Annotated in this window: 69 protein-coding genes (1 of these 69 only partly in view); 60 read left to right on the top strand and 9 right to left on the bottom strand. The window is 58.8% G+C overall.

The features are described 5' to 3' along the window. The 5 genes in view from G463_RS23160 to G463_RS0108705 are tightly spaced (at most 22 nt apart) and all read left to right on the top strand, a layout consistent with a single transcriptional unit that may run on beyond the window. On the top strand, positions 1–336 hold the final stretch of the coding sequence (locus tag G463_RS23160; protein ID WP_026974865.1) for a hypothetical protein. Its footprint begins 657 nt before the window's first position; the window shows 336 of its 993 coding nt (coding positions 658–993); its start codon lies beyond the left edge, outside the window; the stop codon is at positions 334–336. Further along, positions 296–955: an ABC transporter ATP-binding protein gene (locus G463_RS19535; protein WP_169725452.1), complete on the top strand. Its 660-nt coding sequence runs from the start codon at positions 296–298 to the stop codon at positions 953–955. Before G463_RS23160 ends, G463_RS19535 begins: the two co-directional genes overlap by 41 nt. Further along, positions 952–1,629, top strand: coding sequence for a heme exporter protein CcmB (locus G463_RS0108715; RefSeq protein ID WP_026974864.1), 678 nt, complete (start codon positions 952–954; stop codon positions 1,627–1,629). The genes G463_RS19535 and G463_RS0108715 overlap by 4 nt, the downstream gene beginning before the upstream one ends. 2 nt (positions 1,630–1,631) lie before the next feature. Continuing rightward, positions 1,632–2,366: a cytochrome c biogenesis protein gene (locus tag G463_RS19530; RefSeq protein WP_051322108.1), complete on the top strand. Its 735-nt coding sequence runs from the start codon at positions 1,632–1,634 to the stop codon at positions 2,364–2,366. 22 nt (positions 2,367–2,388) lie between these two features. Then, positions 2,389–2,574: a hypothetical protein gene (locus G463_RS0108705; protein ID WP_026974863.1), complete on the top strand. Its 186-nt coding sequence runs from the start codon at positions 2,389–2,391 to the stop codon at positions 2,572–2,574. On the opposite strand, the gene G463_RS0108700 is transcribed toward G463_RS0108705, so the two are convergent. Further along, entirely contained in the window at positions 2,555–3,040 is a 486-nt protein-coding gene (locus G463_RS0108700) for a permease (RefSeq protein WP_026974862.1), read from the bottom strand. The two genes, G463_RS0108705 and G463_RS0108700, sit on opposite strands and share 20 nt — an antisense overlap. 27 nt (positions 3,041–3,067) lie before the next feature. Next, complete coding sequence (locus G463_RS0108695; protein WP_026974861.1) at positions 3,068–4,402, bottom strand: glycosyl hydrolase family 18 protein; 1,335 nt, start codon at positions 4,400–4,402, stop codon at positions 3,068–3,070. Positions 4,403–4,554: 152 nt separating this feature from the next. Here G463_RS0108695 and corA point away from each other — a divergent pair, with 152 nt between their 5' ends. Genes corA through moaC form a run of 3 tightly spaced genes read left to right on the top strand, consistent with a single transcriptional unit; the run spans position 4,555 to position 7,040 of the window. Then, positions 4,555–5,490 (top strand): magnesium/cobalt transporter CorA, encoded by a 936-nt coding sequence (corA, locus tag G463_RS0108690; RefSeq protein WP_026974860.1) that lies wholly within the window; start codon positions 4,555–4,557, stop codon positions 5,488–5,490. 1 nt (position 5,491) lies between these two features. Beyond that, positions 5,492–6,484, top strand: coding sequence for an MBL fold metallo-hydrolase (locus G463_RS0108685; RefSeq protein WP_026974859.1), 993 nt, complete (start codon positions 5,492–5,494; stop codon positions 6,482–6,484). 46 nt (positions 6,485–6,530) lie between these two features. Continuing rightward, a complete protein-coding gene (moaC, locus tag G463_RS0108680; RefSeq protein WP_035486397.1) occupies positions 6,531–7,040 on the top strand; it encodes a cyclic pyranopterin monophosphate synthase MoaC in 510 nt (169 codons plus the stop codon). A gap of 23 nt (positions 7,041–7,063) precedes the next feature. Here moaC and G463_RS19525 read toward each other — a convergent pair whose 3' ends face one another. After that, positions 7,064–7,336 (bottom strand): DUF2627 family protein, encoded by a 273-nt coding sequence (locus G463_RS19525; protein WP_035486390.1) that lies wholly within the window; start codon positions 7,334–7,336, stop codon positions 7,064–7,066. A gap of 154 nt (positions 7,337–7,490) precedes the next feature. On the opposite strand from G463_RS19525, the gene G463_RS0108670 reads away from it, so the two are divergent. The 21 genes from G463_RS0108670 (at position 7,491) to G463_RS0108565 (ending at position 30,083) form a co-directional block, all read left to right on the top strand. Continuing rightward, positions 7,491–9,548, top strand: a complete 2,058-nt coding sequence (locus tag G463_RS0108670) for a sigma-54 interaction domain-containing protein (protein ID WP_026974857.1) — start codon at positions 7,491–7,493, stop codon at positions 9,546–9,548. A 239-nt stretch (positions 9,549–9,787) separates the two neighbouring features. Continuing rightward, the gene (locus tag G463_RS0108660) at positions 9,788–10,879 is read left to right on the top strand and encodes a Leu/Phe/Val dehydrogenase (protein WP_026974856.1); all 1,092 of its coding nucleotides are present in this window, start codon (positions 9,788–9,790) and stop codon (positions 10,877–10,879) included. Positions 10,880–10,909: 30 nt separating this feature from the next. Beyond that, entirely contained in the window at positions 10,910–12,331 is a 1,422-nt protein-coding gene (gene lpdA, locus G463_RS0108655) for a dihydrolipoyl dehydrogenase (RefSeq protein ID WP_026974855.1), read from the top strand. A 90-nt stretch (positions 12,332–12,421) separates the two neighbouring features. After that, the gene (locus G463_RS0108650) at positions 12,422–13,381 is read left to right on the top strand and encodes a thiamine pyrophosphate-dependent dehydrogenase E1 component subunit alpha (RefSeq protein WP_051322114.1); all 960 of its coding nucleotides are present in this window, start codon (positions 12,422–12,424) and stop codon (positions 13,379–13,381) included. Next, positions 13,371–14,354 (top strand): alpha-ketoacid dehydrogenase subunit beta, encoded by a 984-nt coding sequence (locus G463_RS0108645; protein ID WP_026974853.1) that lies wholly within the window; start codon positions 13,371–13,373, stop codon positions 14,352–14,354. The genes G463_RS0108650 and G463_RS0108645 overlap by 11 nt, the downstream gene beginning before the upstream one ends. Before the next feature lie 34 nt (positions 14,355–14,388). After that, complete coding sequence (locus G463_RS0108640) at positions 14,389–15,687, top strand: dihydrolipoamide acetyltransferase family protein (protein ID WP_026974852.1); 1,299 nt, start codon at positions 14,389–14,391, stop codon at positions 15,685–15,687. Positions 15,688–15,834: 147 nt separating this feature from the next. Continuing rightward, entirely contained in the window at positions 15,835–16,854 is a 1,020-nt protein-coding gene (gene lipA / locus G463_RS19520; protein ID WP_084171418.1) for a lipoyl synthase, read from the top strand. A 5-nt stretch (positions 16,855–16,859) separates the two neighbouring features. After that, positions 16,860–17,546 (top strand): lipoyl(octanoyl) transferase LipB, encoded by a 687-nt coding sequence (lipB, locus tag G463_RS0108630; protein ID WP_026974851.1) that lies wholly within the window; start codon positions 16,860–16,862, stop codon positions 17,544–17,546. Positions 17,547–17,630: 84 nt separating this feature from the next. Further along, positions 17,631–19,289 (top strand): acyl-CoA mutase large subunit family protein, encoded by a 1,659-nt coding sequence (locus tag G463_RS0108625; RefSeq protein ID WP_026974850.1) that lies wholly within the window; start codon positions 17,631–17,633, stop codon positions 19,287–19,289. 23 nt (positions 19,290–19,312) lie between these two features. Beyond that, on the top strand, positions 19,313–20,158 hold the full coding sequence (mce, locus tag G463_RS0108620) for a methylmalonyl-CoA epimerase (RefSeq protein WP_026974849.1): 846 nt from the start codon (positions 19,313–19,315) through the stop codon (positions 20,156–20,158). Beyond that, complete coding sequence (locus tag G463_RS0108615; protein ID WP_026974848.1) at positions 20,158–21,699, top strand: acyl-CoA carboxylase subunit beta; 1,542 nt, start codon at positions 20,158–20,160, stop codon at positions 21,697–21,699. Before mce ends, G463_RS0108615 begins: the two co-directional genes overlap by 1 nt. A gap of 68 nt (positions 21,700–21,767) precedes the next feature. Next, entirely contained in the window at positions 21,768–22,907 is a 1,140-nt protein-coding gene (locus G463_RS0108610) for a M20/M25/M40 family metallo-hydrolase (RefSeq protein WP_035486387.1), read from the top strand. A 120-nt stretch (positions 22,908–23,027) separates the two neighbouring features. After that, positions 23,028–23,576, top strand: a complete 549-nt coding sequence (locus tag G463_RS0108605) for an NUDIX domain-containing protein (protein ID WP_245575757.1) — start codon at positions 23,028–23,030, stop codon at positions 23,574–23,576. Continuing rightward, positions 23,549–24,742 carry an endonuclease Q family protein gene (locus tag G463_RS0108600; RefSeq protein ID WP_245575755.1) on the top strand — a complete coding sequence of 398 codons (1,194 nt, stop codon included), beginning with the start codon at positions 23,549–23,551 and terminating at the stop codon, positions 24,740–24,742. Before G463_RS0108605 ends, G463_RS0108600 begins: the two co-directional genes overlap by 28 nt. Positions 24,743–24,845: 103 nt before the next feature. Further along, entirely contained in the window at positions 24,846–25,505 is a 660-nt protein-coding gene (gene spoIIM / locus G463_RS0108595; RefSeq protein ID WP_026974844.1) for a stage II sporulation protein M, read from the top strand. Positions 25,506–25,519: 14 nt separating this feature from the next. Continuing rightward, positions 25,520–25,843, top strand: coding sequence for an RNHCP domain-containing protein (locus G463_RS0108590; RefSeq protein ID WP_026974843.1), 324 nt, complete (start codon positions 25,520–25,522; stop codon positions 25,841–25,843). 13 nt (positions 25,844–25,856) lie between these two features. After that, positions 25,857–26,090 (top strand): hypothetical protein, encoded by a 234-nt coding sequence (locus G463_RS0108585; protein ID WP_026974842.1) that lies wholly within the window; start codon positions 25,857–25,859, stop codon positions 26,088–26,090. A gap of 134 nt (positions 26,091–26,224) precedes the next feature. After that, positions 26,225–27,112, top strand: a complete 888-nt coding sequence (gene xerD / locus G463_RS0108580) for a site-specific tyrosine recombinase XerD (protein ID WP_026974841.1) — start codon at positions 26,225–26,227, stop codon at positions 27,110–27,112. A gap of 134 nt (positions 27,113–27,246) precedes the next feature. Beyond that, the gene (locus tag G463_RS0108575) at positions 27,247–28,431 is read left to right on the top strand and encodes a phosphopentomutase (protein WP_035486427.1); all 1,185 of its coding nucleotides are present in this window, start codon (positions 27,247–27,249) and stop codon (positions 28,429–28,431) included. A gap of 73 nt (positions 28,432–28,504) precedes the next feature. After that, the gene (locus tag G463_RS0108570) at positions 28,505–28,699 is read left to right on the top strand and encodes a DUF1540 domain-containing protein (protein WP_026974839.1); all 195 of its coding nucleotides are present in this window, start codon (positions 28,505–28,507) and stop codon (positions 28,697–28,699) included. A 127-nt stretch (positions 28,700–28,826) separates the two neighbouring features. Beyond that, entirely contained in the window at positions 28,827–30,083 is a 1,257-nt protein-coding gene (locus G463_RS0108565; RefSeq protein WP_026974838.1) for a D-alanyl-D-alanine carboxypeptidase family protein, read from the top strand. Between the two features lie 75 nt (positions 30,084–30,158). Here G463_RS0108565 and G463_RS0108560 read toward each other — a convergent pair whose 3' ends face one another. After that, positions 30,159–31,451 (bottom strand): helix-turn-helix domain-containing protein, encoded by a 1,293-nt coding sequence (locus tag G463_RS0108560; RefSeq protein ID WP_026974837.1) that lies wholly within the window; start codon positions 31,449–31,451, stop codon positions 30,159–30,161. A 174-nt stretch (positions 31,452–31,625) separates the two neighbouring features. Here G463_RS0108560 and spoIIAA point away from each other — a divergent pair, with 174 nt between their 5' ends. From spoIIAA to G463_RS0108455, 20 genes are all read left to right on the top strand, one after another. Continuing rightward, positions 31,626–31,964 (top strand): anti-sigma F factor antagonist, encoded by a 339-nt coding sequence (gene spoIIAA, locus G463_RS0108555; RefSeq protein ID WP_026974836.1) that lies wholly within the window; start codon positions 31,626–31,628, stop codon positions 31,962–31,964. Positions 31,965–31,968: 4 nt separating this feature from the next. Then, positions 31,969–32,433, top strand: coding sequence for an anti-sigma F factor (gene spoIIAB / locus G463_RS0108550; protein ID WP_035486380.1), 465 nt, complete (start codon positions 31,969–31,971; stop codon positions 32,431–32,433). Positions 32,434–32,448: 15 nt separating this feature from the next. Beyond that, the gene (gene sigF, locus G463_RS0108545; RefSeq protein ID WP_051322107.1) at positions 32,449–33,204 is read left to right on the top strand and encodes an RNA polymerase sporulation sigma factor SigF; all 756 of its coding nucleotides are present in this window, start codon (positions 32,449–32,451) and stop codon (positions 33,202–33,204) included. Between the two features lie 149 nt (positions 33,205–33,353). Further along, positions 33,354–33,818 (top strand): stage V sporulation protein AC, encoded by a 465-nt coding sequence (gene spoVAC / locus G463_RS0108540; protein ID WP_026974833.1) that lies wholly within the window; start codon positions 33,354–33,356, stop codon positions 33,816–33,818. A gap of 14 nt (positions 33,819–33,832) precedes the next feature. Next, entirely contained in the window at positions 33,833–34,843 is a 1,011-nt protein-coding gene (spoVAD, locus tag G463_RS0108535) for a stage V sporulation protein AD (protein WP_026974832.1), read from the top strand. A 3-nt stretch (positions 34,844–34,846) separates the two neighbouring features. Continuing rightward, positions 34,847–35,212, top strand: a complete 366-nt coding sequence (gene spoVAE, locus G463_RS0108530) for a stage V sporulation protein AE (protein ID WP_026974831.1) — start codon at positions 34,847–34,849, stop codon at positions 35,210–35,212. Positions 35,213–35,231: 19 nt separating this feature from the next. Then, positions 35,232–35,825, top strand: coding sequence for a stage V sporulation protein AE (locus G463_RS19515; protein WP_051322106.1), 594 nt, complete (start codon positions 35,232–35,234; stop codon positions 35,823–35,825). 246 nt (positions 35,826–36,071) lie between these two features. Then, complete coding sequence (locus G463_RS19510) at positions 36,072–36,857, top strand: spermidine synthase (protein WP_156900144.1); 786 nt, start codon at positions 36,072–36,074, stop codon at positions 36,855–36,857. Between the two features lie 74 nt (positions 36,858–36,931). Further along, on the top strand, positions 36,932–37,549 hold the full coding sequence (locus tag G463_RS0108510) for a site-2 protease family protein (protein ID WP_026974830.1): 618 nt from the start codon (positions 36,932–36,934) through the stop codon (positions 37,547–37,549). Between the two features lie 3 nt (positions 37,550–37,552). Continuing rightward, entirely contained in the window at positions 37,553–38,293 is a 741-nt protein-coding gene (locus G463_RS0108505) for a segregation and condensation protein A (protein ID WP_026974829.1), read from the top strand. A gap of 8 nt (positions 38,294–38,301) precedes the next feature. After that, a complete protein-coding gene (gene scpB / locus G463_RS0108500; RefSeq protein ID WP_245575753.1) occupies positions 38,302–38,859 on the top strand; it encodes an SMC-Scp complex subunit ScpB in 558 nt (185 codons plus the stop codon). Positions 38,860–38,926: 67 nt separating this feature from the next. Continuing rightward, entirely contained in the window at positions 38,927–39,655 is a 729-nt protein-coding gene (locus G463_RS22260) for a DUF2953 domain-containing protein (RefSeq protein WP_169725451.1), read from the top strand. Continuing rightward, a complete protein-coding gene (ytfJ, locus tag G463_RS0108490) occupies positions 39,564–39,980 on the top strand; it encodes a GerW family sporulation protein (RefSeq protein ID WP_026974826.1) in 417 nt (138 codons plus the stop codon). The genes G463_RS22260 and ytfJ overlap by 92 nt, the downstream gene beginning before the upstream one ends. 102 nt (positions 39,981–40,082) lie before the next feature. Then, complete coding sequence (locus tag G463_RS0108485) at positions 40,083–40,673, top strand: nucleoside recognition domain-containing protein (protein ID WP_026974825.1); 591 nt, start codon at positions 40,083–40,085, stop codon at positions 40,671–40,673. Further along, complete coding sequence (locus G463_RS0108480; protein ID WP_026974824.1) at positions 40,673–41,221, top strand: spore maturation protein; 549 nt, start codon at positions 40,673–40,675, stop codon at positions 41,219–41,221. Before G463_RS0108485 ends, G463_RS0108480 begins: the two co-directional genes overlap by 1 nt. An 85-nt stretch (positions 41,222–41,306) precedes the next feature. Further along, complete coding sequence (locus G463_RS19500) at positions 41,307–42,131, top strand: pseudouridine synthase (RefSeq protein ID WP_084171412.1); 825 nt, start codon at positions 41,307–41,309, stop codon at positions 42,129–42,131. 45 nt (positions 42,132–42,176) lie between these two features. After that, positions 42,177–42,914, top strand: a complete 738-nt coding sequence (locus G463_RS0108470) for a response regulator transcription factor (protein ID WP_051322104.1) — start codon at positions 42,177–42,179, stop codon at positions 42,912–42,914. Further along, entirely contained in the window at positions 42,911–44,677 is a 1,767-nt protein-coding gene (locus tag G463_RS0108465) for a sensor histidine kinase (protein ID WP_035486374.1), read from the top strand. Before G463_RS0108470 ends, G463_RS0108465 begins: the two co-directional genes overlap by 4 nt. Before the next feature lie 13 nt (positions 44,678–44,690). Continuing rightward, entirely contained in the window at positions 44,691–44,855 is a 165-nt protein-coding gene (locus G463_RS23155; protein ID WP_169725450.1) for a hypothetical protein, read from the top strand. Positions 44,856–44,915: 60 nt separating this feature from the next. Continuing rightward, a complete protein-coding gene (locus G463_RS0108455) occupies positions 44,916–45,365 on the top strand; it encodes a hypothetical protein (protein ID WP_026974821.1) in 450 nt (149 codons plus the stop codon). Positions 45,366–45,375: 10 nt separating this feature from the next. Here G463_RS0108455 and G463_RS0108450 read toward each other — a convergent pair whose 3' ends face one another. Further along, positions 45,376–45,795 carry a helix-turn-helix domain-containing protein gene (locus tag G463_RS0108450; RefSeq protein ID WP_026974820.1) on the bottom strand — a complete coding sequence of 140 codons (420 nt, stop codon included), beginning with the start codon at positions 45,793–45,795 and terminating at the stop codon, positions 45,376–45,378. A gap of 116 nt (positions 45,796–45,911) precedes the next feature. On the opposite strand from G463_RS0108450, the gene G463_RS19495 reads away from it, so the two are divergent. Next, on the top strand, positions 45,912–46,607 hold the full coding sequence (locus G463_RS19495; protein ID WP_169725449.1) for an SIR2 family NAD-dependent protein deacylase: 696 nt from the start codon (positions 45,912–45,914) through the stop codon (positions 46,605–46,607). 59 nt (positions 46,608–46,666) lie between these two features. Here the strand turns inward: G463_RS19495 and G463_RS23150 are convergent, their stop codons facing one another. After that, complete coding sequence (locus G463_RS23150; protein ID WP_169725448.1) at positions 46,667–46,831, bottom strand: hypothetical protein; 165 nt, start codon at positions 46,829–46,831, stop codon at positions 46,667–46,669. Between the two features lie 390 nt (positions 46,832–47,221). Here G463_RS23150 and G463_RS0108435 point away from each other — a divergent pair, with 390 nt between their 5' ends. Further along, positions 47,222–47,587, top strand: coding sequence for a hypothetical protein (locus G463_RS0108435; RefSeq protein WP_026974819.1), 366 nt, complete (start codon positions 47,222–47,224; stop codon positions 47,585–47,587). A gap of 1 nt (position 47,588) precedes the next feature. On the opposite strand, the gene G463_RS19490 is transcribed toward G463_RS0108435, so the two are convergent. Continuing rightward, positions 47,589–48,254: a PrsW family intramembrane metalloprotease gene (locus tag G463_RS19490; RefSeq protein ID WP_051322103.1), complete on the bottom strand. Its 666-nt coding sequence runs from the start codon at positions 48,252–48,254 to the stop codon at positions 47,589–47,591. Positions 48,255–48,359: 105 nt separating this feature from the next. Here G463_RS19490 and G463_RS0108425 point away from each other — a divergent pair, with 105 nt between their 5' ends. From G463_RS0108425 to G463_RS0108400, 6 genes are all read left to right on the top strand, one after another. Continuing rightward, positions 48,360–49,166: a DUF2797 domain-containing protein gene (locus G463_RS0108425; RefSeq protein WP_425387064.1), complete on the top strand. Its 807-nt coding sequence runs from the start codon at positions 48,360–48,362 to the stop codon at positions 49,164–49,166. 71 nt (positions 49,167–49,237) lie between these two features. Further along, positions 49,238–49,417, top strand: a complete 180-nt coding sequence (locus G463_RS0108420) for a hypothetical protein (protein WP_026974817.1) — start codon at positions 49,238–49,240, stop codon at positions 49,415–49,417. Between the two features lie 262 nt (positions 49,418–49,679). After that, positions 49,680–50,027: a DUF1450 domain-containing protein gene (locus G463_RS19485; protein ID WP_051322102.1), complete on the top strand. Its 348-nt coding sequence runs from the start codon at positions 49,680–49,682 to the stop codon at positions 50,025–50,027. A 135-nt stretch (positions 50,028–50,162) separates the two neighbouring features. Continuing rightward, on the top strand, positions 50,163–50,876 hold the full coding sequence (locus tag G463_RS0108410; protein ID WP_051322101.1) for a S1C family serine protease: 714 nt from the start codon (positions 50,163–50,165) through the stop codon (positions 50,874–50,876). Positions 50,877–50,945: 69 nt separating this feature from the next. Beyond that, a complete protein-coding gene (locus G463_RS21700; RefSeq protein ID WP_051322100.1) occupies positions 50,946–51,773 on the top strand; it encodes a C40 family peptidase in 828 nt (275 codons plus the stop codon). A 71-nt stretch (positions 51,774–51,844) separates the two neighbouring features. Beyond that, positions 51,845–52,165, top strand: a complete 321-nt coding sequence (locus G463_RS0108400; RefSeq protein WP_026974815.1) for a rhodanese-like domain-containing protein — start codon at positions 51,845–51,847, stop codon at positions 52,163–52,165. On the opposite strand, the gene G463_RS0108395 is transcribed toward G463_RS0108400, so the two are convergent. After that, positions 52,162–52,503, bottom strand: a complete 342-nt coding sequence (locus G463_RS0108395; protein WP_026974814.1) for a hypothetical protein — start codon at positions 52,501–52,503, stop codon at positions 52,162–52,164. The genes G463_RS0108400 and G463_RS0108395 overlap by 4 nt on opposite strands. 151 nt (positions 52,504–52,654) lie before the next feature. Here G463_RS0108395 and G463_RS0108390 point away from each other — a divergent pair, with 151 nt between their 5' ends. Together G463_RS0108390 and G463_RS0108385 are read left to right on the top strand one after the other, a co-directional pair. Then, complete coding sequence (locus G463_RS0108390; protein ID WP_026974813.1) at positions 52,655–53,398, top strand: class I SAM-dependent methyltransferase; 744 nt, start codon at positions 52,655–52,657, stop codon at positions 53,396–53,398. 51 nt (positions 53,399–53,449) lie between these two features. Then, positions 53,450–53,719 (top strand): hypothetical protein, encoded by a 270-nt coding sequence (locus G463_RS0108385; RefSeq protein ID WP_026974812.1) that lies wholly within the window; start codon positions 53,450–53,452, stop codon positions 53,717–53,719. Between the two features lie 104 nt (positions 53,720–53,823). On the opposite strand, the gene G463_RS0108380 is transcribed toward G463_RS0108385, so the two are convergent. Further along, a complete protein-coding gene (locus G463_RS0108380; RefSeq protein WP_026974811.1) occupies positions 53,824–54,513 on the bottom strand; it encodes a metallophosphoesterase in 690 nt (229 codons plus the stop codon). On the opposite strand from G463_RS0108380, the gene G463_RS0108375 reads away from it, so the two are divergent. Further along, a complete protein-coding gene (locus G463_RS0108375; RefSeq protein WP_084171408.1) occupies positions 54,405–55,973 on the top strand; it encodes a UvrD-helicase domain-containing protein in 1,569 nt (522 codons plus the stop codon). The genes G463_RS0108380 and G463_RS0108375 overlap by 109 nt on opposite strands. The last annotated feature ends 91 nt before the right edge of the window (positions 55,974–56,064 follow it).

Below are 56,064 nucleotides of genomic sequence, written 5' to 3'. Positions count from 1 at the left end.
GGAAAACCGCTGACGGAGCGGCAGAATCTTCTGCAGGCGACGGGAAATTTGCTGTGGGCAGCCTTGATCTTGGGGTTCGTGGTGGCTGGCGTTCGCTGGTTTCCCGGAAGTCGGCGGAGGTCGTCTGCGGAGGTGGCGCTGGTGCGCGCGTTGGAACGATTGGAGTACCAACGCCGGGATGGACATGTGACCGGGCATGTGTACAGCCAACGAAAAGCGGAGATTTTGGCGAAACTCGAGCGGGTTCAGCAGCTTAGGGATGACAAACGGCGCCGCTGGCGCGGGGGTGGGGCAATTGTCAGCAACACGGAGCGACAACCTCCTTTCTCTTCATAACGTCGATAAGGAATACCATTTCAGGCCGGTGCTGCACCGAATCAGCGTAGGGGTCGAACGCGGCAGGGCGTATTGGTTGCAGGCGCCGAACGGGAGCGGCAAGACGACCTTGCTCAAGGTGATGGCGGGACTGGTCAAGCCCACCCGCGGCGGCGTTCACTGGTGTGGACGACCCATCACGCGTCGCGACCGGGCGCACTTTGGGGTCGTTCTACAGGCGCCCTGGGTATACGGTGATCTCACCGGGATGGAGAACCTGATGCTGTACGCCGGTCTTCACGGGATGTCGCTGTCCAAACGACGAGAGACGGCCCGTGAGTGGCTGCGGAAGGTGGAGTTGCTCCATGTTGCGGATCGAAGGGTCCGCGAATATTCGAAAGGGATGATGCAACGGTTGTCCTTGGCGCGGGCGATGCTGCACCAGCCGCAGATCCTCTTGCTGGATGAACCGTTCGAAGGGTTGGACACCGGTGGCATTCAATTGATGGCCCAGTTGCTGGACGGCGCTCGGGCAACCGGGACAAGCCTGGTGATGACCGGACACGGCGCGACACAAACAGCCTTCGTCGATGTGCGCTGGACGCTTCGGAATGGACAACTATTGGAGTTGGTGGCGTGATTGGGAGTGGATGGCGCGTCTTTGGATTGCTCTTGATAAATGACATTCGGTTGGAGTGTCGCCGGCCACACTTGCTCGCAACCGGACTCTTGTTTGGCGCGCTCATGATGTTTATCACCGCCATCGCTGTGGACGGTGCCGGAGATCTGTCCGATTCGATGACGGCAGGGCTGCTTTGGCTCAACATTTTTTTCACCACGGCGATTGGTTTTCTCCGTCAGGACCGGAGAGACGAGGAGTACGGGGCGGCGACGGGTATCCGCTTCATCCCACAGGATCTGTCCGTCATCTACTACGCGCGCTGGTGCAGTACGCTCATTTTTATTCTGTGCGCCGTCACGGTGCTGACGGGGATGTTTTTCCTCCTGTTCAATCGTGCAGGTCCGGTTCGTCCGCTGTGGTTTGCGGCAAGCCTTGGCTTGGGAACGTTGGGGCTGTCTGGAATGGGGACGTTTGTTTCCTTGTTGACCGCTGGCAGTACACTCCGCGACGTCCTGTTGCCGATGTTGCTGTTTCCTGTGTCCCTGCCGCTGTTTTTGGGGGTGGATAGGCTGACCGCCAGCGCACTCAGCGGTGCCCCCGTGCCCTGGTCGTGGGCGGGGGTCCTCATTGGATACCTGCTGATGGTCAGCGTACTGCCCTGGCTGTTGTACGAGACGTTGATGGAGGTCTGATCATGAACTGGGTGAGCAAAGGCTGCGTGTGCCTCGTCGGGTTGCTTGGCCTCATCGATCTGTACTTGGCTCTCATCTGGTCGCCGCCAGAGGCGCAAATGGGAGATCTGGTCCGCATCATGTACTTTCACGTTGCCAGCGCCTGGATCGCGTTGATCTCCTTCTGTGTAGCGTTCGGCGCGGCCGTTGGGTATCTGCTGACCCGCAGGCAGCGCTGCGACATGGTGCTCGTGGCCGCCATTGAAATTGGACTGGTGTATACCGCGCTCACGCTCGTCACCGGAGCCCTGTGGGCCAAACCGGTGTGGAATGCCTGGTGGACGTGGGACCCAAGGTTGACCACGACACTGATTCTCTGGTTTCTGTTCATCGGCTGCGTGCTGTTGCGCGCCAGCATGGAGGACGGACGACGCCGGGCGGTGGTTACGGCTGTGTACACGGTGGTGGCGTTCCTCGACGTGCCGCTGATTCATCTGTCGGTTCGACTGTGGCGGTCGATTCACCCGGATCTGGTGAATGACACCGGTTTTCATATGCCGGGAAGCATGGCGTTCACATTGATGTTTGGCTTCGTTGTCTTTTTTCTGGTCTATGTCCTGCTGCTGTATCTGCGAGTTCGGTTGGAGTGGACCCGAAGAACGCTGGCGCGCATGCGGGGCCAGGCCGGTGTACGCGAGACGCTTGTCGGGGAGGCATACCGGACAGCACCCAGCACGCCGATGGACGGGAGACGTTGAGGTGAATGAGGGGGGGAGAGTCATGTCGCATCAACTTGGATATTTGTGGGCCGTCACACTGCTGGTCTGGGGAGGAACCTGCCTGTACGTGATGTCGCTGTGGCGTCGACAGCGGCAGGTGGAAAGGGCGCTTCGGGAATGGCAACTGGAACAGGCATCCGTGCAGAAGTGCGACGAGAGCGCGTCGTTCACAGCAGCAGACGATTGATCACCACGCCGCCGAGAATGGCCACGCCGACCGACACCACCGCTCGCACCACTGTGAACTCCGCACCGTAGAATGGCAACTCGGCCGGAAGCCGGGGCAATGACACCAACTGCCAGGTGGTGACAAAGGAGAACACCGCACCGGGGCTGGACTCCGCCGCCAGCAGCCCCGCGGCCAAAGGATACAGGGCCCAGCGCGACCCGGTGCCGAACATGCCGAGCAGCGCCCCCACCAAGACGCCGGCGAGTCCGGCGTCCTCTCCGAGCCACTGCGCAATCCATTCGGCAGAGAACGTTTGCGAGAGAATGCCCGCGGCGAAGGTGGAGACCACCAACCACGGCAAAGCTTGGACAAAGAGCTCCGCCGTCGTAGCGAGTCCTGCACCGGCCAGTTGAGGCCTGTGGAAGAATGCCGCGACGTACGCCGACAAGGTCACCAAGGCAAAACCGACCAACAACCTGTCCACAGCAGTCTCCTCCCTACAACCTCCACTTTACGAAACACTTTGACGCAACGCTTGGAGCATGGAATTCCACGTTTCCGTGCTCGAGAGGCTGAGCGACCAAATGGCAACGCCGGGCAGCCCAAGCTCATTGACGAGCTGCAATTTGCGCTGCATGGTCTTGTCGGTCTCGTACCACACCTCCATATAACCGTCCGGCTTCGCGTATTTGGCATAGGCTACCCCAAGGGTGTCGTTCCACTGGCTCTCAGCGTGGTGCTGCGCCAAAATATCACGGATGTTGGGTGCCGCGACAGCTTCGCTGGTCACGCTCCCGTCACGGTGCACGTACCAGAACCGCGTGTAGAAGGGAAGTCCGAGAATCAATTTGTCCGCAGGGACGCCGGTGGACAACAGATCATTCACAGAGGATTCGACCCAGGGGACATCGGCAACGGGTCCTGGCTCCGAGTCGCCGCCCCAGTGTTCGTCATACGCCATCAGCACCACGTAATCGCAGGATTCGGCGAGGCCGGCGTGGAAAAACGCGGCGTCGTCCTTGAGAAAAACGATATCCGGCGTAATGTCCGCTGACAGGGTGATGTGGGCGGTATGGAGCCCGGAAGCCAGGGACTGGATGAATTGGGTAAAGGCAGTCCTGTCCTCCGCATGAACGTTCTCGAAATCGATGTTCACGCCATCCAATTTCCCCGCGACGGCTGCGTGGACGATATTCTGAACCAATCGCTGACGGTTCGCTGGCTGCGACAGCACGCTGTGCGTCAGCGACGCGTTGAACTGGTTGTCGCACATCGCCCATACTTGGACGTGGTGCTGGTGGGCGTAGCGGACGACATCCGATTCAACGTGGTCGTCAATTTGACCGTTTGCGTTTTGCACGCTCATCCATTTTGGGCTGATCACGCTGATGCCTGGATTTTCTTGAATCAGGTGGATGGTTCGGCTGGCGGTGTCGTACGGAGCCCAACCGATGGCGAGCTTGTTGCTCGATTGTTCCCAGGTGGAGAGCGAATTGAACAGGCTGGCCTGGCTGCCTGATGACTGCGCATCTGCACGGTCGTCCAGCACCGGTAACTGCGTGGAGAGCATGCTCGCAGGGTTCGCCAGCGGAAGTTTGAACACCGACGAGATGGTGCGAAGCAGAGAGTGGTCTTCCGGCTCTGCGGCAGACTGATAGTCGGGCGTTCCCACCAGCTCACTGACTTCCACGGCAGCCAGATTGGAGGCCTCCAATTGCGCGGCGGATTGCCAAGACCCGCCGCCGTACAGCAGCAGCAGACTGCCAACGCACCCCGCTGCAAGGACCAGTGCGCAGAAGATGGCCACGAACCAACGAACGACAACGGAAGAGGTGCGCAGGTACATGGTGCGACTCCTTTCTCAGCGTCATCTATGGCGCTTGTTCCGTAGGACTGCCCTACCACCTACCCATAACCTATGAACCGGCCTTGTAGAATAGAAGAATTGGCGGAATCGTTTTTCTTCGGTATGATGAAAGCGGAAGTGAGGCGAACGCAGTGCTCCTGTGGGCGAATGGTCAAGTCACTGAGGTAGAACCGAGAAAACCGGATGTCGAACAGGTGGGTTGGCTGCATCTGTGCAAACCGACCGACGCAGATCTCCACCATCTTCTGCTGGATATGTTCCACTGCCATCCATTGGCGTTGGAGGATATTGTCCATCAGGGACAACGGGCGAAGTTGGACGTGTATCATTCACAGCCCGACGCTCACGCGTTCATCACATTTCATTCCGTCGACAAACGCTTGAACACGGTGGAGTTTTCCATCGTCATGGGACCGAATTACGTGATCACAGTGACGTATCAGCCCTTGTCCTGGTTGGAGGACCTGCACAGGCAGGCCATCCGGATGCCGGACATGATGGCGCACGCGGGGGTGTTGGTGCACCGCATCCTCGATGTCTGTGTGGATGGGTATTTTTCCGTATTGGATGCATTGGAGAGTCGCTTGGATAACTTGGAACAACAGGTGTTTCGGAACACGACAACCGATTTGGCGCCAGTCATCTTCCGCGAGAAACGACGCCTGCACCGCGTGCGGCGCGTGGCCATGGACGGTCGAAACGTGCTGGGTCAACTGGCCCACGACGCCTTCCCGTACACGAATGACACACAGCGCGTATACTACCTGGACGTCTATGATCACATTTCAAGAATCGTCGACGGATTCGACGGGGTGCGCGACGCGTTGAGCGGTCTCTTGGATCTGCAGACGGCACAGCGCGGCAACCGCATGAACGAAGTGATGAAAACGTTGACCATCTTCAGCAGCATCTTTTTGCCGCTGTCGTTCATCGTCGGTTTGTACGGCACCAATTTTCATGACATTCCGGAGCTTTCGTGGAAGTACGGCTACCTGTATCTGTGGTGCCTCCTCATCGCAGTGGCCATCGGATTGGGTGTATACTTCAAGAAACGAGGATGGTGGTAGTATGTTGACGGCCGTGCAGCCGGATGTGTTTCGCCTGGAACTGCAAACGCCGCTCCCCGTGGGTTCCGTCAACGCGTTCGTCGTGAAGTCCGCTGACGCCGTGGTATTGGTGGACTGCGGGCTCAACCATCAACCCACCCGCGACGCGCTCGTAGCTGGACTGGCACAGCTCGGTGTGCGACCGGAAGATGTGACCGCGGTGGTTCTCACGCACGGACACGTGGATCATGTGGGGGCGGCCAGTTTGTTTCAGGAGAAGGATGTGCCCATCTACGCGCTTCCTGGCGTGCAGACATGGCTGCAGCCGGGTGGACCCTGGGAACAGTATCGGCTCGAGTTTTTCGATGCGCTGTACCGGACCATGGGCCTTCCCGACGCCATTCGCGAGCGCGCCAAGCAGGAGTTTTTTTTACTTCAAAAATGGAACGACCGGTCGGTAGTGAACGTCGAATTGCACCCGGGAGAGACCCTGCCCTGGTTCCCAGACTACGAGGTACTGCATGTTCCCGGCCACGCCCAGGCTGCGCTGGCGTTGTGGAATCGGGTGACCGGTGAGTTGCTCGTCGGGGATCAGCTGTTGCCGCATGTGTCCTCCAATGCGTTTGTGGAGCCGAAATTGAACGCGAGTTCGGGACGAACTGCGGATCGAACGCGCAGCCTGCTGGATTACCGGGAGAACCTGCGAGAGCTCGCAAACATGTCGCTGACCACGGTCTATCCGGGCCATGGCGCACCGTTTCAGGGAGCGAGCGAGCTCATAGGGCAGCGATTGCGCGAGCAGGAGGAGCGCCGAGCCTCTTTTTTTGAATTGGTCCGATTGCGTCCGGGCGCCACGGCATTCGAGCTTGCGACCACGTACTTCCCGAGGCACCTTCACCAGGTGTCGCTGATCCTGTCCGAGTCCCTCGGGTATTTGGATTGGCTGGAAGCGGATGGCGATGTGCGGACCCAAGTGGACGAGACGGGTGTGGTACACTGGTATTCGGCGCACTGAATTCAGAGTCCGGCAACGCCGGCGCAGGGAGAGGAGATTCGCGGAGATGACGAGTGACAACGTGAACCGATTCACGCATTTCGATCCGGACGGCAGGCCGCACATGGTGGACGTTTCCGATAAACCGTTCAGCGCACGAACCGCAGTGGCCGAGGTCCTGGTTCGCATGCATCGGGAGACGCGCCGGGCGGTCGAAGCGCGCGCCGTCGCCAAGGGAGATGTGCTCGGCGTGGCGGAACTGGCAGGCATCATGGCGGCGAAGCGAACGGCTGAATTGATTCCGCTGTGCCACCCCATCCCGTTGTCCAAAGTGTCTTTGGAATCGGAATGGCTGGACATTGAAGATCCGGACGGCGCGTGCCTGCGCATATGTGCCACGGTGAAGACCACGCACCAAACCGGTGTGGAAATGGAAGCGTTGACCGCAGTCAGCGTGGCCGCCCTGACCGTGTACGACATGTGCAAGGCGTTCGACAAGGCCATGGCGATTCAATCGACCCGCCTGCTTCACAAATCCGGCGGCCGCAGCGGTACGTACGATGCCTCGGCAACGTGACCGAAGCGCGGACGCGGCGCCGACTACTCGGCGGACGGCGGGCTGGCAGCGACGGTGGTCTGCCGCTTTGGGCGGCGCTTTTTCAATTTGCCGCGTTTCTTGTCTCGGTGGTAAATGAAACCCCCGAGAAATGCGGTGGCGGAGCCTCCCAACAGCAGCCCCGCCACTGCCCACAGCGCATCCCCCGCGTCTCCCTGCGCCAGCCACCACAGGATGTGCACGCGAAATAGATTGAACCCTTCCCCGGCCAGTAAGAACACACTCATCAAAATTCCCCAGGCCAACAGGCGACGCACCGGCGGGCACCTCCCGAACGAAATTGGCGAACCGCTTCACGACCGAAAATCCGCACAATCCTCTGACATTTATGATAACACATCCTCGCGTCGCGCAGGTGTGGGCCATCGCCCGCTGATGATACAATATGCAGGGAGAGGAGGGGAAATGGTGTTGCATGTCGTCATCGTGGGCGCGGGGCAGGGCGGCACGCGCGTATTGCAGGCGCTGCACGGACATCCCAAGTTGAACGTTCGATGCGTCGTGGACGTGCGGCCGAACGCGCCGGGGATGGTGTTGGCGCGCCGCTTCGGCGTGGCGGTGGAAACGGATTTTCGCCGCGCTGTTCCGACGTATCGCGGCATCTCCATCGATGTGATTCTGGAGGCCACCGGAGACGAAGCCGTGTATCACGAACTCCGGCGGCTGGCAGGCGGCATCCCGGTGATTGCGGGAAATGACCTGAAGTTTTTCATGGTGCTGGTGGAGGACAAGGAGATGCTCATTCAGCAGCTGCGCGATAGACAGCAGAACCTGCAATGGGTGCTCGACGCCACCTTGGACGCCATGGTCGGGATGGACAGCGACGGCCGGGTGACTCTGTACAACCGCGCGGCCGAGCGGATTTTCGGCGTCACGGTGGAGGACGCGTACGGGCGGCCGGTACAGGACATTGTGCCGTACCCTGAATTGTTGTCCATCTTTCAGAACGACACCGTGGAGCGGGGCAGACGCGTCAAAACTGGAGAGACGGAATGGCTGGTCAGCCGTGTCCGCGTGTACGGTGAACATCAACAGGTGGTGGGTGCGATTGCGACGCTTCGCGATGTGACAGAACTGCAGCGGCTCGCGGTGGAGGTGACCAACCTCCGCGAAATCCAGACCATGTTGGAGGCCGTCATCCAATCGACGCAGGACGCCATTTCCGTTGTGGACGAACACGGCCGGGGCATGCTCATCAATCCGGCATACACCCGGTTGACCGGCCTCACACCGGAACAGGTGCTCAACCAGCCGGCGGATGTGGACATTGCCGAAGGGGAGAGCATGCACCTTCAGGTATTGCGCACGGGAAAACCAGTGAAAGGCGTGCCGATGAAAGTGGGTCCCCACCGGCGGGAGGTCATTGTGAATGTGGCCCCCATCATCGTGGACGGATCGCTCCGGGGCAGCGTGGGCGTCATTCACGACGTGTCAGAGATCAAGCGGCTGACGGAGGAATTGGACAAGGCGAACCACTTGATCCGCACGCTGCAGGCCAAATACACGTTCGCCGACATCGCCGGAACGAGCTCTGCGTTGAAGCTTGCGGTGGAACAGGCGCGCACCGCTGCCAAAACGCCCGCCACCGTGCTCCTGCGCGGTGAATCCGGAACCGGCAAGGAATTGTTTGCACACGCCATCCACAACGAGAGCAATCGCCGTTATCGCCCGTTCGTGCGGGTCAATTGCGCGGCGCTCAGCGACACTTTGCTTGAGAGCGAACTGTTCGGGTACGAGGAAGGAGCTTTCACTGGCGCAAAACGCGGCGGAAAGCGCGGGCTGTTTGAGGAAGCGTCGGGCGGCACGCTGTTTCTGGATGAGATTGGCGAACTGAGCACAGCCACTCAGGCAAAGCTGCTTCGGGCACTGCAGGAGCGGGAAATCGTTCGAGTGGGTGGAACCGTTCCGATTCCGGTGGATGTACGCGTGATTGCTGCGACGCATGTGCATCTCGAGCAGGCCGTGGCGGCGGGGAGATTTCGGGAGGATCTGTACTATCGAATCAATGTGGTGCCCATAGTGATCCCACCGCTTCGGTATCGGCTGGAAGATCTGGAATCGTTGGCGCTTCGCATCATCGCTCGGCAGAACCAGGCGTTCGGTCGCAACGTGCAGCACATCTCCGCAGCGGCGATTGAGGTGTTGAAAGAGTACCACTGGCCCGGAAACGTTCGGGAGCTCGAAAACATCATTGGGCAAGCGATGATTCGCATGGGCTATCACGAAACGCGTTTGGAGGCGCATCATTTGCCGCTCTTGCCGATTGGCGGCGGGAGCGCAGAATCGGCTGTGACGCCAGCGGTCGCGTCCATACAGGGGACGCTCGACCAGATGCTCGCCCGCTGGGAGCGCGAGTTGATTGAACGCGTCATCGACGAAGTCGGTGGGAACAAGGCTGCCGCGGCTCGGCGGCTGGGCATCTCCATTCGGACACTGTATTACAAATTGCAGCGGAACAAGGATGGATGAACAAGCGATGAAAACGCTTGCCTGAAAAAAGTTGCACAATGTGCAAGATATTGCGCACGTCGTGTGCTGGATTTTGCAGTTATGCGCCGACGGGGAGAGCGACAGCTGTGCGCAGGTGCGGCCGCCATGTTGGCACGGCGCTTGCATGATTCCGTCAATCGGCAGCCTCGCAGCCAGTTTGGAATTGAACATCTTTCTGTTATTCTAAGGTGTGAACGAACCGGGAGGAAGGGTTTTCCATGCAACTGTTCAGTTATCTTGAAAAGTATGACTACGAGCAAGTGGTATTTTGTCACGACGAGGCCTCTGGTTTGAAGGCCATCATTGCAATTCACGACACAACGCTGGGGCCGGCGCTGGGCGGATGTCGCATGTGGACCTATCAAAGCGAGGACGAGGCCATCCTCGACGCGCTGCGTTTGGCCCGTGGCATGACGTATAAAGCTGCCGCCGCCGGACTGAACCTGGGCGGAGGGAAGACCGTGGTGATTGGCAATCCGCGCACCGACAAGTCGGAAGCGATGTTCCGGGCGCTCGGCCGCTACATTCAGAGTCTCAACGGCCGGTACATCACCGCGGAAGATGTGGGTACCAACGTCCAGGATATGGATATGATTCATATGGAGACCGATTATGTCACCGGCGTGTCGCAGGCGTACGGATCGAGCGGAAATCCAAGCCCGATGACCGCATACGGCGTGTTTCGCGGCATTCAGGCGACGGCCAACGTTGCCTTGGGCTCCCCGGATTTGGCGGGCCGTACGGTCGCGGTGCAGGGGCTCGGCAGCGTGGGCTATTCGCTGGCGGAGCAGCTGCGGGCCGCTGGGGCCAATCTCATTGTGACCGACATCAATGAGGATCAGTTGCGGCGGGCTGCGTCTGAGCTGGGCGCGCGGGTCGTGGCGCCCGCTGAGATTTTCGACGTGGAATGCGATATTTTTGCGCCGTGTGCGCTCGGCGCGGTCATCAACGACGATACGGTGGAACGTCTGCGCTGCAAAGCGGTGGCAGGATCTGCTAACAACCAACTGGCCGAGGAACGCCATGGCGACAGACTGCATGAGCGCGGGATTCTCTACGCGCCGGATTACGTCATCAACGCCGGTGGCCTCATCAACGTGGCGGATGAGTTGGAGGGGTACAACGCGGACCGCGCGCGCAAGAAGGTCGAGGGAATTTACGATATCATGCTGGAAATCTACAACATTGCCGAGCGGGAAGGGATTCCGACCTACCGGGCAGCGGACCACATGGCGGAGGCGCGCATTGAGCAGATGCGTCGCGTGCGCGGCACGTTCGTGCGCAACGAGAAGTCCGCGCTGCATCGCTGAGACGAGTGGTTGAAGGAGGCAGGTTTTTTCATGGCGGAAGCGAATTATGACGTGGTGATAATCGGCGGCGGTACAGGCGGTTACGTCGCGGCCATCCGGGCGGCGCAGCTGGGCCTGAAAACGGCCGTCGTCGAGCGAGACCAGTTGGGGGGGACGTGTTTACATCGCGGCTGTATTCCGAGCAAGGCGCTCCTGCGCTCCGCCGAAGTCTTCGCAGCGGTGAAGGATGCCGACCGGTATGGTGTGGAGACTTCGCAGCCGACGTTCAACTTGGCGAAGGCGATGGAGCGCAAGGCGCGGGTGGTGGAGCAACTGCACCGCGGCGTCCAGTACCTGATGAAGAAGAACGACATCACGGTGGTTCGTGGAATTGGCCGGGTGATGGGACCGTCCATTTTCTCGCCGCAGGCCGGTGCGGTGTCGGTGGAACTGGAGAACGGAGATACGCAGATTCTGACGCCGCGGTTCACGTTGATTGCGACCGGATCGCAGCCTCGCGCGTTGCCGGGGCTTCCGTTTGACGGCAGGCACGTGCTGTCGAGCGATGATGCGTTGCAGCTGCAGGAACTCCCCGCATCGATGGTGATTGTCGGCGCGGGGGCCATCGGTGTGGAATGGGCGTCCATGTTGTCCGATTTTGGGGTTCAGGTGACGTTGGTGGAGGCATTGCCGCGGATTTTACCCCTGGAAGATGCCGATGTGTCCACGGAAGTTGAGCGCCTGCTGCAGAAGCGCGGCGTTCGCGTGTTGACGGAGACGCGTGTGCTGGCCGAAACGCTGGAGAAGGCGGGCGGTATTCAGGTTGATGTGGATGCGCCGTCAGGTCCGGAACGGCTGGCTGCGGATTGCATGCTCGTGGCGGTTGGACGCGCGCCGATGGTGGAGAACATTGGACTGGAGGCCACCGAAATTCGCGTCGAGCGCGGCGCGATTGTCGTGGACGAACATTACCGGACAGCCGAACCAAACATTTTTGCCATTGGCGACGTGATTGGCGGTCTTCAGTTGGCTCATGTCGCTGCGCACGAAGGGATTCACGCCGTGGAAGTGATGGCTGGCAGGACGCCGCGCCCGTTGGATTACAGCATGGTTGCGAAGTGTACCTACAGCCGTCCGGAAGTGGCCAGCGTGGGCCTGACGGAAGCCGAAGCGCGGGAGCGCGGTTTTACCGTGAAAACGGGCACTTTCTCGTTCCGGGCCATCGGCAAGGCGCTGGTCTATGGCGATGCGGACGGATGGGTGAAGATTGTGGCCGACGGGGACACCGACGACGTGCTCGGCGTGCATATGGTCGGGCCGCATGTCACCGACTTGATCTCGGAAGCTGCGCTGGCGCGCGTGTTGAACGCGACGCCATGGGAAATGGCGCACACCATTCACCCGCATCCGACCCTGTCCGAGGTGCTCGGAGAAGCGGCGTTGAGCGTGGATGGATTGGCGATTCACTCATAAGCGCACGGGGATGTTCAAGGGGGGCGAGAGCCTGTGACGGAAGTCGTACGCCATCGGGCGTTGGGATTAACAGACGAGCAGGTACTGGAAATGTACCGCTATATGGTGTTGGCGCGAACGGTGGATGAGCGCATGTGGCTGTTGAACCGGGCGGGAAAAATTCCGTTTGTGATTTCCTGTCAGGGTCAGGAAGGTGCTCAGGCCGGCGCAGGGTTTGCGCTGGATCCGAGCAAGGACTACATCGCGCCGTATTATCGCGACCTGTGCCTGGTCCTGATTTACGGACACACCGCGAAGACGGAGCTCTTGGCCGCCTTCGGCAAGCCGGAAGATCCGAACAGTGGGGGACGGCAGATGCCCGGACACTTTGGTGACCGGGCGCGGCGGATCATCACCGGATCGAGTCCGGTGGGGACGCAGATTCCGCATGCCGTGGGCGCCGCGCTCGCGGCGAAGATGCGCGGAGACGATTTTGTCGCGTACGTTTCCTTCGGAGAAGGAACGAGCAACCAGGGGGATTTCCATGAAGCGGCCAATTTTGCCGGGATTCACAAGCTGCCGGTGATATTCTTCTGCGAAAACAACAAGTACGCCATCTCTGTTCCGGAGAGCAAGCAGCTGGCCTGCAAGAATGTGGCGGATCGGGCGGCGGGTTACGGGTTTGAGGGCGTCGTGGTGGACGGCATGGATGCTCTCGAGGTGTACCGCGTCATGAAGGCCGCGGTAGAAAAGGCGCGCAATGGCGGCGGCCCGACGTTGGTGGAAGCGAAGACGTACCGGCTCGTTCCGCACTCCAGCGACGATGACGACCGCTCCTACCGGTCGCGGGAAGAAGTGGAAGAGGCCAGAAAGGGAGATCCCATCGTGCGGTTGCGGAATTATTTGCTGGAAGTCGGCGTACTCACGGAGGAGCAGGACGCGGCCCTGCGTCAGGCCGCTTTGGATGAAGTGAACGAAGCGACGGCGTACGCGGAACAGGCGCCGCACGCGGATCCGTCGACGTTGACGAAGTTCGTCTACGCGGAGGAGGCGCTGAGCGATGGCCGTTAAGCAATATATTGATGCAATTCGCGAAGCACTGCAGCAGGAGATGGCCCGCGACGAGCGCGTGTTCGTGCTCGGCGAGGACGTGGGCGTACGCGGCGGCGTTTTCCGCGTGACCGACGGCCTGCAGGCGCAATTTGGAGAATACCGCGTTCTCGACTTTCCGCTGACGGAATCCGCGATTGTGGGCGTCGCCATTGGCGCTGCGGCAGCGGGCATGATTCCGGTGGCGGAGATTCAATTCGCGGACTTCATTCTCCCGGCGGTCAACCAGATCATTTCCGAGGCTGCGAAAATCCGCTATCGATCGAACAATGACTGGAATTGTCCCATCGTCATTCGCGCGCCCTTTGGGGGCGGCGTCCACGGGGCGCTGTATCATTCGCAGAGTATGGAGGCGCTGTTCACGCATGTGCCTGGATTGAAAGTGGTGGTGCCCTCGACACCCGAGGACGCCAAAGGGCTGCTGCTGTCGGCCATTCGAGATCCGGACCCGGTGTTGTTCTTCGAGCACAAGAAGCTTTACCGCTCCATCAAGGGAGAGGTGCCAGACTCGCCCTACACCACGCCGCTTGGGAAGGCGGCGGTGCGCCGAGAAGGCGACGATGTGACCGTCATCACGTACGGGCTCGGCGTCCATCTCGCGTTGGAAGCGGCGGAGCGGCTCGAATCGGAGGGAATCACCGCGCATGTTTTGGACCTGCGCACGCTGCGGCCGCTGGACGAGGAGGCCATTCTGGCAGCGGCGCGGCGGACGGGCAAGGTGCTGATTGTCCACGAGGACAACAAAGTCTGCGGCATCGGCGCCGAGGTGTCCGCGCTGATTGGCGAGTACGCCCTGTTTGACCTGGATGCCCCGATTCGCCGACTGGCGGGGCCCGAGGTGCCGGCGATGCCATTCAGTCCGACATTGGAGAAGGCATACATGTTGAACACGGACAAGGTTGCAAGTGAGATGCGGTCGTTGGCCCGATTCTGATGGTCGCGAGCACCGCATGGAAGGAGTATGGTCCATGGCAGATGTGAAAATGCCGCAATTGGGAGAGAGCGTCACCGAAGGCACCCTCGGGAAGTGGTTGAAAGCGCCCGGAGACAAAGTGGAGAAGTACGAACCGCTGGTGGAAGTGATCACGGACAAGGTGACGGCGGAAGTTCCCTCGGACTTCGCTGGCACGCTGGCCGAGATTGTGGTGCCTGAAGGCGAGACGGTCACGGTGGGAACGGTCATCTGTCGGATTGCCGAGGAAGGTGACGCGACTTCCGGCGCATCGTCGGAAGGGCCTGCCGCGGACGCACAGGTTGTCCAGGCTGTTTCACCTATCTCCACGGAGAAGAAACATGCGACGGAACGCGGTGCCGTCCGTCGATACTCGCCTGCGGTATTGCGCCTCGCGGAAGAGCACCAGATTGATTTGTCGCGACTGGAGGGCACGGGGGAAGGCGGTCGCATCACGCGCAAGGACGTCCTCGCGTACGTGCAGCGGCGTTCGGCCGCAACTGCCTCTGTCAGCACGGAGGGTGAGAATCGGACGCAGGGGACGGTCTCGCGTCCCACAGAGCGCGCGGATTTCGCGCCGATGCCACCGACGTCGCCCCTCGCGCCAAGCGGGGACGAGGATGTCCAACGCATCGAACCCTCCCCGATTCGCCGGACGATTGCACGACGGATGGTGGAGAGCAAGCGCAACGCGCCGCATGCCTGGACGATGGTGGAAGCCGATGTGACGCGCCTGGTGGCGCTGCGCACCGCGGTCAAGGCCGACTTCAAACGGCGGGAAGGCATCGACTTGACCTACCTCCCGTTCTTCATCAAAGCGGTCGTGGAAGGGTTGAAACAGTACCCGATGCTGAACGCCGCTTGGATCGACGACAAGATCGTGATGCATCAGCGAATCAACATCTCCATCGCCGTGGCGACGGACGACGCGCTCGCGGTGCCGGTGATTCACAACGCGGACCGGTTGAGCATCGCGGGGCTGGCGCACGCCGTCAACGAATTGGCGGCGAAAGCCCGATCCGGACGGTTGTCGATGCAGGATGTCCAGGGCGGGACGTTCACGGTGAACAATACGGGGGCGTTCGGATCTATCTTGTCCCAGCCCATCATCAATGCACCACAAGCGGCCATATTGTCCGTGGAGTCCATTGTGAAGCGGCCAGTGGTGGTGGACGACGCGATTGCGATTCGCAGCATGGTGAACCTGTGTCTGTCGTTGGATCACAGGTTGCTGGACGGTTGGATTGCGGGCCAATTCCTCAAAGCGGTTCGCGAGCGCCTGCAGTCGTTCGGTCCGGATACGGTTCTGTACTGACGGCGGAGGCGAAATATACTGCGGCCCGCGGCTGGCCGGCGAGGGTACGGGATGGTGTGTGGGGCACCATCCTTTGACATGTTCCCAAGATGAATTACACTGGGATTGGGGCGTTTGTCGGCCCGCCAACGGAAGGATGTGTGATGAATGGAAGCCAAGCATCTGGAGAAACAGCGGCTGAAAGAACAACGCATGAAGGAACAGATTGCATCGCGGCCGGACTGGTTGAAAATTCAAGTCAGCACCGGACCCAATTACCGCGATTTAAAGGGCATCATGCGCGGCAAGTCGCTGCACACGGTGTGCGAGGAAGCGCGCTGCCCGAATATCTTTGAGTGTTGGGAACACCGCACGGCCACGTTCATGATTCTCGGAGACATCTGCACCCGAGCCTGCCGGTTCTGCGCAGTGCACAGCGGCAAGCCGACCGAATTGGATTGGGCGGAGCCGAAGCGGGTGGCCGACGCGGTGGTGGACATGGGTTTGCAGCACGTGGTGGTGACCAGCGTGGCGCGCGACGATTTGGAAGACGGCGGTGCATCGATTTTCGCCGCTACCATTCGCGCCATTCGCGAACGGGTGCCCGGCTGCGGCGTGGAAGTCCTGATTCCGGACTTCATGGGCAATTGGGACGCCTTGAAGACGGTGTTGGATGCCTCCCCGGATATCTTGAACCACAATGTGGAAACGGTTCGCCGCCTGTCCGACAAGGTCCGTTCCAAGGCGAAGTATGATCGGACCCTGGAACTGCTCCGGCGCTCCAAGGAAATGCGGCCCGACATTCGAACCAAGTCCAGTATCATGGTCGGTCTCGGCGAAACGATGGAAGAGATTTATGAGACGATGGACGATCTGCGCGCCGTCGATGTGGACATCCTGACCATCGGCCAGTACCTGCAACCGACGAAGAAGCACTTGTTGGTGGAGAAGTTCTACACGCCAACCGAGTTTCTCCGGCTGCGCGGCGAAGGGTTGAAGCGAGGCTTCGCCCACGTCGAATCCGGGCCGCTGGTGCGCAGCTCGTACCACGCTCATGAACAAGTGCTGCGGGCGAATGGCCTGCCGCTGCAGTCGCTGAGTGCCGAGGAACGGGAACAGCACCTGAAGCGGCAAGCGGCGGAATCCATGACGGCGGCAGCCGGCACGGACGGAGGTTATGGCGATTGAGTACGGTGAATGCCACGTGGGTTCAACTAGGGCGGATGAAGTACGATCAGGCGTTGAACATTCAGGAAGCGCAGCGAGACCGGCTGCTCCAGGGGGAAACCGATGAGCAGGTGGTGTTCTCGGTGGAACATCCACCGACCATCACCATTGGTCGCAGCGGCACGCGACAACATATCGTCGCACCGCGTGCCTACCTGGAGTCCATCGGGATGGAAGTGTACGACGTGGACCGGGGCGGAGACGTAACGTATCACGGCCCGGGGCAATTGGTGCTGTATCCGGTTTTCCACCTCGCGCCGTGGCAAAACGACGTGGGCGGCTTCGTCTGGAAGCTCGAAGAGACAGTGATTCGCGCACTCGCCGAAGTGGGCATCTCCGCGCAACGTGTCGAAGGCCTGCCCGGGGTTTGGGTGGGAGACAGTAAAATTTGTGCGATTGGCATGCGCATGCGGCGTCGGGAGTCAGGAGAGTTGGTGACATCGCACGGCATCGCCCTGAATGTCAACACGGATCTGAGTCATTTTCAAACCATCATTCCGTGCGGCATCTCCGACAAGGGTGTGACGTCGATTGAACAGCAGCTGGGCACCCAAGCATCCGTGGTAGAATGGGAGCAACGGTTGCGCACCGCGTTTGCCGAGGTCTTTGACATTTCATTCAACGTGTCATCCTTGGATTCAACGCGTGCGTGAAGCGGGGGGCTGTGTGCCCGGGGACGGCCTCGGGCGCACGTTCTTCCCCTGGGGACTACGAGAGCTGGGAAGGTGATGCAGGCCATGTCCATCGCGGAAGACTATGAAAAATGGCGAGAGAAAACCGAAAAGTCGCTGAACAAACGCCCGGAACGAAAAGCCCAGTTTGTGAACAGTTCGGATATTCCCATCGAGCGATTGTACCTGCCATCGCACGAGATGGATTCGGAGGCGGCGTACAAAGAAAAATTGGGTTTCCCGGGGGAATATCCGTTCACGCGCGGCATCCAACCGACCATGTATCGCGGGCGGTTTTGGACCATGCGCCAGTACGCCGGTTTCGGATCTGCGGAGGAGACGAATCGGCGTTTTCGATACCTGTTGGAACAGGGCCAAACCGGACTCAGCACGGCGTTTGACTTGCCGACGCAGATTGGCTACGACGCAGACCACCCATTTTCGCGAGGTGAAGTCGGAAAAGTGGGGGTATCCATCTCTTCGCTGGCGGATATGGAGACGCTGCTGGCCGGGATTCCGCTGGACAAGGTCAGCACATCGATGACCATCAATGCTCCGGCTTCCGTGCTGCTCGCCATGTATTTGGTGGTGGCTGAGAAGCAGGGCGTGTCCTGGGACAAGGTGTCCGGAACCATTCAGAATGACATTCTCAAAGAATACGTTGCGCGTGGGACCTACATTTTCCCGCCGAAGCCGTCGATGCGCCTGATCACGGATATCTTTGAATTTTGTTCGAAGGAAGTTCCGCACTGGAACACCATTTCCATCAGTGGATACCACATCCGGGAAGCTGGATCGTCTGCGGTGCAGGAAATCGCGTTCACGCTGGCCAACGCCATCGCGTACGTGGAAGCGGCACTGGAGAAAGGGCTGGATATCGACGATTTTGCTCCCCGCCTGTCCTTCTTCTTCAATGCGCACAATGATTTTTTTGAAGAAATCGCCAAATTTCGGGCGGCTCGACGCATGTGGGCCAAGATTATGCGTGAACGGTTCAACGCCAAGTCCCCACGGTCCATGCAGCTTCGCTTCCACACGCAAACGGCCGGCAGTACGTTGACTGCGCAGCAACCGGACAATAATGTGGTGCGCGTCACCATTCAGGCCATGGCGGCGGTGTTGGGCGGGACCCAGAGTTTGCATACGAACGCGCGCGACGAAGCGTTGGCCCTGCCGACAGAGGACTCCGCCCGCGTGGCGCTGCGGACACAGCAAATTATCGCGTACGAAAGCGGTATCACAAACACCGTGGACCCGTTGGCCGGCAGCTATTACGTGGAGGCGCTGACCGACGCGCTGGAGGAACGGGCTTGGAACTATATTCGCTACATCGATGACCTCGGCGGCGCGGTTGCGGCCATTGAACAGGGGTATATGCAAAAGGAAATTCACAAGTCTGCGTACGACACGCAGCGTGCCGTGGAACGTGGAGATCAGGTCGTGGTGGGTGTCAATCGCTTTACCATTGAGAATGAAACGCAGCCGGAACTGTTGCGGGTCGATCCCGAACTCGGGCGCAAGCAGTCGGAAGCGCTCGCGAAGCTTCGCAGCGAACGGGCGGAGGAACCGTGGCGGCGGGCGTTGGATGAATTGCGAGCCGGGGCGGAGCGCGACGAGAACCTGATGCCTCTGATTGTCAACGCCGTACGGGCGTACGCGACGGTGGGAGAGATTTGCGACGTGTTGCGCGACGTGTTTGGGGAATACCAAGCGCCCATTTTCTAGCGAGCGAACAGGGGGGAAGTTGGATGGCGCAGCCATTGCGCGTTCTGATTGCGAAGCCGGGCCTTGACGGCCACGACAGAGGAGCCCTGGTGATTGCGCAGGGACTTCGCGATGAAGGTATGGAAGTGATCTATACGGGCCTGCGACAGACGCCGGAGCAAATTGTGAACACGGCCATTCAGGAAGATGTGGCCTGCATCGGCCTATCGAGCCTTTCAGGGGCGCATCTCGAACTGTTTCCCGAGGTGGTGCGCCTGTTGAAAGAGCAACAGGCTGACGACATTCTGGTGATTGGCGGCGGTGTCATTCCCGAAGAGGACATCGCGGTCCTGGAGGCGCAGGGGATTGCCAAAGTGTTCACGCCGGGAACGCGGATTGAGACGGTTGCGGAATTCATCCGCACACACGTTCGGCTTCGGCCATTGGACGAGTCGCCGGCGGCGAGCGTGACCGTCCTCGGCCTGGACCACGTGGGTATTGCGGTTCACCGCCTGGAGGATGCGCTGCCCCTGTACACGGGCCTGCTGGGGTTGAAGGTGACGCACGAAGAAACCGTGGAAGACCAGGGCGTGCGCGTGGCGTTTCTCGCGGCGGGGGGTACGAATATCGAATTGTTGGAACCGGTTCGCGATTCGAGCGCGGTCGCGAAGTTCCTCGCGAAGCGGGGACCGGGCATTCATCACATCGCGTATGCGGTGCCGGATGTCCAGACGGCCTTGAACCAGGCGAACTCTGCTGGGTACCATGTCCTGGATGAATCGCCGCGCCGCGGCGCCCACGGGAAGTGGGTGGCTTTCGTGCATCCCAAGGACACGTTCGGCGTGCTGATGGAGTTTTGTCAATCTTCGCAGGCAGGTGACCGGACTTGATGGAAGACAAAATCTACGACCTCCAGGATCGCCGCAGACGCGTCGAACTGGGCGGCGGTGATCATCGCATTCTGCAGCAACATGAGAAGGGCAAATTGACGGCGCGGGAACGGATTGACCTCCTGCTCGATCCGGGGACGTTTCGAGAACTGAATCCGTTTTCCGCCACGCGCGCCCAATACTTTGGCATGGATACGGTGGACGCGCCCGGCGAAGGCGTGGTCACCGGATACGGGAAAATTGATGGACGGACAGTGTACGTATTTGCTCAAGATTTCACGGTGTTCGGGGGCGCGCTCGGCGAGGTGCACGCGCAGAAAATTGTCAACATCATGGACTTGGCTGCAAAGAACGGAGCGCCTCTGATTGGCCTCAACGATTCCGGCGGCGCACGCATTCAGGAGGGTGTTGTCTCGCTCGACGGTTACGGGCACATTTTCTACCGGAATTCGATTTATTCCGGAGTGATTCCACAAATCTCCGTGATCATGGGTCCCTGTGCGGGAGGTGCCGTGTACTCGCCCGCCATCACGGACTTCATCTTCATGGTGGAGGGCACCAGTCAAATGTTCATCACCGGACCCAAAGTGATTGAAACGGTCACCGGCGAGAAGATCACCAGTGACAATCTCGGTGGGGCACGCGTGCAGGCCAGCGTCAGCGGCGTTGCCCACTTCTCCGCCGCCTCGGAAGAAGAGGCGCTGCAGGGCGTGCGTCGGCTGCTCAGTTTCTTGCCCTCGTCGCACAGGGAGAAGGCGCCGAGAAAAGCCGGATCATACACGTTCGACGCGGACGAGGAAATGCTCCGTTTGGTTCCGGAGGACGGGACAAAAGTGTATGATGTGAAGGATGTCATCGCTCGCCTCGTGGACGACGGTGAATTTCTCGAAGTGCAGCCCTTATTTGCGCGCAATGCGGTGGTGGGATTCGGTCGGATTGGCGGGTACACCGCCGGGTTTGTGGCGAACCAGCCGAAGTACATGGCGGGCGGTTTGGACATCGACTCCTCCGACAAGATTGCGCGATTCATCCGTTTCTGCGATGCGTTCAACATTCCCATTGTCACCCTGGAGGATGTGACCGGGTTCATTCCGGGCGTCAAGCAGGAACACGGCGGCATCATTCGTCACGGCGCAAAAATTCTCTACGCGTATTCGGAAGCCACGGTTCCGAAAATCACGGTGATTTTGCGGAAGGCGTACGGGGGCGCCTACGTGGCGATGAACAGCAAGGCCATCGGCGCGGATGTCGTTTATGCATGGCCGGCGTCGGAGATTGCCGTGATGGGGCCGGAAGGCGCAGCCAACATCATTTATGCGCGGGAGATTGCCAGCAGCCCAAATCCCACTGAAACGCGGGCGGCCCGAATTGCCGAGTATCGAAGCCGGTTTGCGAATCCGTATGTCGCAGCCGGTGCCGGCATGGTCGACGATGTGATAGATCCGCGGGATACGCGCAGACTGTTGTATGAAGCGTTAGAATTACTTCAGGACAAATCCGAAACGAGGCCTGTGCGCAAACACGGGAACATCCCGCTCTAAGCGCTGCGGATGCGGACCCGGGAGCACACGGGCCAGCAGAGGATAGAGAGATACATCGATGGAGAGGGATGGATGCATTGACGTACACCATAGACCGTGACTATGTCCGGCAGCTGTTTTTGGAACTGGTCCAATTGGACAGCCCTTCCCTGTCCGAGGCAGCCGTTGCGAGCAAGTGCGCCAAGGAATTGGAAACATTGGGGTTTCAAGTGACGTTCGACGACGCTGGCACTGCCCTCGGCGGAAATACGGGAAATCTGTTGGCGTACCTGCCCGGTGAGCCGGATTGCAAAACCGCCTTGCTGGCTGCGCATATGGACACGGTGCAGCCTGGCGAAGGCGTTCGTCCGCGCGTGGACGACGCAGGGGTGGTATGGAGTGGCGGCGATACGGTGCTTGGGGCGGACGACAAGGCTGGCTTGACCGCGATTCTGGCCGGGTTGCGGGCGCTCCGTCAATCCGGACTTCGACACGGTCCCATCCAGGTGGTGTTCACCATCGCCGAGGAAATGGGACTGCAGGGGGCAAAACACTTGGACGCCTCGTGCCTGCGGGCCGATGCCGGCTTGTCGCTCGACGCCGGCGGATCGTTGGGAACGATTGTCGTAGCGGGCCCCGCGCAGGCGAAATGGCGTGCGGTTTTCACGGGGAAAGCTGCGCACGCCGGCGTTGCGCCGGAGCGCGGAATCAGCGCCATTCGCGTGGCGGCGCAGGCGGTGTCGCGGATGCCGCACGGGCGATTGGATGAGGCCACCACGGTCAACGTCGGCAGCTTCGTCGGGCAGGGGCCGACCAACGTCGTGCGGGACAAGGTCACGTTGGAAGGAGAAGCCCGCAGTCTCGACGAAGACGCCTTGACCCGCGTGCTGGAGAACATTGGACAGGTCTTTCAAGAAACGGCTGCGGAGCACCGAGCCTCTGCAGAATATGAGTACACGCTGATGTATCACGGCTTCCACTTCGATGAGCATCACCCGGTTCGCAAGGCGGTGGAAACAGCCGTCCGTGCGGCGGGATTCGCTCCGCATCCCGTGAAGTCGGGGGGCGGCAGCGATGCCAACATCTTCACGAGCAAAGGGGTTCCCACGGTGAATATCGGCATTGGGTACGAAGATATTCATTCGACGTCGGAACACGTGGCGCTGCGCGACGTGGAGCGTGCGGCCGCGGTCGTGGTGGAGTTTCTTCGGACGCTTTCCTCCGAATAGGCGATGGGCCCCGGCATGTACAATGGATGGGTCAGCGCATTCGGCCAGCTGTAGGATGGACGCTAACGGCGCTGACAGGCTATCGGTGGGTCAGGCGCAGCAGAGAACGGAGGTGTGCAGGTGAGCGATACACCATCCCTGAAAGAGCGGACCGTGAGCACGGAACGGATCTTTTCTGGAAAGATTGTCACGTTGGAGAAGTTGACGGTGATGTTGCCTAACGGCAAGACCGCCACGAGGGAGGTGATTCGGCATCCCGGTGCAGTGGCGGTGTTGGCTGAACCCGACCCCGGACGCGTGGTGATGGTTCGCCAGTATCGGAAAGCATTGGACGAATGTCTGTTGGAGATTCCTGCGGGCAAATTGGAGCCCGGTGAACAGCCGGAGGCGTGCGCGGTCCGAGAACTCCGCGAGGAGACCGGCCTGGAAGCGGACACGGTGGAGCCGGTGCATACGTTTTACACGAGTCCGGGGTTCGCGGATGAAAAAATCTGGCTGTTTTACACGAATCGCGTGGCGCAGGGCGCCCAGGCCTTGGACGAAGACGAATTCGTCGATATTGAAGTGCTGTCCCGAGCCGAAGTGCAATCTCTGCTGAGCGGCGGCCGCATCCAGGATGCAAAGACGCTGGTGGCGCTGCTGTGGTGGCTGGGACGGGCGACCCGCTGATGACGCGGTACTTCGCGGACTTTCACATTCATATCGGCCGCTCTTCCGGTCATCCGGTGAAGATGGCCGCCGCGCCCAGTTTGACGGTGGAACGGGTGCTGACCGTCGCTCGCGAACAAAAGGGACTGGATGTCATCACCATCATTGACGCGGTGACCCGCCATGTCCTGCAGGAACTTCTGGCGCTGGCGGCAGACGGCAGACTCGTCCCCCTGCCCGGCGGTGGGCTGCTGTTTGAGAACGGGCTCGTGGTGCTGCTCGGTTCGGAGATTGAAATTGCCGGACCGGAAGGCGGCGCCGCTCATTTTGGAGCGTGGTTCGGCCAACTCGAGGCGGCCGTTGATTTCCTCGACTGGCTGGCGACGGTCCAGAAGAACCCGAGTTTGTCGTCTCAACGCGCGCGGGTTGCGGCGGACCGCCTGCAGGCGGAGGTCGCTGAGCGGGGAGGCATGTTTATCGTGCACCACGCGTTCACGCCCCATAAGGGGCTGTACGGCAACTGTGTGGATCGCATGGCGGACATGCTGGATCCCAACGGTGTGGATGCCTTGGAACTGGGATTGTCCGCGGATACGGATATGGCCGATTGTCTGGAGGAGCTGTCCACACACACGTTCCTGACCAATTCGGACGCCCACTCGCTGCCGAAGCTGGCTCGCGAGTACAACGTCCTGTCCTTGGCGGATCCTTCGTTCGAACGCATCCGCAGCGCTCTGCGTCGAAGCGGAGACGACCGGATCACGGCGAATGTTGGCTTGCACGTCGAGCTCGGGAAATATCACCGCACGTTCTGCCTGAACTGTGAGCGCCTGTGGGCGCCCGGAGCCGCGCGGTGCGCGTGCGGAAGCGAACGCAGTGTCAAAGGGGTGTTCGACCGCCTATGTGAAATCCGCGATTGGGAGCGGCCCATTCACCCTTCGCATCGGCCGCCCTACGTGCACCAGGTGCCGCTGGAGTTCATCCCGGGCCTCGGTAAAGTGGCATTGGAGCGGCTGTTGCAAGCGTTCGGAAGTGAAATGGCGGTCCTCCATGATGCCACGCCCGCGGCGCTGGCCGATGTGGTGGGAGACACGCTGGCGGACAAAATCATCCGCGCTAGAACCGGGCAGGTGGAGTTCATGGCCGGCGGGGGCGGCCAGTACGGCAAGCCAATTTTCTCGGCCTGACGTGTCCTAACGCAGTTCTCTTTGACATAGTCATAGATTGAAAGAACCGTCGGACGCATACCACGGCGGTCGTTGCTCAACTGTGTTCAGGAGGGACGCCATCATGCTGTACACCGCCCGATTGCCCCGTCAGTCCACCGTGTTCTCCGTGTGGGGACGTCTGAAGTCCGCGGCGGAACCCCATCTGCATGTAGGCCTGTTCCTGGTTGCGGTCGTGTTCTGTGGTCTGGTGTTCGGTAGCGTCATTGCCGGACAATTGCAACCGGCGGACACGGCGGTGCTCGGACAGACGGTGGAACGGCTGTTGACGGCCATCTCGGCACATCAGCTGGCCTCTGCGTCAGAGCTCTGGTGGCATCGCATGGTGGGAGATGCACAATTGTTGGCGCTGCTCTGGTTGTTTGGAGTCTCAGTGATTGGTCTGCCGTTCGTGGTCATCGCCATCTTTCTGCGCGCGTTCAGCGTCGGGTTCGCCGTCGGTTTCACCGTGCTGCACTTCGGCTGGAAAGGATTCGTCGTGGCTGCGGTGGCCATCTTCCTTCATCAAGTGTTGTCTCTGACCGCGTTCGTCTGTGCAGGGGTGCTTGCCATTCGGTTCTCGGCCGGGATTTTGGGACGCGCGTATCCACTTCCGGCGTTGAGTATGGCATTTTTGAAATACACTGCCTGGTTTCTCTTGTTCGCCGTTGTGCTCATGGCCGGTGCGGCGATTCAGGCGTACGTGGCTCCGCCATTACTGGCCGGCGCGCTGGTCGGGGCATGAGGAGCGGAATAAATTTGGGACGAAGATTCATTGACCGAAACGAGTCGTTTCAGTGCGGACATTGCGGCAGGCGGGTGCCACCGTCCAAGCGTTCCTGCCGGAACCACTGCCCCCATTGTCTGTACTCCGTGCATCTGGACGTGTTCCCAGGCGACCGCAGCGCGAACTGCGGTGAGCTGATGGAACCCGTTCGGGTGGAGTATCACTCGAAAAAGGGATATCAGATTGTTCATCGGTGTTTGCGGTGCGGCCACGAATCCCGCAATGTGGCGGCTCTGGACGACGAACTCCAACCGGACAATCTCGAGATGCTGCTTCAGCTCATGAGAAACGGCTAGGGGGGCGGGCGCGTTGCGTTTTTGGTCCCGTGTACTGCGCTTCTTCGCGGCCACGGTGGTCGTGCTGTGGGGGTGGATGGTTCTTCACGCGCAGATCATGAACCAACGTTTTCGGAATCCGTATCAATTGCCCCATCCGCCGTACGTGGCTGTCGTCAGTATGCAGCACAGCCCGAACGACGCGCTGCAAGCCGTCTGGGAACTCGGTGCGGCCGTGACCCATTGGATGCAACTGGGGAATCCGTGAAGGCGTGGTGCGTCCACGTTCCCTCGCGCTCTGCGCCCCTTCTTTGAGGCTCAAACTCCGAGTCATCGGCAGGACTTTCTCCGAGGGTGTGGAATACACAGGTAAACAGGGGAGAATACAAAGGGAGTTTGGTCATGGACGAGTGGATTGCGCGCTTTATCGATTATTTGGCCGTAGAACGCGGGTTATCGGCGAACACACTGCAGTCGTACCAGCGAGATCTGTGTGCGTTCGAACGATATTTGCAGCGTACTGCTCAACATGGCCTGATACAGGCAAAACGGATGGAAATTCTCGGCTACCTCGGTCATCTGAAGGCGATGGGGCGGGCAAATACCACGGTTTCCCGAAATTTGGCCAGCCTTCGTTCCTTTTATCATTATCTGCTGCGGGAAGAGGTGCTCGGGACGGATCCCACGCTGCAGATTGAAACACCGAAGGTGGAAAAGCGACTTCCAAAGGTCCTCACCGTGGACGAAGTGGAGCGTCTGCTCGACGCGCCGGACTGGAAGACCCCCGCAGGCGCGAGAGACAAGGCGATGCTGGAACTGCTGTACGCGACGGGCATTCGGGTCAGTGAGTTGGTGTCCCTGCGGGTCGACGATGTCAATCTTTCGGCAGGATTCCTGCGATGCATCGGTAAAGGCGCCAAGGAGCGCATCATTCCCATCGGGGAGTACGCGCAGCAGACGCTGTTGCATTATTTGCAGTTCGGCCGTTCCAAGTTGTGCCGTGAGCCGGAGAGCGGTGCGCTGTTTCTGAATCACCACGGTCAGCAGATGTCGCGGCAAGGATTCTGGAAAATTCTCAAGAAGTACGCGGACACAGCATCCATACATAAACACATCACGCCGCACACCCTTCGGCACTCGTTTGCCACCCACCTGTTGGAACGGGGAGCGGACTTGCGGGCGGTTCAAGAGATGTTGGGTCATGCGGATATTTCCACCACGCAGATCTACACCCACGTAACGCGTGCCCGAATGAAAGAAGTGTACATGCAGGCGCATCCGCGCGCCTGAGGAGAATGGCTTGAAAACGTCCGGTGCTCCGGACTTTTTTCGTGTCTTCCCCGGGGCCGTTGAAATCTGCCCAGTGGTCAGACATACTAACAGCGAGAACTTCATGTTGTTGAAAGGACTTGGTGGACGTGACGATGGAGCATCGCCGGCCGGTGGGCCGGTGGATTTGGATTGTGCTCGACAGCGTGGGCTGCGGCGCAGCACCGGACGCGGAAAAATACGGATCGGACGATGTCCAGAGCAATACCCTGCTGCACATTGCGGAAGCGGTTGGAGGGCTCCGCGTGCCCCATCTGGAGCGGCTCGGCCTCGGGCGGATTTTGCCGTTGCCTGGCGTAGCGGCCGATGGGGTTGGCGCTTACGGAAAGATGCGCGAGAAATCCTTCGGCAAGGATACGACCAACGGACACTGGGAGTTTGTCGGCAAGGTGTTGAGTGAACCACTGCCCGTGTATCCCAATGGATTTCCGCCGGAGGTCATCGAGCCATTTGAGGCGTACGTCGGCAAGAAGGTGTTGTGCAATCGGCCGGCGTCGGGAACGGTCGTGATTGAAGAGTTCGGGCCGGAACACCAGGCGACCGGGCGTCCCATCGTGTATACATCTGCCGACAGTGTGTTTCAGATTGCGGCGCATGAGCAGGTTGTCCCAGTGGAGACCCTGTACGATTGGTGTGAGTACGCACGCAGCATCCTGACCGGCCCGCATGGTGTGGGGCGTGTGATTGCGCGCCCGTTCGAGGGCGAACCGGGAGCGTATCGGCGCACGCACCGCCGCAAAGATTTTTCGTTGCAGTTTGGCGAAACCGTGCTGAACCACATTGTCGCGCGGGGATATCCCGTCTGTGGAATTGGGAAAATCTACGACATCTACGGCGGTTCGGGCATCAGTGAGGGGATTCACACGGAGAACAACGACGACGGCATGACGCAGTTGATTCGCCGGATGGACGTGCAGGAAGATGGCATGATCTACGTGAATCTGGTGGATTTTGATGCGCTGTACGGCCATCGCAACAATCCGGTCGGCTTCGCCCGCGCCGTGGAAGCCTTCGACGCGCGCCTGCCGGAGGTGCTCGGACGCATGCGGGAAGGAGATGTGCTGTGCATCACGGCGGATCATGGATGTGATCCGACCACCCCAGGCACGGACCATACCCGCGAGTGGGTACCGCTGCTGGTGTGGCACCGCGGCATGAAGCAGGCCGTGGCACTGGGAGACCGCCAGACCTTCGCCGACATCGGAGACACGGTTGCAGAGTTCTTCAACGTTCCGGACTCGGGAGTCGGCCGAAGTTTTCTTCACGATCTGGGGCTCTGAGCCACCCGGTGCGCGAATTTCCCTGTGTACGGGCATCCCAATCCCGCCATGTTATCGGTAGGGGGGATGACCAATGCCAAAGGGTGTACGCTGCCTGGTGGAAGAATGTGTGTACTATGAGTCCCACGACTGTGTGGCCGACAGCATCGAGGTCACAGCGAATGGCAATGACATAGTGGGAACATCAAAGGGCACCATGTGCGCGACCTTTCACTACCGGGATTTTGACGACGGGTATCACGCGCATGGGGAGTCGCCCCGCACTTAACCAGAAACGCAAGCTGACCGCGCCATGGCGCGGTCTTTTTCATGTCGCGGAGGCTGATAGAAGCGCCCTCCGTTGCGCACACTATGGCCGAAGGCTGGAGTTGACGGAACCGACGGGAGGAAGACGCATGAAGAAGCCTTGGAGCTTATGTGTGGCAGCGGTTTGTCTGATGTCCATCGCGGCCTCATCGACCATCCAGGCGGTGGCGGCCTCGGCCGCGGGTAGCGTGGGACACCCCGATCAGGTGCTCGGCGGCAACGTGGAAATACAGGTGCAGCCGGCCCACGAAACCGGGGAGAACGGGGCGGACCTGGCGGAAGAAGCACAATCGGCCGTGGTGATGGATGCCTCTACGGGCACCGTGCTGTTTGAAAAGGACGCCCATGAGCGTTTGCCGATGGCCAGCATCACAAAGATCATGACCATGTTGCTGATTATGGAGGCCATTGACAACGGCAAATTGAAGTGGACCGATCCGGTCAGGACCAGTGAATACGCCGCGAGCATGGGCGGCTCGCAGATCTTTCTGCAACCGGGAGAAGTCATGTCTGCCGCGGACATGCTGAAAGGAATTGCCATGGCCTCGGCCAACGATGCGTGCGTCGCGATGGCGGAGCACATCGCAGGATCGGCAGACGCGTTCGTCGCACAAATGAATGCGCGGGCGAGGGCACTGGGCATGAAGGACACCCATTTCGTGAACTGCAATGGGCTGCCGGTGCCGGATCACTACAGTTCCGCCTACGACATTGCGGTCATGTCGCGGGAACTATTGAAGCACGAGCAGATTCTGCGCTTTACCTCCGCGTACAGTGATTACCTTCGCAAGGATACGGATCATCCGTTCTGGTTGGTGAACACCAATAAGCTGGTGCGGTATTACAGTGGGGTGGATGGACTCAAGACGGGTTACACGCAGGAGGCGAAATACTGCCTGGCCGCCACTGCAAAGAAGGACGGATTTCGGATCATCACCGTGGTGATGGGAGAACCGAAAACCAGTGTCCGCAACCGTGAGGTGACTGAACTGTTGAATTGGGGCTTCGCCAACTATACGTCGAAAGTCCTGTATCGAGCAGGGCAAACAGTTCAAGACATCGAGTTTCGCCACGGCAGACCGGAATCCATCCCCTTAGTGGCGGCGGACACGGTTGGAGTGGTCATGAAGAAAGGCGAACACCATCGGTACGACACGGAAGTCCAACTGAAAGCCGATATCGCGCCACCGCTCCGCAAAGGTGACGCGGTGGGGGTCCTGCGCGTCAAAGAGGATGGGCGCGTCGTGGCTTCCGTGCCGCTGTTGGCCAGCACCGATGTTCGGAAGACGGGATTCCTTACAGGGATTGGTCGAACGTTGCGCGATTTCGTGACACTGGACGATTGAAGCAGTGAAACTCCATCCATCCGTAGGTGCTGCAGATGGGATCTGTCGAAAACCGGTAATAAACCGCGATTTTCATTATTGGACGGGAAATTGTACCGAATAGGCCGCCCTTGCCAGTCGTGCCACCGCTTCGGCGTCCGCCGCAGCTTGCGGCGTCATATCGAGCAAGCGGTGTGCTCGAGCGCGGACCGCATACAGTCCGGAGATGGTCGATGGTACGGGGATGCGAGATTCGTACTGCAGGCCTGCGGTGGCGGCTTCCAACGCCGCTGCAGGCCGTTGGCTTGCCAGGTACGCTTCGGCCAGCGTCAAGTGGCAGGAACCCTGCACTTCCGGGGTATCTTTCACCAATGTGAGGGCGTCCTCGGCATCCTGAATGGCGGCTTCTGGTTGGCCAGCGGCCAGATGGCAGACGGCCCGTTCCGCGAGGGCATGGGCCAGCCGCAGACCATCCGTACGAAACTCCCGGGACTTGATGCATTGCGTCAGGTGTTCGACGGCCTCTTGCACCTGACCGGACAAACGATACCCCACAGCGAGATGGATGAGACACTGATTGACGCCGCGCTGGTGGTGAATCACTCGGTAAACATCCATCGCCTCGCGCAGTTTTTGTTCTCCCTCTTCGTACTGCCCGATTTCTATGTATGATGTCCCCATCCCCTGCAGTGCCATCGCTAAGTCGAGGTGAACCTGAAACCGCCTTGCCCACACGGCCGCCCTCCAGAAACCGGCAATGGCCAACGTGTGTTGCTGCATCTGGACGTAGATCCGGGCGAGGTTGGCATGAATTTTGGTCGCCAACGGCATTTCCAATTCGGGGTGGCGACGGAGCAGTTCAGCCGCTTTCGTCCAATGCAGCCGCGCCAATCCAATGCGGTTCCGCCGTCGTTCCATCGCGCCAATGCGGAAGTAACACTGAACCGCGCTGGCAGCATCGTCGCGCTCCAGGGCGAGTTGCACCAGGCGCTCATACACTGTGATGGCGTCATCGTACCGCGTTGTGTGTTCATAGCAGATGGCGAGGTCCTGCAGCAGCATCTCCTCGCGAAACTGGGGCGCGAGCGGTTGGAGCAAGCTGCGGAGAATCGGGATGGCCAGGTCATAGTGTTCGCTGTCCATGAGATGTTTCGCGCGGCGATACGCATGGGTCAGGCCGGATTTCGCCGACAGATCATCCGCAAAAAAACTGGGCAGCACCCCGAGTCGATCCGCCAGTTTGGCCAACAGAGGCGGAGACGGCGTCGCTTTATCGGCCTCGATTTGGCTGATCATGCTGGGGGTTACAATTCCTGCTGCAAGCTCCGTCTGCGTCAAACGTCTCTCTTTACGAAGCTTTCGGATTTTCTGCCCAAGCGTCAATTGCATTCCAAATTCCTCCTCAACTGTTCTTATATTTTACTACGATATTGTGAATCATAGGAGAATGATATTGTCGAAGTTTGGGAGACTGCTTCTACTTTTGTCGGCAAGCAGGAGAACCCAAAGAGAGCGGGGAAATGGGGAGCGAACAGAGGACTGTGGAGGGAGAGTTGCGAGCGCATGCAAACCAGTGTCGTGAACGGCGTGTTGGTCGTGCATCTCGAAGGTGAGTTGGACCACCACGCGGTGGAAACCATCCGCAACGACATCGAGGACCAGTTGGCGAAGAACCACTGCCGCGGGTTGGTGTTGTCGTTTCGCGGCATCGATTTTATGGACAGTTCCGGACTGGGCTTGATTCTCGGGCGTTACCGCAGCGTGACGGGGCGCAATGGCAAGATGGCGTTGTGCGCCGTCAGTCCCCCGCTGCGCAGGATTTTTGAGTTATCCGGAATCCTGAAAGTGGTATCCATGCACGAGACCGAGGAAAGCGCGGTTCGTGCGGTGAAGGAGGCCTAGTCACATGGGACAGGAAGTCACCCACGCGGTGTTGCAGCAGAACTATATGAAGTTGCAGTTTCCGAGCCTGTCTGCCAATGAAGCGTTGGCTCGCATGGCCGTGTCGGCGTTCGTGATGCAGCTGGATCCCACCATGGAGCAGCTGACGGAAATCAAAACGGCGGTGTCCGAGGCGGTCACCAATGCCATCATTCACGGTTACGATGGCGGCGAGGGAGAGGTGCGGATGTATTGCGCCATTGACGGCGGCATGGTGGATATCGTCATCGAAGACGACGGGGCAGGCATTGAGGACATTGAGGAAGCCCGACAACCCATGTTCACCTCCCGGCCGGAGTTGGAGCGGTCTGGGATGGGCATCACCATCATGGAGAATTTCATGGACGAGGTCGTCATTGACTCGACACCGGGGCAAGGAACGAAAGTCCGTATGAGGAAAGTGATTTCCAGGACTTCGGAATGCCAGTGACGGGAGTCGGGCCACATGGATTACGCAAAGGGAATAGACGACAAAGCGCGGAAGTACAGTGACGCCGAGCTGCGCGCGTTGATCCAAGCCAGCCAGCAGGGTGACGTCAATGCCCGCGACCAACTGGTGCTCGGCAATCAACGGCTGGTGTGGGCGGTGGTACAACGGTTTTTGGGACGCGGCTACGAAGCGGATGATCTGTTCCAAATCGGCTGCATCGGCCTGATGAAGGCGATTGACAAATTCGACCTGTCGTACGATGTGAAGTTCTCCACCTACGCGGTGCCCATGATTATTGGGGAGATTCAGCGTTTCCTGCGCGATGACAGCACAGTCAAGGTGAGCCGGAGTTTAAAGGAAACGGCGCGTCACATTCGCCATGTCCGCGACGAGCTGGCCAAATCGCTGGGCAGGCAGCCGCATATCACGGAGATTGCGGAAGCCATGGGGATTGAGCCTGCGGATGTGGTGTTCGCTCAGGAAGCGATGCGGGCTCCGGCGTCGATTCACGAGACTGTGTTTGAAAACGACGGAGATCCTATCTACTTACAAGATCAAATTGCGGATGAAGAGGGTCATGAGTGGATTGATAGAATTGCCCTGCACGAGGTACTGAACCGACTGCCCGAGCGGGAACGTTTGATTGTGTACCTCCGGTTTTTCAAAGACAAGACCCAATCCGATGTGGCCCGCGTGTTGGGTATCTCCCAAGTTCAGGTATCGCGGCTCGAAAAGCGGATTCTCAATGCCATTCGAGACCAGCTGTCCTAACGAGGTTCGTTCGACCCAAACCTGCACCTTCGCTGTCCCCGCCGGGGGCAACGGAGGTTTTTTGCGTGGAATGGCCCGGATGTACCGTGTACCACACGTCGAATCTGGACACACTAGGTGTTGCTTCACGCGAGGAAGGATGGTGGGACATGGCGACCAAAGCAAAGGCCGTGGACGCCCGAGCCACGTATCAGCAGCTGGTGGACAAACATCGACCGGCGAGGCCGTTGTTGATGAACACGGTGCGAGCATTTTTGGTGGGCGGCTGCATCTGCCTCATCGGCCAATTTGTACAGATGTTTTTCATCAAAGTTGCCGGGTTCAGCCCGAAGGACGCCGGAAATCCGACGGTGGCCGTGATGATTTTCGCTTCGGTGCTGTTCACGGCACTCGGCGTATACGACAAATTCGCCCAGTGGGCGGGTGCCGGTTCCGCCGTACCCGTCACCGGATTCGCCAACACGATGGCGTCCGCCGCCCTAGAACACCGGACGGAGGGATGGGTTTCCGGGATTGGCGGCAACATGTTCAAATTGGCCGGCCCCGTGATTGTCTACGGCGTGGTGAGTGCGTTCTTTGTGTCATTGGTGCGCTACCTCGTGATTCACCTATAGAGGGGGGACGTCCTGTGCCGAAGCTTGGGAAACAAACGTGGGTATTCCCCAGCATGCCCCGCATCATGGCCGCGGGAACCGTGGCGGGTCCGACGGAAGCAGCGGGGCCACTGGGGAACCGGTTTGATGCGCAGTGTACGGACAGCCCGCGCCAAACGTCGTGGGAAACCATGGAGCAGGACATGTTCCGGCAAGCCGTCCAAATCACACTTCGAAAGGCGGTCCTGCAGGCGGGCGACCTGGATTTGGCGATTGGCGGAGATCTGAATGCGCAGTTGTCCAGCTTTTATTTCGCGCATCGCGACGTGGCGGTTCCAGCTTTCGGATTGTTCAGCGCCTGCGCGACATTCACCCAGGCGATGGCGCTCGCTGGATTGGCCGTTGACAGCGGCGTCGCGAAGCACGTGCTCGTCGGAACCTCCAGTCACAACTCGACCGCTGAGCGGCAATTTCGGTATCCGACCGAGTATGGCGCGCAGAGACCGCTCACTGCGCAGCGGACCGTCACCGGGGCGGGAGCCGCGGTGCTCAGTTTGGAACGCGGTACGGTGGCGTTGACCCACGCGACCGTGGGGATGATAGAGGACTACGGCATCAAGAATCCGTGGGAGATGGGGGCGGCCATGGCACCTGCGGCCGAGGCGACCATTCTGGCGCATCTGCAGGATACCGGGAGAACGTTTGGCGATTACGACTGTGTGGCAACCGGTGATCTCGGGCGCGTGGGCAACGCGATTCTGACCGATCTGTTTGCCCGGCGCGGCCTGGTGGTCAACACCGACCTCACCGATTGCGGCATGCTGATCTATCGTCCGGATCAACCGGAAGTGTTCAGCGGCGGAAGCGGCGCCGCTTGCAGTACGCTCGTGACTTTGGGCCATTTCGTGAAAAAACTGGAACAGGGGGAATGGCGGCGCATTCTGGTGGCCGCCACCGGTGCGCTGCTGTCCGCGGTGACCGCGCAACAGAGCGAAACCATTCCGGCGATTTGTCACGCGATTGTGCTGGAGCGAAAGGACGGGTAACATATGGCGTGGAACTGGACGACATTCCTGTGGGCGTTTGTGGTGGGCGGCGGCATCTGCGCAGTCGGGCAGATTTTGCTCGACATCACCAAACTGACGCCGGGGCATATCACGGTCATGCTGGTGATTGCTGGTGCTGTGCTCGACGGGCTGGGACTTTACGATCCATTGATTCGATTCGCGGGCGCGGGGGCGACGGTTCCCATCACCAGCTTCGGGAATTCGCTGGTGCACGGCGCCTTGGCCGAGGCGGATCAACACGGATTGATTGGCATCATCACGGGGATTTTTGAAGTCACCAGCGCAGGCATCTCAGCGGCCATCGTGTTCGCCTTTCTGGCAGCCGCCATCGCGCGTCCCAGGGGGTAACCAAGGCAGGGGAGAAAAGTTGCGACGGGAAGTCATCATCGTCACGGACGGGGATCATTTCGCCAAGCGCGCGTTGGAAGTTGCCGCCAAGCAAATCCCGGCGAAGGTCATCTCACAGACGGCCGGGAATCCCACCCGGTTGTCCGGCGTGGAAATTGTTGAATATATCCGTGCAGCCGAGTTTGACCCGGTGATTGTCATGTTGGATGACAACGGGAATGGCAATGAGGCCAAAGGGGAAGAAGCGCTGCAGGTGCTGTTGGCCCATCCGGATATTATGGTGATTGGAGCCCTGGCTGTAGCTTCCAATACATCGGCCGTTCGCGGGGTTCCGGTGGATTTTTCCATAGACTGCAACGGCGAACGGGTCGAGACGGGCGTCAACAAGCACGGGGTTCCCATTCCGCGCCACCTGGTGTTCGGAGACACGGTGGATGCTCTGCGCAATTTGAAAGCACCTGTGATTGTCGGAATTGGCGACATCGGGAAAATGGGAGGCAAGGATGCGCCGGAACGTGAGGCCCCCATCACGACGACGGCGCTGCGAGCATTGATGGCAGCGTATGAGGAATGGAAAGCCATGCGCAAAGCCCAGTCACACGACCTCTCGTAAGAATACAGTACAAAGTGACTCGACTGTCCAAGAGGTGGTGACTTCGGTGCTCAATTTCCTGCTGTTTCTACCGCGTTTTTTCCGTTACTTTGGTATGTTTCAGACGTTCATTGGTGTCGTTCGTCCCCTGTGGCCGCATCTGTCTCGTTTTTGGCAGCGACCGGCCTTGCAGGGGGCGCGGTGATTTTACAAGCACTCGGTTGACCAAGCGCAGAGCTCCGACCCGCGGGTGAGCGTTGTCATCCGATGACAGAGGGGAACGGTTGTCTGATGGCGGACAGAGTGATTCACATGACCTCAGGAACGGTGCATGAACAGATTGAAGTGATTGAGCGGGGACGAGTCCGATATCTGCGCTTTGGCGCAGGAGGCGGCTGGCAGGGAGCGATGCACCTGGCCGGCGCACGGCGGCCGGTGTTTCCGTATCAGCGCGCCTTCGCCGCAGTGGCGGAATCGCGATCGATGCAATCGTTTCTGGCGCTCGGCGTGGGCAGCGGCACCGCGCTGAGCGTGGTCCGCGCCCTGCATCCAGATTGCGAGATGTTCGGGCTGGAATTGGACGAGCAGGTGATCCGGATTGCCATCGAATACTTCGGCGCGCCTTCACATCGAGACGTGTCCTATTGGGTCGGAGACGGTGTCGCATTCCTGTGCCACACGGACGTGACCGTCGATACTCTGTTCGTGGACGCGTATCTCTCCAATCGCATTTACAGCCCCTGTCTCGATCCGGCCTTCGCCAAAGTCGTGGCGGCCGCCACTACGGCGGACGGTGTGGCGGTGATGAATTTCATCACCAGCTTCCCCTTGCGGGGCCGCGTGCTGGAGTGGATTCGAGCCGCGCAATCGTGGTTTGAGAGCATCGCGCTGTTACCGGTTGGTCCAGCGCTGCCGTTCGCAGAGCAGAACGTGCTCGGTGTGTTTGCGAAGACCAGGGATTATCCGTTGATCTGGAGAGCTTCTCTCAAATCGTCATCATTTTTGCAGCCCTGGGAGCGGTTGTGGTGGCCGCGGCGAATGCGTCAATGGTGATTCATGCTATAATGGGGCACATAAGACGCTGGCACGGCTGGCACTGCGCCGGGTCGGACAAAGGAGCAGGATGTGTGTACAGTTTATTCGGGCAGGATTTTATTTTTCGTTTAATCGCCATCGTCGTCGGCTTGGTGATTCACGAATTCGCCCATGCTTGGACCGCGTTGTTGCTGGGCGATAAAACGGCCAAACACCAGGGCAGGGTCACCTTGAACCCGGTGGCGCATCTCGAGCCCATCGGGCTGTTGATGATCCTCTTTGGACCGTTTGGATGGGCGCGTCCAGTGCAAATCAACGCATCCAACTTCAAGAATCCGCGCGTGGGCACAGCGTTGGTTGCCTTCGCGGGCCCCGTATCGAATCTGCTGCTGGCGGTTGTCAGTTTGCTGCTGTTTCGGCCGTATATGAACTTTAACATGGGTTTCATGCCACAACTCTTGTGGTGGTCGTTCGTCGTGAACGTTTCCCTGTTCATCTTCAACCTCATCCCAGTCCCCCCGCTGGATGGGTCGCGCATTGTGTACAGCTTTTTGCCCTATCGCTGGGAGTTTCAATACCGAAAACTGGAGCTTTACGCGCCACTGATTATGTTGCTGCTCGTCATGCTGCCGCAGACGCGCAATGCCATCTTTGGCACCTTGTTGAACGCGGTTGCCGGTTGGTTGGCGAATTTGATTTTAGGATTTTGAACTATGGCGTACGACATTGTTCTCGATCAGTTTTCCGGTCCACTGGATCTGTTGCTGCATCTGATTCAAAAACACGAAGTGGACATTTTTGATATTCCCATCGCCAAGATCACGGATCAATATCTTGCCTACCTCCGGGCGATGGAAGAGTTATCCCTCGAAATCGCCAGCGAGTTTCTCGTCATGGCCGCCACTCTGCTGGCCATCAAGAGTCGCATGCTGCTGCCGCGACCAGCGAAGAGTGGAGACGACGAGGATGAGGACAGTGGCGATCCGCGCGATGAATTGGTCCAGCAATTGGTGGAATACCAGCGGGCCAAGTGGGCAGCGGCACAGCTTCGGGAACGCGGGGTGCTGCAGAGTCAAGTGTTCTCGCGACCTCCCTTGGATCTTCGGCCGTACGCGCCGGAAGCTCCGCCGCCGGTCACCGGGGTGACGCTCTGGGATTTGGTTGACGCGTTCCGGAAATTGATGCGGAGAATCCCTCAGGAAGAGCGCGTCGCGGAAATTCAAGGGGTGGTTCTGTCCGTAGATGACGAGATGGACAAGCTCATGCGGCGGATGCGCATCCTGCAACGGACAACGTTTTTCCAATTGGTACAGGATGCCCGAACCCGCCACGCCCTGGTGACCGCGTTTCTGGCCGTGCTGGAGCTGATGAAGGCGGGACGGATTGCCTGCCGACAGTTGCTCGCGTTCGGCGACATTGAAATCGTGCTGACGGAGGAGGCTGCGGAAGGATGATGTTCTCCATGACAGGCCCACTCGAAGCGGTTTTGTTTGCCGCCGGGAGCGACGGATTGAGTCTGGTGGAAATCGCGGACGTCCTTCAGCTGTCCACGGACGAGGCGCTGCAGGTGTGCCGCGAGTTGCAGGATCAGTACCGGGATCGCAACGGCGGCATCGAATTGGTGGAACTGGCCGGTGTTTGGCAGTTGGTGACGCGACCCGAACACGCGATGTATCTGAGAAAATTGGCCACCGCGCCGACCTCCAGTCACCTCAGCAACGCTGCCCTCGAGGTGCTGGCCATTGTCGCGTACCGACAACCCATCTCGCGGATTGAGATTGAAGCCATTCGCGGTGTCCAGTCCGACCGAGCCGTGCAAACCCTCGTCCATCGACAGTTGATTGCGGAAGTGGGGCGGCAGGAAGGGCCAGGGCGACCCATTCTGTATGGAACCACGCCGACGTTCCTGCAAACCTTCGGGCTTCGCAGTTTGGAAGATTTGCCTCCTCTGCCAGAGGAGCCGGAGATTGCCCAAGATCTGAATTTATTCCAACTCACCCCGGCGTTGCCGCGAGATTAATCAAACTGGCATATTGGGCAGCGTTTGGGACACGCTAAGAACCGTCCAAGTGAAGGGGACGGTTTTCTTGATCTTGCGAGTCGGTTTGTTGTTGTGTCTCGTTCTGGTGGTGCTGTTGGCGCTGGCAGCCCTGCTTTGCGTCCACATCCGCTTTCAAGTGGTGCAACGAGACAAACACACAGAAGGTTTCGTCCGCGCCTCCGCACTGTTCGGCTTCATCCGCGTGCGTCGACGCATCACGAGCGTTCAATTGGTGTACAGTCGGGAGGGTCCAGCCGTGCAAGCCAATCACGACGTGCCGGCGAACGCCCCTGAAAAGACCGTGGTCACCGCCGAAGAGGTCTGGAATGTGCTCACCCATTGGCGCCACTGGCTCAATGTGTCGGCATTCACTTGGAGAACGCTCAAGAGTTCGCTCCTTCGGCATGTGCGCATTCAGGAGTTCCGCCTGGAAGGATGCATCGGTCTGGGGGATGCGGTGACAACCGGTATCGCGTATGGCGCTCTGTGGACCGCGGTCGGAGCCGCCCTCGGAAGAATGACGCAGTGGACGCGTTGGCAAACGCGCCCCACCATCAAGCTGGACGCTGACTTCCAGTCGCCGCGGTTTGACGTCGAGATGGAGTGCATAGCGACTGTGCGCGCCGGATACCTTATGCTTACAGCAGTGCGTCTGATGCGCGTGTGGAGAAGGAGGACAAAGGATGGATCACCCAATCCAGGGACTGATGAAGACGGCCATGGAGAACATTCGAGAGATGGTCGACGTCAATACCATCATCGGCGATCCGGTTGAAACACCGGATGGCACGGTGATACTTCCGGTCTCGCGCGTTGGCTTTGGATTCGCGGCGGGGGGGAGCGAATTCAACGCTGGCGAGCGAGGCACTGCCAATGGCGGAGGTGAGCATCCATTTGGCGGCGGATCCGGTGGCGGCGTGTCCATCAATCCGATTGGCTTTCTGATTGTGAATGGAAATAATGTCCGGTTGCTGTCCACGGACAACCAGAACCAGCTCTACGACCGCATCATCGATATGGCGCCGGTCGTGGTCGATAAAATACAGGCCATGCTGCGAAGCAACCAAGAGAAATCGGCGCCCCCGTCCCGTCCCATGTAACTCGCGCAGTCGTCGTGGCTTCTCACTGCACATGGTTTGTCCTAATGTCGAACAAGCTGGCATACCCTGATCATGGACGGAATGTCTGGGGGAGGTGCCAGCTTGATTGACGTAATTTGGCTGCTGTTGTTTGTCAGCGGCGTCGTGACGGCTCTGGCCACCGGACGCGTGGATGGGGTATCCAAAGCGATCATCGGCGGGGCGGAGACCGGCGTCGAACTGTCCATCGGGCTCATCAGCGTCATTTCATTCTGGTTGGGACTGATGAGCATCGCTGAGCGTGCCGGAATTGTGAACGGGTTGGCCCGGATTCTGAAACCGGTCGGCACCTTTCTGTATCCTTCGGTACCTCCGGATCACCCAGCGATGGGTGCGATCTTGATGAATATGAGCGCGAACCTGCTCGGTGTCGGCAATGCCGCAACGCCGCTGGGACTGAAGGCGATGGCTGAATTGCAGAAGCTGAACCCGACGCAGGATACGGCGAGTGATGCGATGTGCACGTTGCTTGCGGTGAACACGGCGAGCATCACGTTGATTCCGACAACGGTGATTGCGGTTCGAATGCAGTACGGATCGGCCAATCCCACCGCCATCGTGGGCACAACCATTGTCGCGACGGCAATGGGCACCCTGGCGGCGGTGGTGCTCGACCGATGGTTCCGCGTGTGGTCCCGGCGGGGTGAGCGCTGATGCAGGCTCTGATTGCCACGTTGTCGGCGTGGATACTGCCGCTGTTGGTGACCGTGATTCTGGTGACCGGATTCGTTCGCCGCGTTCCAATCTACAACGCGTTTGTCGACGGGGCCAAGTCGGGATTTGGGACGGCCATTCGGCTGATTCCACATTTGATTGCGATGATGGTGGCGGTGTCGGTTTTTCAGGCGTCCGGCGCCATGAACGGCGTTGTGCACGTGCTGACGCCTGTACTGCGGTGGCTGCACATACCACCGGAAGTGGCGCCGATGGGCCTGTTGAGACCCATCAGCGGCGTGGGGTCACTGGCGTTTATGACACACATTTTTGAAACGAAGGGACCTGATTCCTGGTTGGGACAACTGGCCTCGACCATGCAGGCCGCGTCGGACACCACGCTCTACATCATCACGGTGTACTTCGGCAGTGTCGGCATCCGGAATATCCGCTACGCGTTGAAGGTGGGACTCTTGGCGGATTTGGTCAGCGTCCTCGCCAGCGTGCTGGCGGTCTACTGGTTCATGGGGCCGATGCCCGCGCATTGAACGATCTGCAAAATGCTCCATTCTCGGTGGCGGATATGGATATAATGTACAGAGTACACATTTTCGCCACGGGGAGCGACTGCGATTGGAACGACTGCAAAAGATTCTGGCCCAAGCGGGCATCGCATCACGGCGAAAGGCCGAGGAGTGGATTCTGGCGGGACGCGTCAGTGTGAATGGCAAGGTGGTCCGGGAATTGGGCGTCAAAGCGACCCCTGGCCGAGATACCATTGCCGTGGACGACCAGGTTATCACCGTGCAGCGAACGGTGAACATTGTGCTGCACAAGCCCACGTCGTATGTGACCACCGTGGTGGACCCGGAGGGCCGGCGAACAGTGATGGAGCTCATCGAGGGCGTTGCAGAGCGGGTCTATCCGGTGGGGCGGCTCGACTATGAGACGAGCGGCCTATTGTTGTTGAGCAATGATGGGGATCTGACCCACCGGCTCCTGCATCCCAGCCATCACGTGGACAAGGTGTATCGGGCAACGGTGCTCGGCCTGGTGGAACGAGAGGCGCTGGATCAGTTGCGGCGGGGCGTTCGCCTGGAGGATGGAGTGACTGCGCCTGCGGAAGTGACGGTGCTGCGGCAGCACCCATTGGAGTCGGTGGTGGAAATTCGCATCCACGAAGGGCGAAATCGGCAGGTCAGACGGATGTTTGAAACGGTGGGCAATCCGGTGAAGCGATTGAAGCGCGTACAGTTTGGGCCTCTAGAGCTCGGCACGCTGCCGCCGGGGAAATGGCGTTGGCTGACCGAACTGGAATGGCAGGCGTTGTATGCCGCAGCGAACTTGCCTGCTCCGCCGTATCCATTCTCCACCAGGGAAAAGGCGTCGTCGCCGCGTGACCGCGGGCGGAATGCCGTCGGGCAAAAGCGTTTCGGAGGCGCAAAACGAAGCCGTTGAGCGGTCGAGGACAAGCAGTTGCTGCAGGGAGCCGTTCACGGCATAATGGATCCCAGGGAATGGACGGAGGGGAAGTCAGTGGACGCAACACGAATTCTGGTGGTGGATGATGAGGAGCGCATCCGCCGATTGGTGCGGATGTACCTGGAACGCAGCGGGTTTCTCGTGGAAGAGGCGGCGGACGGGGTGCAGGCCCTGGAAATGGCGCTGTCGAATCCGTATGCGTTGATCATTCTTGATTTGATGCTGCCGAAAATGGATGGCCGGGATGTTTGCGCCCAAATTCGGCAACAGTCCGATACCCCCATTATTATGCTGACCGCAGCCGGGGATGAGGTGCAGCGTATTCACGGCTTTGAGCTTGGGGCCGATGATTATGTCGTTAAACCATTCAGTCCCCGGGAGCTGGTGATGCGGGTCAAGGCCCTGCTCAAGCGTTCCGGGGAACCTGAGCACGCCAAACCGGAGTTGCAGCAGGTGCTGACCTTTCCGGATCTCCAGATCCACATCGACGCCCGGCGCGTGGAGGTGGTTGGACGGGAGATCAGTCTGACGCCGAAAGAGTTCGATCTGCTGGTGTACATGGCCCAGCGACCAGATAAAGTGTTCAGTCGCGAGGAATTGCTACGGGATGTATGGAACTATCAATTTTATGGTGACCAACGGACTGTGGACACGCATATTAAACGACTGCGCGAAAAATTGGGACATGCATCTGACAAGGTGAGCCAGTATATCGTGACCGTGTGGGGCGTTGGGTATAAATTCGAGGTAGCGTCGTGATTCAGGTTCGAAACAGCATCGTTGCAAAATTGTGGGTGACCATCGTCGGCATGGTCATTCTTGTTTGGGTCCTGCTGTCGGTCCTGCTTCAGCAGTTTTTCGACAATTACGTGTACGCCCAACAGTCCCGGGAGCTCACGCGCCTATCACAAACGATTCACGTGCTGTTGGAAGACAACACGCTGGCGAAGGCGCTCCAAATTTCGAATCAGCTGGCGAGTGTCCAAGATGCGCGGATTCAGATTGCTGTTCCATATCAATCAAATCAAGATTTGACCCGGGCCTACCAGGCTCTGACCGCAGAGCAGCAGCATCAGCTGCAGGCGGGGGAAAGCGTGACGGTGCGCGGATCGACCAGCGGCGGCGAGACAGTGTCCGTTTACATGTTGGTGCACTCAAATCAGGGCACCGGTCTGCAGGTGGTCTCGCAGCAGATGAGTGTGTTGAATGGACCGATGGTCCGAATGCGCAACCTCATCTTGTTCGCCTGTGTGCTGGGCGTTCTGATGACCACAGGTTTGGCCTTTGTGGTCTCCAAAAATTTGTCAAGGCCACTGGTACAGATGAACCGCGTGGCGGAGCAGATGGCCAACGGGAATTTTGACGGCCAGATTCAGGTCGTGACCAACGATGAGGTGGGCCGTCTCGGCCGAACATTCAACGCGTTGGCCGGACAGCTGGAGCGAACCATCGCCGCCCTCACCATGGAGACGGATCAGCTGAGCAGCATTCTGAAGTCCTTGGAGGACGGTGTGGTGGCGGCCACGTTGTCTGGCACCATCACACTGGCCAATCCGCCCGCGCTTCGAATGCTTGGGCACCTCGGCTTGAGAGATGGGGCCGATGGGGCGGAGAGAACGCTGCCTGCGGGGATTCAGGACATCATGGACCAGGCGGTGGCCAAGCGGCGCACTGTGGTGCGGGAAATTGCCGTGCAGGGGCGCAGCGTGGTGGTGACCATGACCCCTCTGCACGAGGCGGACGGTACCACCCTGCGCGGCGTGGTGGGTGTGCTGCGGGACGTGACGGAAGAGCGGAAACTGGACAGACTTCGCAAGGATTTCATCGCCAATGTGTCGCATGAACTGCGCACGCCGCTCAGCATGATGCAGGGATACGCGGAGGCGTTGCAGGATGAATTCGGAGATAATCCGGAACAGCGGCGGGAGTTGGCGGACATCATTCACGACGAAACGCTGCGCATGAAGCGCTTGGTGAATGACCTGTTGGATCTGGCGCAACTGGAGTCCGGACAGTTCCAAATGAACTTTCAACACCTGGATTTGACCCGAACCGTGCGCAAAGTCAGGCGGAAGTTCCAAGCATTGGCACTGGAGCAGGGCGTTCAACTTGTCACGGAGATTCCGGTTCACCCGGTTTGGGTGCGCGGAGATCCGGATCGGCTGGAACAAGTCTTCACCAATCTGATGGACAACGCCATTCGTCACACCGGATCGGGCGGTCGCGTCGCGGTGGGCATGGAAGCGGCAGGAGGCAGCGTCAAGGTCTGGGTCGCGGACACCGGGTCCGGCATCCCGGTGGAAGATCTGCCGTATATATGGGAACGATTTTATAAAGCTGACAAAGCGCGCACGCGGGGCAACTCGGGAATTGGCCTGGGATTGGCCATCACTCGGCATATCGTGTTGGAACATCGCGGAGACATTGCGGTGGAGAGTCAACTGGGACAAGGGACCACGTTCACGGTGACGCTTCCGGGCGACCCTTTGACTCCTGCGGATGAAGATAACGACCGAGCGTGAGGAGGACTTTTCGGTGGGCTGGGTATACTACCTGCGACTGGTGAATACGAAATTCCAGGCGGATTGTCTCAAGGCCCGCATTGAGGATGCCGAAGGCTGGCTGTTTCGATCAGTGCCAAAGTACATTGGCGTGTACCGAACGTCAAAGGGACGTTATGGGGTGAAAATGCATTGGTGATCACGGGAACAGGCGCTCTCGGCGCCTGTTCTGCATCATGGGTCGAAGGAGGTTGGGCCGGTGGACAAACCGTCGGAACCACAGACTTGGCGCGGACTGCCAAAACCGTTGCAGCACCGTCTATCGATGAAGTGGAGCACGGTCGAGTCGTTGCGCATTCTCGAACAGCGGTGTCGCGCGCAACATGGAACGACCTATGCGGTTTTGCTAACGAATGCCGGGCTAATTCAAGGGGAATTGGCAGACATAGCTGACACTTATGAAGAAAATCTGGATGTGGATGTTGTCGAGGATCTGGATGTCGCGTCTGCCGTCTCCCACCTGCGTACGGAACTGTGGTCGCTTTACGCGGAACGGGATGATCAATTGACGCCGTCCGACACGGGAGCCGTCGTGCACTTGGTGAATGCCGAAATGAAGTCCGGTTCGCGAACGTGCCGATTTCGCCACCTCGCATTGTTCGCTGATCAAGTGGTGGCATTCACACTCACCAGTCATCCATTGGTATGAACGGCCTTTCTCAAAGGTATGGTTTGGTACGCTTGTAATGTTCGGCCATGATTTGAATGAGCTTCGTCAAGAATTCGCGGGCGTCCTTGGACAGCGTGCTCATCTGATGAGCAGCCTGCAGATACGGCGTGGACGCCTCATTCAGAATGAAGTTCTGCAAGTGAATGGGAAGTTCCTCCGGGGACGATTTCATTTTCGGCGGAGTGACTGGCTCCGCGTCGTCACAGAGGACTTCCAGGGAAATTCCCAAAGCGTTGGCCAGGCGCATTGCATATTCCAGCGATGGATGGCGCTTGCCGCGTTCCAACGAAGAAATGTGGGGCGTTGAGATGCCCGAACGAAGCGCCAGTTCCTGTTGCGACCAACGGTGTCTGAGGCGTAGTTGTCGAATTTTGTCACCAAAGTGTAGGGTTTCTTTGTCGGAGTCCAATGGTTTTTCCTCCTTTGTGACGAATTGTGTTGTCACCACTAATGTAGTATTTTCCATAGAGTTTGTAAAGAACATTAGTTAAATTTTATTAAATTATTGAAAGTGGGTTGTGAATATTGGCTTCGTTTCAATTGGATGCCCGCCATGCGCCCGATGTATTGCCGATAATCCAGCCCGTTCTTCGCCGTGCGCGATTCATCACCGCGGTGACCGGTGCCGGCATCAGCGTCGCGAGTGGGCTGCCGGTGTTGAATGATGACCTTCACGGCACACCGTTGCGCCAGTTTTTCGAACCAGTTCTGCTTCAAACCAATCCATCCAAATACTATGAGCTATATCGCGAAGCGTTGAGCACATGGCGACAGGCACAGCCAAACGCCGCCCACCTGGCGTTGGCCGCGATGGGGGCATGGGTGGTGACGCAGAATATCGATGGGCTCCACAGAGATGCCGGATCGAAACACGTGATTGAACTGCACGGAAATTTCAGGGAGTTGGTGTGTCGCCCCTGCGGGCGGATTTTCTCCAGCCGCTTGGCGTTTGCGGCAGACGTTCCTCGGTGTACACAATGTCGAAACGTTTTAGAACCTGGCATCGTGTTGAGGGGGCAGGAGGTGCGTCATTTCAGTCGCGCGGTGGATTGGGTGGGCCGATCCGAACTGGTCTTCATCGTGGGGACCGCGCTTCAGGATGCTCCCGCGCGACAGTTGCCGGGCGTTGCCGAAGCGAACGGCGCCACGGTGGTGTGGGTGAATGAAGCTGCAGAGGACATTCTGCCCCTGTTTTGCCAAACACCCGCCCAAGACGGCTGAAGGGGTGAAGTGAAGTCCGACTGATGTCGCCTGCGGCGCCATGGAGAACGAGGGCGCGCCTACCATCTGGACTTCGGATCTCCGGTGACGAACGCGATGGCGACGAAAGCACCAGACATGCCGAGGAAAATAGCGGCGAGTCGTGTTGCGTGTTGGGAGAAGAACAGGGACAGCACGGCAAAAATCACACACATGATGGCGATGCCCGTGTAATACTTGAACATGAAAGCCCACCTCCCAAACCTTTTCACCCCCATAATACACAGAAGTTTCGAACAACTCAACGTATCAGAGAAGGGGAAAAATCGAGGATGGGTGATAGAATTTGTCGAAACACTAGGATTTACCTATTTTCATCTTCATGAGGGTTCGCTATAATAGGGTCAGACTTTCCCATATCCTTTGAACGCCCCCTAATCTGGTTGGTTTACCACAGGGGGCGTTCGCTTTGTTTCAGGTGGGGTTGGCGTTGACCACAATGGATGTGGTTGCGGAGTCTCGTTGGATTTGAGTATCATCAACAGCAAGGATGTCCCAATTGGCGGTGCATCTGCCGCAGTCATCCAGAAGGATGGGCGCAGGTGCGGCCCCTTGCAGATGGAAGGCGTGCAGAAATGCTTAGATATAGTTTTATCAGCGACAACAGCCGAAAGGCTCGCATGATTCGGAACCTGTATGAACAGCTTCGGAATAAGGTCCGCAAAGAACATTGGATCCCGGCCATCGAGTGGGAGTCCTTTCGCGGCCACGATGGAATTCCCGTGCCGGCGTCGGACGTTCAGCGCACGCTGAACATCCGCCTGCAGGACGAACACCTGAGTCCGTTCGTGAAGACGGATTTGAATCTGTTTCAAATGCATATGTTGGACGAGTCCGTAAAGATTGTGATTTATAAAGCATCGCGCGGGTGGTTGATGACGTTCGACGGGGTCGCCGAAGGGCCGAAGCCGTTTGGTCAGGATGGCTACGACACGCGGTAGGTCAGATCCTCGCTAGATTTTCCGACTGTTTCTCAGCCCAGTCCACTCGGCGCAATGTCCGCTCAAGCAGCACAATCAGGTAGGTGAACAGCAATCCATCGCCGAGCCAACTGTTGGACAGGGCGAACGCATCATACAGTCCGTGAGCGAGCGCGGGAACCACATACGCCAGAGCGCGCGTCTTTCCCCCCCACAGAGATTGAGCAAAGTAGGTGCCCATGAGAACACCGAACATGAGGTGGGCGGGAACGGCGGTCACGGATCGTAAGATGGCTGTGCTGAATCCAGAACTGGTCACATACAAGATGTTTTCCACCGTAGCGAAGCCAAGGGCGGTGGCACCGGCGTAGACGATGCAATCGATGGGCGATTTCATCCATCCGCGCTGCACGGCCGCCCGTTCGACGATGGCCGCCTTGAGGAATTCTTCGACTAGTCCTGCGACAAAAAAGGCGGTCACCAACAGCGCCGGCAGACGTCCGAGCCGGCCGTCAAAGCTGGTCTCCAGCAGTGCGCGTTCGAGCAATCCCGCCGGGAGTACGATCGCGGCGCCGAGCAGGAACAGGCGGTAGACGTTGCGCTTCGGTTCAGGGTGCAGTTGGTCGCGGGTATACAGCCAGGATATGAGAAGCAGTGTCGGCAACGCGGCAAGACATACGTAGAGCATGGGGCGGCCTCCTTTGGCAGCGGTGAAAATTCCCGGTGTCCTTACTATGCGGCAGTGATTCGGCTGTCATGCGATCCGGCAGAAAAGTAGGTGGACGATGTGCACGTGGAGTTGAGCGGTTACCTGCGCGAGATGCAGCATTCCGCCGATGAGGTGGTGCGGTATCAGTTTGCAACCGACGGCGGTGTGGCGCCGATGGATGACTGGTTGGGGAAAACCATCCAAATCACGGCGTCTGGAAGCAAGCGGTGCATCCATTGCGGTAGAAGCGTAAAGAAGTTGTATCAAAATGGCTATTGTTATCCCTGTGTGACCACATTGGCGGAATGCGACCTGTGCATTGTAAAGCCGCATGAGTGCCACTTTCATCTGGGCACCTGTCGCGATGCGGATTTCGCCGAGGCACATTGCATGATTCCCCACTATGTCTACTTGGCCTATTCGAGCGGCGTCAAGGTTGGATTGACCAGAAAAGGACGACAGCGCACGCGGTGGGTGGATCAGGGGGCGATGCGCGCCATTTTGTTTGCGGAATTGCCGACCCGAAAGCTGGCGGGCGAGTTGGAAATGGAAATTGCAAAATCGCTTCCGGATAAAACGGACTGGCGAAAGATGCTTCGGGAAACGGCGCCGCCGGAGATTGATCTCGGCGCGCTCAAGGACGAGGTGGCGGCCAACCTTCCGGAGGCGTTCCGGGCATTTGTTCTGGCGGATGAGCGGGAGGTCCATGAGTTCCGCTACCCGAGGCTGGAGGACGTGGACATCCAGACGAAATCCGTGTCATTGGACAAGGTATCGGAGGTCAGCGGGCGCGTGTACGGCGTGAAAGGTCAGTACCTGCTGCTCGACTCCGGCGTATGGAATGTGAAAAAGCACAGCGGTTACGAAGTCAAGGTGACCGTCTGTGACTGAATCCGGATGAGGTGCCGGATGAGCGTCGTTCGGAGCGGTTACAATACCCCTGAAAAGGGGGAGACGTCAGGATGTCGTGGATTTATGAAGCACGGCTCTACGATTCAAAATCTGTGGCATCGTATGTCGCCATGTGCGTCAGAGACGACTATGTCCTAAGGGGCGTGCCCAACGTATATGTGCAGGTGTTTCGCACCCGCAAGGGCAATTACGGCGTTCGCTATTCGCGTCAGGAGCGGTCAGCGTGGTGACCGGTTGTCCGCTGTGCAATGGATGCTTGCAATGGACCGCCTCCTGTCCAAAGTGTTCGCAACTCGTGCCTGACCAGCCGCGGCTGCAGGACCTGGTCGGGCCGTACAGCCCTTACGAGGAGCCGAGCGCGGCGATGGGGCTCGCGGAACCCTGCGATGTGTGCGTTCATGTTGCGAATTGTACGAACTGTGGAACATCCTCTTACGTCCTCGTTCCAATTGAAGTATGATGGGAGTGGGATGACGTAGCGGAGGAGTTGTGATGAGCGTGCCTTCGGCCATGAAAATTACATGGTGCGCAAAGAATCTGAAAGCGCACTCGCAAGCTGTGTTCGACGCGTTACAAAGTACGTGTCCTGAGGCGGACATGCAGGTTGAGGAATGCGTGGATTACTGTGGTCTTTGCACCGATGTTCCGTTCGCTCTTCGCAATCAGGCGGTCATTGCTGCGCGGGATCCGCGCGGATTGTACCGGAAGCTCGAACAAGGCACATCGTTTTTGACCAAGCCGGCACTCCCCGGCACATACGCAGCGGTGGTCGGCGGCCGAGATGAACAAGTCCAATCGCAGGACGCCAAAGGACCATCCGCCAAAGAAAGCACCTCGTGACGACGGGGTGTTTTTTATTCGTCCCTCGCAGGGTGGGCCATCGTGGATTCCGGTGAGGATACCTCACTGTTGGTGGATTCACCGAATACGATCTAAGACAGCACACCAGTCCTCCATACCTGCGAGGTGAATCGGATGGCACAACAAGGGAAGCGGCAAGTGCAGAGGGGGGCGCGGGGACCGGGGACAACCCTGCCGAACTTCGTACAACTGGTCGAACGCTTCAAGAAGGCGGTTGTGGGCATCGAGGTTGTTCATCAATCCTCACCGCAGACCCGCCTGTTTCCGTTTGCAACACCCTGGAACGGAGGGCAGGAAGCGTCGCAACGTTCCGTGAACATTGGTACAGGATTTATCTTCGATCCGCGTGGATTTATCTTGACGAATGAACACGTGGTGCACGGGGCGTCTCAGATTCTCATTCGCGTTCTTGGGAAAAAGGCGCCGGTGCGAGCCGCGGTGGTTGGTACGGACTACAAGCACGACATCGCCATTCTGAAAGCCCCCATCTCTGTGCCGGACACGATTCTGAAGGTCGGTCGGTCCAAAGATGCCAAAGTCGGAGAATGGGTGATGGCCATTGGTTCGCCCCTCGGACTGGACCACACGGTCACCGTGGGCATCATCAGTGCCGTGGACAGACCTCTGCAAATCGGAGACCGGGAATATCCGAATCTCCTCCAAACCGATGCGGCCATCAACCGAGGCAACAGCGGCGGACCGCTGATCAATCTGCGCGGCCAGGTGGTTGGCATGAACACCGCCGTGAGTCAGAGTTCCCAGGGGATTGGGTTCGCCATTTCGGCGGACGTGTTGAGACAGGCCATTTCGCGCATTTTGAAGGCATAGGGCGCATACGGACGAGGAACCTCAGCGTACACATAAGGCAATTCATTCTGATTCACTGGGGGAGATGCTGTGGTTCGGCGGGTAGCCACCCTAACCTCGACGGCACTGGTCGCCGCCGGCGCGATTTCCGCACCTGCACACGGGAGCGTGCGCAATACAGCGCGTACAGCGATTCATGCGTCTGCGGCGAACGCCACGACAGGTTCACAGCGTCCAACTGTCTGCACCACAGACCTGTACGCGATGTTTCGCCGTCTCCAATCCGCCGGCCAACCGCCGGTGGTGCACTACGCGGTATCTGGAAACGCACTGCTGCCCATTGTGCAGGACGAGGCCCTGTCCCGGTCAGCGGCGGTATCGGGGCGCCGTCAACAGCTCCTGCAAGCGCGCAAGTCAGCGCAGGCCGCTGAGGAAAACCGCCCGATGCGCTCAGGCGCCAAAGAGGGGCAAAATGCGCCGCGTGCCAGCACGCGCCTGACGTCCCGCGAAGGGGCGGGATTGCTGACGGCCAGGGCTGGATCGCCACTGGAATTAAGAATTGCCGCATTGGCGCTGAGTTTTCTCGGTGCTCCCTATCGGTACGGCGGCACGTCTCCGGGTACTGGGTTTGATTGCTCCGGTTTCGTACAGTATATATACGCCCAATTCGGGATTGCACTGCCGAGAACATCGTTTGAACAGTACACAGTGGGCACTCCGGTGGCGGTGGGCAGTCTGCAACCGGGAGATTTACTTTTCTTCAGTACAGATGCAGCGGGTCCGTCCCACGTGGGCATGTACGTGGGCAACGGGCTGATGGTTCAGGCGCTCAACTCGACTTCCGGGGTGATTGTCAGTCGACTCAGCGCCGATTATTACGCGACTCGTTTCCTGGGCGCGCGGCGCCCGATTTGTTGACTTCGCCGCTGTGGGATGTCACTATACCATTAGTCCGCGCGCAGAGCGGTGATGACGACGAGGTGATGACCATGGCGTATGAAAAAGATGGTGTAACGCAGTATTCGAAGGACGAGTTGAAATCCATTTTGCGCGAACAATCGGCGACCGTCATCGACGTGCGTACGGAAGAAGAATACGCAGCGGGTCATATTCCCGGTGTTCCGTTGAAGCCGATGCAGGAGTTGCTCGATTGGATGACCGAACTGAATCCGGAAGCACCCTATGTATTCGTCTGCCGAAGCGGCAACCGATCTCAGAAGGTCGCGACGTATCTGAAACAGAACGGTTTTTCCAATGTGGGCAATTTTGACGGCGGCATGTTGGCTTGGGACGGAGACTTGGAGCATTAAGAGAAATAGGTTTGCAGGAAGTAGAAATATTTGGTCTTTGTCTTGTAGAAGTGGCCCAGTATCGCAGGGATGGCGGATGCGCCCGTCCATCCCTGCTCGCGCATGCTGGGCGTGACATCCTCCAACCGATACGAGGCCCCTTTAAATTGAACCCCATTTTCAAGGTCTTTCCACGCGTGCTTTGCGATGGCGTTACGGTAGCGGTTGTGTTCCGATTTGATGGTGTACAGGCTGTAGTGGCGGTTTTCCAATACGATCACCAATCCGACAGGTGTGAACAGGAAGTCATTCTCCTCTTCGACATGCAGCACATACACTTTTTCAATTCCGATATCCACAGGCAGACGTCCCCCTTTTGCTGTCTGTTCGAACTCTACCGGCAATCGGAGCGAAATGCAACCCGCGAACAACCGCCCGGCCCACCGAACGCCGGCACACATATCCTATTGGCGACGCTGACCGGTACCGACGGGGGGAGAGGGATATAGGATGGATTACCAGGATGCACTTGCGGTACTCGGTGTGGGCACCGCCCATCCCGGGGGACATGACAGCACACGGCGGTGGGTGCGCGAAATTCCGTGGTCGCGGGACATGTCCGTGTTGGAAGTGGGGTGCGGCACCGGCACAACGCTGTTGAACATCCAGCGCTGGACAGGGTGTACGGTCCACGGCGTGGATATTCGGCCAAAGATGATCAGCAAAGCTCGAGAGCGGGCTCGTCGGGAGGGCGTCCCTGCCAACTGGCGGGTGGCCGATGCCACTGCGCTGCCATTCTCGGATGAATCCTTCGACGTGGTCTATACGGAATCGGTGAACGTGTTTTTGAACCCCAACGAAGCCCTGAAGGAGTACTGCAGGGTGCTGCGCCCGGGTGGATGGTACGCGGATGTGGAGATGTTGGCGTTGGGGCCAGTGACTCCGGAATGGAAGAAATCAGCACAAGACGTGTACGGGGCTCGCGTGGTCCCTTATGCATCTGAATGGAAAGCGTATTATCATCGCGCGGGATTTCGGGATGTTCACGTGGTTGAGACCCGCTCTGTCCGCCCGCATATGATGGGCACGGGCGCGGCCGCGGATATGGACGATCCGCATCTGGCGGACGACACGGCCTTCCTGGACGCGGATGTGTTGGACGTCTTGACGATGAACGCCCAATGGATGGAGCAACATCATCACAGCTTGGGATACGGAATCTTTGTCATGCGAAAACCGCTGGCGCATAGCTGACGTCGCAGTCGGGGATGGTAGTCCTGATACGGTAGCAAGGAGGCAGGGACGATGCATCAGGAACAGGAGAAGCGCTTCGAGTCGATATCCGGATTGGTGTCGGAGGCGGTGCGTGCGGTCCAAGACATGGAGCGGATTGCTAAAATTCATCTGCGGACGGTGGACAACGATTCTTCCCTGCAAGCGGAACAGCTGCAACGGATTCAACATCTCGCCGGTACAGCGGTATCCGCGCTGGAGAAAACGGTGGCATTGGCGAGACACGGGAGGTCTTATCAGGCACAGGCGCACAGTCAGCGCAGTCACCGCACCCCCCATTGATGCGTTGGCAGAGCCAGGGCTGTACCTGCCGGTGCCACTGCGGCGATGCACAGGACAGCCCCGGCTGTGGATTTCAAGAATGGGTGTGCGGCGTCCCGATGAAGTTACAGGGGCAGGGCCACCGGAGCAAATTCGACGTAATCTGCGCTCACCAATCGGTAGTCTACGCCGTTCAAGGCACCCTCGAAGGCAAAGCGATGGGCTGCGCCATGCAGATGTCCGTAAACGCACAGGCGCACTTGGAATTCCTCCATCAATTCGGTGAACGGGGTGGGGTCTCCGTGAACACCGCAAGGAGGATAGTGCATCATTACAACAATCGGTTGGTTGAATGCTGCGGCTCGCTCCAGAGACATTTGAAGTCGCCCAATCTCTCTGCGGTAAATGGTCTCGTCTTCAGTGGTGAATTTAGGATGATCTGGAAGCAGCCAACCTCGCGATCCTGCGATGGCGTAGTTTCCAAGCGATATGGCATCGTTCTGGATGGCGAAACATCCGCTGGGCAGGATCTTTCGAACCTTTCCGATACCATTCCACCAATAATCGTGATTTCCACGAACGAACACCTTCTGTCCTGGCAATTGGCCGAGAAACTGAAGGTCCGGCTCCGCTTCTTGCAAGGTCATGGCCCACGAAATATCGCCCGGAACCAATACGAAGTCGTCCGGCTCAACCACGCGGCGCCATGCCTCGGCAATTTTTTGCTCATGTTGTTCCCACTTCTCACCAAAGATCCCCATTGGTTTATTCACTGACGATCCGAGGTGCACGTCACCCAGTGCATACCAAGCCATTCTGGAGGCTCCTTTCTCTGGACGAGCATATCACGGTACGCCGTTTTCTATCCAGTCGTTCACATGGCCTGTCTGATACGGAAGTCTCCCTCGCGTCATGGTGGTCATCCGGATGCGGTTGTAAGATGGAATCAATCGAAAGGGGGGGCTGCGCGTTGTGGACGAATGAGCAGATGCGGGTGGTCTATGCCGATGTACAAAATCGGGTTGTGTTTGCTGCACCGGGCAGTGGGAAGACGTCCGTGCTAACGCATCACATTGGGTATGTAGTGCGCACAAATCGAGTGTCTCCTTCGGAGATGGTTGCAGTGAGCTTTACCCGCCAGGCGAGTTTGGAATTGAAGAATCGATTGAAGCAGTTGCCGAACATCACGCTGCGACAGGCGGAATCCGTTCAGGTTGGTACCTTTCACTCGATTGTGTTTCATTGGCTTCTTCCAAAGTACCCGGACATTCCCTTGATCTTGCGTGAATCGGAGCAACTGGACTTCATCCGCCGCGCCGTGCGCAAGGCTGGAATGTCCGCCATCCATGCGCGCGACGTGCTTGCCTCCATGAGTTTGGTCAGATCGACCTGGCCGCCAGCGCCTGCACCGCGTGCGCTTCAGAAAGTCAAGATGGAGTATGAGCACCTGAAGCGAACGGCTCGACGTTGGGACTTTGACGATATTCTCGAAACGTGGTGCTCGTTTCGCGCGAAACATCCTTCACAACCACTGCCTGCCATCAAATATGTGCTGGTGGACGAATTTCAGGACACGAATCCAATCCAATGGTGGATTTTGCAGGACCTGATGACGGCTGGGGATTGTCGGTTGTTTGTGGTTGGGGATGACGATCAGTCCATCTATGGTTTTCGGGGTGCCCGACCAGAGTGGCTGCTGCGTTTCACTGAACTGGTACCCGGTTCAGCGAAGCATCAACTGACCGTGAATTTTCGGTCAGATAGGAGCATTGTCACTGCGGCAGCAACACTCATTGCTCACAATCGAATGCGCGTGGCAAAGCCCATGTCCACATCGTCTGAGGAACTTGGTACGTGTGAGTTGATCCGGCACAGGGACGAACGAGCGCAGGCACGCTGGTTGGCAGATTTCCTGCGCACTCGGTCAAATTCCAACGGAGTGCACACGACTGTGGCTGTGCTCGCTCGGACTCGGGCAGAGCTGGCGGATTTGAACACATTGTGCGGCATTCAGTCAGCCAGGTTTTTTGAAGTTCGGACGTTCCACGACAGCAAGGGCCGCGAATGGGATGAGGTGCACCTCATCAACGCCGTAGAGGACAATCCGTACTGGCGAGGCCAACTGGACGGCCGCAGCGTGGAAGAAGAACGCCGATTGTTCTACGTTGCGATGACACGGGCTCGCCATGCCCTGTATATTCATGTCCCCAAGCGATTTGGGGGTGTCCGGGTGCAGCCGCTGAGATTCTGTGTGGAAGCTGGCTTCGATGGATGAACTGCCAGGATTTATAATGTTGACGATAGATGTGTGGCGTGGTATATTACACATTGTCGCTCCGGTGACGGCGCGGCAAACGGTGAGAACA

It is taken from the genome of Alicyclobacillus contaminans DSM 17975 (genome assembly GCF_000429525.1).
Classification (GTDB): domain Bacteria; phylum Bacillota; class Bacilli; order Alicyclobacillales; family Alicyclobacillaceae; genus Alicyclobacillus_A; species Alicyclobacillus_A contaminans.
Note: the sequence above shows the minus strand (reverse complement) of the source record. Positions and strands in the feature narration are given on the sequence as shown.

Excerpts from the sequence above, each read along its gene's own strand:
- G463_RS19530 (WP_051322108.1), top strand. The coding sequence starts at position 1,632 with ATGAACTGGGTGAGCAAAGGCTGCGTGTGCCTCGTCGGGTTGCTTGGC.
- G463_RS0108705 (WP_026974863.1), top strand. The coding sequence starts at position 2,389 with ATGTCGCATCAACTTGGATATTTGTGGGCCGTCACACTGCTGGTCTGG.
- G463_RS0108695 (WP_026974861.1), bottom strand. The coding sequence starts at position 4,402 with ATGTACCTGCGCACCTCTTCCGTTGTCGTTCGTTGGTTCGTGGCCATC.
- G463_RS0108685 (WP_026974859.1), top strand. The coding sequence starts at position 5,492 with ATGTTGACGGCCGTGCAGCCGGATGTGTTTCGCCTGGAACTGCAAACG.
- moaC (WP_035486397.1), top strand. The coding sequence starts at position 6,531 with ATGACGAGTGACAACGTGAACCGATTCACGCATTTCGATCCGGACGGC.
- G463_RS0108660 (WP_026974856.1), top strand. The coding sequence starts at position 9,788 with ATGCAACTGTTCAGTTATCTTGAAAAGTATGACTACGAGCAAGTGGTA.
- lpdA (WP_026974855.1), top strand. The coding sequence starts at position 10,910 with ATGGCGGAAGCGAATTATGACGTGGTGATAATCGGCGGCGGTACAGGC.
- G463_RS0108650 (WP_051322114.1), top strand. The coding sequence starts at position 12,422 with ATGTACCGCTATATGGTGTTGGCGCGAACGGTGGATGAGCGCATGTGG.
- G463_RS0108645 (WP_026974853.1), top strand. The coding sequence starts at position 13,371 with ATGGCCGTTAAGCAATATATTGATGCAATTCGCGAAGCACTGCAGCAG.
- G463_RS0108640 (WP_026974852.1), top strand. The coding sequence starts at position 14,389 with ATGGCAGATGTGAAAATGCCGCAATTGGGAGAGAGCGTCACCGAAGGC.
- lipA (WP_084171418.1), top strand. The coding sequence starts at position 15,835 with ATGGAAGCCAAGCATCTGGAGAAACAGCGGCTGAAAGAACAACGCATG.
- G463_RS0108625 (WP_026974850.1), top strand. The coding sequence starts at position 17,631 with ATGTCCATCGCGGAAGACTATGAAAAATGGCGAGAGAAAACCGAAAAG.
- mce (WP_026974849.1), top strand. The coding sequence starts at position 19,313 with ATGGCGCAGCCATTGCGCGTTCTGATTGCGAAGCCGGGCCTTGACGGC.
- G463_RS0108615 (WP_026974848.1), top strand. The coding sequence starts at position 20,158 with ATGGAAGACAAAATCTACGACCTCCAGGATCGCCGCAGACGCGTCGAA.
- G463_RS0108610 (WP_035486387.1), top strand. The coding sequence starts at position 21,768 with ATGGATGCATTGACGTACACCATAGACCGTGACTATGTCCGGCAGCTG.
- spoIIM (WP_026974844.1), top strand. The coding sequence starts at position 24,846 with ATGCTGTACACCGCCCGATTGCCCCGTCAGTCCACCGTGTTCTCCGTG.
- xerD (WP_026974841.1), top strand. The coding sequence starts at position 26,225 with ATGGACGAGTGGATTGCGCGCTTTATCGATTATTTGGCCGTAGAACGC.
- G463_RS0108575 (WP_035486427.1), top strand. The coding sequence starts at position 27,247 with ATGGAGCATCGCCGGCCGGTGGGCCGGTGGATTTGGATTGTGCTCGAC.
- G463_RS0108570 (WP_026974839.1), top strand. The coding sequence starts at position 28,505 with ATGCCAAAGGGTGTACGCTGCCTGGTGGAAGAATGTGTGTACTATGAG.
- G463_RS0108565 (WP_026974838.1), top strand. The coding sequence starts at position 28,827 with ATGAAGAAGCCTTGGAGCTTATGTGTGGCAGCGGTTTGTCTGATGTCC.
- G463_RS0108560 (WP_026974837.1), bottom strand. The coding sequence starts at position 31,451 with ATGCAATTGACGCTTGGGCAGAAAATCCGAAAGCTTCGTAAAGAGAGA.
- spoIIAA (WP_026974836.1), top strand. The coding sequence starts at position 31,626 with ATGCAAACCAGTGTCGTGAACGGCGTGTTGGTCGTGCATCTCGAAGGT.
- spoIIAB (WP_035486380.1), top strand. The coding sequence starts at position 31,969 with ATGGGACAGGAAGTCACCCACGCGGTGTTGCAGCAGAACTATATGAAG.
- sigF (WP_051322107.1), top strand. The coding sequence starts at position 32,449 with ATGGATTACGCAAAGGGAATAGACGACAAAGCGCGGAAGTACAGTGAC.
- spoVAC (WP_026974833.1), top strand. The coding sequence starts at position 33,354 with ATGGCGACCAAAGCAAAGGCCGTGGACGCCCGAGCCACGTATCAGCAG.
- spoVAE (WP_026974831.1), top strand. The coding sequence starts at position 34,847 with ATGGCGTGGAACTGGACGACATTCCTGTGGGCGTTTGTGGTGGGCGGC.
- G463_RS19510 (WP_156900144.1), top strand. The coding sequence starts at position 36,072 with ATGACAGAGGGGAACGGTTGTCTGATGGCGGACAGAGTGATTCACATG.
- G463_RS0108505 (WP_026974829.1), top strand. The coding sequence starts at position 37,553 with ATGGCGTACGACATTGTTCTCGATCAGTTTTCCGGTCCACTGGATCTG.
- scpB (WP_245575753.1), top strand. The coding sequence starts at position 38,302 with ATGACAGGCCCACTCGAAGCGGTTTTGTTTGCCGCCGGGAGCGACGGA.
- ytfJ (WP_026974826.1), top strand. The coding sequence starts at position 39,564 with ATGGATCACCCAATCCAGGGACTGATGAAGACGGCCATGGAGAACATT.
- G463_RS0108480 (WP_026974824.1), top strand. The coding sequence starts at position 40,673 with ATGCAGGCTCTGATTGCCACGTTGTCGGCGTGGATACTGCCGCTGTTG.
- G463_RS0108470 (WP_051322104.1), top strand. The coding sequence starts at position 42,177 with ATGGATCCCAGGGAATGGACGGAGGGGAAGTCAGTGGACGCAACACGA.
- G463_RS23150 (WP_169725448.1), bottom strand. The coding sequence starts at position 46,831 with ATGTTCAAGTATTACACGGGCATCGCCATCATGTGTGTGATTTTTGCC.
- G463_RS0108435 (WP_026974819.1), top strand. The coding sequence starts at position 47,222 with ATGCTTAGATATAGTTTTATCAGCGACAACAGCCGAAAGGCTCGCATG.
- G463_RS19490 (WP_051322103.1), bottom strand. The coding sequence starts at position 48,254 with ATGCTCTACGTATGTCTTGCCGCGTTGCCGACACTGCTTCTCATATCC.
- G463_RS0108420 (WP_026974817.1), top strand. The coding sequence starts at position 49,238 with ATGTCGTGGATTTATGAAGCACGGCTCTACGATTCAAAATCTGTGGCA.
- G463_RS19485 (WP_051322102.1), top strand. The coding sequence starts at position 49,680 with ATGAGCGTGCCTTCGGCCATGAAAATTACATGGTGCGCAAAGAATCTG.
- G463_RS0108410 (WP_051322101.1), top strand. The coding sequence starts at position 50,163 with ATGGCACAACAAGGGAAGCGGCAAGTGCAGAGGGGGGCGCGGGGACCG.
- G463_RS0108400 (WP_026974815.1), top strand. The coding sequence starts at position 51,845 with ATGGCGTATGAAAAAGATGGTGTAACGCAGTATTCGAAGGACGAGTTG.
- G463_RS0108390 (WP_026974813.1), top strand. The coding sequence starts at position 52,655 with ATGGATTACCAGGATGCACTTGCGGTACTCGGTGTGGGCACCGCCCAT.
- G463_RS0108385 (WP_026974812.1), top strand. The coding sequence starts at position 53,450 with ATGCATCAGGAACAGGAGAAGCGCTTCGAGTCGATATCCGGATTGGTG.
- G463_RS0108375 (WP_084171408.1), top strand. The coding sequence starts at position 54,405 with ATGCCTCGGCAATTTTTTGCTCATGTTGTTCCCACTTCTCACCAAAGA.
- G463_RS0108380 (WP_026974811.1), bottom strand. The coding sequence starts at position 54,513 with ATGGCTTGGTATGCACTGGGTGACGTGCACCTCGGATCGTCAGTGAAT.